General features: G+C 47.6%; 38 protein-coding genes and 1 pseudogene (2 of these 39 only partly in view). 27 read left to right on the top strand and 12 right to left on the bottom strand.

The annotated features are described in order from the left end of the window. The 11 genes from ICL55_RS29945 to ICL55_RS29895 form a co-directional block, all read left to right on the top strand. A protein-coding gene (locus tag ICL55_RS29945) for a non-ribosomal peptide synthetase (RefSeq protein WP_188104655.1) crosses the window boundary here: on the top strand, positions 1 to 3,985 show its 3' end. It extends 10,217 nt beyond the left edge of the window; only the last 3,985 of its 14,202 coding nucleotides appear in the window; its start codon lies beyond the left edge, outside the window; its stop codon occupies positions 3,983 to 3,985. Positions 3,986 to 4,025: 40 nt separating this feature from the next. Then, positions 4,026 to 4,694, top strand: a complete 669-nt coding sequence (locus ICL55_RS29940) for a class I SAM-dependent methyltransferase (protein ID WP_188104653.1) — start codon at positions 4,026 to 4,028, stop codon at positions 4,692 to 4,694. A gap of 3 nt (positions 4,695 to 4,697) precedes the next feature. Continuing rightward, complete coding sequence (locus tag ICL55_RS29935; RefSeq protein WP_188104651.1) at positions 4,698 to 5,363, top strand: class I SAM-dependent methyltransferase; 666 nt, start codon at positions 4,698 to 4,700, stop codon at positions 5,361 to 5,363. Positions 5,364 to 5,365: 2 nt separating this feature from the next. Next, on the top strand, positions 5,366 to 6,310 hold the full coding sequence (locus ICL55_RS29930) for a class I SAM-dependent methyltransferase (RefSeq protein WP_188104649.1): 945 nt from the start codon (positions 5,366 to 5,368) through the stop codon (positions 6,308 to 6,310). After that, a complete protein-coding gene (locus ICL55_RS29925) occupies positions 6,310 to 10,713 on the top strand; it encodes a non-ribosomal peptide synthetase (protein ID WP_188104647.1) in 4,404 nt (1,467 codons plus the stop codon). The genes ICL55_RS29930 and ICL55_RS29925 overlap by 1 nt, the downstream gene beginning before the upstream one ends. Next, complete coding sequence (locus ICL55_RS29920; RefSeq protein WP_188104645.1) at positions 10,710 to 13,973, top strand: non-ribosomal peptide synthetase; 3,264 nt, start codon at positions 10,710 to 10,712, stop codon at positions 13,971 to 13,973. The genes ICL55_RS29925 and ICL55_RS29920 overlap by 4 nt, the downstream gene beginning before the upstream one ends. After that, on the top strand, positions 13,970 to 17,968 hold the full coding sequence (locus tag ICL55_RS29915) for a non-ribosomal peptide synthetase (protein WP_188104642.1): 3,999 nt from the start codon (positions 13,970 to 13,972) through the stop codon (positions 17,966 to 17,968). The genes ICL55_RS29920 and ICL55_RS29915 overlap by 4 nt, the downstream gene beginning before the upstream one ends. A 14-nt stretch (positions 17,969 to 17,982) precedes the next feature. Then, positions 17,983 to 19,599, top strand: coding sequence for an MBL fold metallo-hydrolase (locus tag ICL55_RS29910; protein WP_188104640.1), 1,617 nt, complete (start codon positions 17,983 to 17,985; stop codon positions 19,597 to 19,599). A 236-nt stretch (positions 19,600 to 19,835) separates the two neighbouring features. Then, positions 19,836 to 20,327, top strand: coding sequence for a hypothetical protein (locus ICL55_RS29905; RefSeq protein ID WP_223151643.1), 492 nt, complete (start codon positions 19,836 to 19,838; stop codon positions 20,325 to 20,327). 13 nt (positions 20,328 to 20,340) lie between these two features. Next, on the top strand, positions 20,341 to 21,303 hold the full coding sequence (locus ICL55_RS29900; protein WP_343067904.1) for a TauD/TfdA family dioxygenase: 963 nt from the start codon (positions 20,341 to 20,343) through the stop codon (positions 21,301 to 21,303). A 262-nt stretch (positions 21,304 to 21,565) separates the two neighbouring features. Next, the gene (locus ICL55_RS29895) at positions 21,566 to 22,402 is read left to right on the top strand and encodes a hypothetical protein (RefSeq protein WP_188104633.1); all 837 of its coding nucleotides are present in this window, start codon (positions 21,566 to 21,568) and stop codon (positions 22,400 to 22,402) included. Between the two features lie 9 nt (positions 22,403 to 22,411). On the opposite strand, the gene ICL55_RS29890 is transcribed toward ICL55_RS29895, so the two are convergent. Next, positions 22,412 to 23,374 carry an amidohydrolase family protein gene (locus ICL55_RS29890; protein ID WP_188104631.1) on the bottom strand — a complete coding sequence of 321 codons (963 nt, stop codon included), beginning with the start codon at positions 23,372 to 23,374 and terminating at the stop codon, positions 22,412 to 22,414. 66 nt (positions 23,375 to 23,440) lie between these two features. Then, a complete protein-coding gene (locus ICL55_RS29885) occupies positions 23,441 to 24,010 on the bottom strand; it encodes a Crp/Fnr family transcriptional regulator (protein WP_188104628.1) in 570 nt (189 codons plus the stop codon). 294 nt (positions 24,011 to 24,304) lie between these two features. On the opposite strand from ICL55_RS29885, the gene ICL55_RS29880 reads away from it, so the two are divergent. After that, a complete protein-coding gene (locus ICL55_RS29880; protein ID WP_188104626.1) occupies positions 24,305 to 25,318 on the top strand; it encodes an EndoS/ChiA family endoglycosidase in 1,014 nt (337 codons plus the stop codon). Between the two features lie 125 nt (positions 25,319 to 25,443). Here the strand turns inward: ICL55_RS29880 and ICL55_RS29875 are convergent, their stop codons facing one another. The 6 genes from ICL55_RS29875 to ICL55_RS29850 form a co-directional block, all read right to left on the bottom strand. Next, positions 25,444 to 26,316, bottom strand: a complete 873-nt coding sequence (locus ICL55_RS29875) for a glycerophosphodiester phosphodiesterase family protein (RefSeq protein ID WP_188104623.1) — start codon at positions 26,314 to 26,316, stop codon at positions 25,444 to 25,446. A gap of 18 nt (positions 26,317 to 26,334) precedes the next feature. Continuing rightward, the gene (locus tag ICL55_RS29870) at positions 26,335 to 27,879 is read right to left on the bottom strand and encodes a RagB/SusD family nutrient uptake outer membrane protein (RefSeq protein ID WP_188104621.1); all 1,545 of its coding nucleotides are present in this window, start codon (positions 27,877 to 27,879) and stop codon (positions 26,335 to 26,337) included. 18 nt (positions 27,880 to 27,897) lie between these two features. Next, positions 27,898 to 31,203 (bottom strand): TonB-dependent receptor, encoded by a 3,306-nt coding sequence (locus ICL55_RS29865; RefSeq protein ID WP_188104618.1) that lies wholly within the window; start codon positions 31,201 to 31,203, stop codon positions 27,898 to 27,900. Positions 31,204 to 31,366: 163 nt separating this feature from the next. After that, positions 31,367 to 32,317 (bottom strand): FecR family protein, encoded by a 951-nt coding sequence (locus tag ICL55_RS29860; protein ID WP_188104616.1) that lies wholly within the window; start codon positions 32,315 to 32,317, stop codon positions 31,367 to 31,369. A 96-nt stretch (positions 32,318 to 32,413) separates the two neighbouring features. After that, positions 32,414 to 32,995 carry an RNA polymerase sigma factor gene (locus ICL55_RS29855; protein ID WP_188104613.1) on the bottom strand — a complete coding sequence of 194 codons (582 nt, stop codon included), beginning with the start codon at positions 32,993 to 32,995 and terminating at the stop codon, positions 32,414 to 32,416. Between the two features lie 124 nt (positions 32,996 to 33,119). Next, on the bottom strand, positions 33,120 to 33,521 hold the full coding sequence (locus ICL55_RS29850) for a hypothetical protein (RefSeq protein ID WP_188104611.1): 402 nt from the start codon (positions 33,519 to 33,521) through the stop codon (positions 33,120 to 33,122). Between the two features lie 453 nt (positions 33,522 to 33,974). Between ICL55_RS29850 and ICL55_RS29845 the strand changes: the two genes are divergently transcribed. From ICL55_RS29845 to ICL55_RS29835, 3 genes are all read left to right on the top strand, one after another. Continuing rightward, complete coding sequence (locus ICL55_RS29845; RefSeq protein WP_188104608.1) at positions 33,975 to 35,693, top strand: ATP-binding response regulator; 1,719 nt, start codon at positions 33,975 to 33,977, stop codon at positions 35,691 to 35,693. A 79-nt stretch (positions 35,694 to 35,772) separates the two neighbouring features. Next, a complete protein-coding gene (locus ICL55_RS29840; protein WP_343067903.1) occupies positions 35,773 to 36,729 on the top strand; it encodes a UbiA family prenyltransferase in 957 nt (318 codons plus the stop codon). A gap of 141 nt (positions 36,730 to 36,870) precedes the next feature. Further along, positions 36,871 to 38,565, top strand: coding sequence for an ATP-binding response regulator (locus tag ICL55_RS29835; RefSeq protein ID WP_188104603.1), 1,695 nt, complete (start codon positions 36,871 to 36,873; stop codon positions 38,563 to 38,565). 56 nt (positions 38,566 to 38,621) lie between these two features. On the opposite strand, the gene ICL55_RS29830 is transcribed toward ICL55_RS29835, so the two are convergent. Further along, a complete protein-coding gene (locus tag ICL55_RS29830) occupies positions 38,622 to 39,038 on the bottom strand; it encodes a DUF4345 domain-containing protein (protein WP_188104601.1) in 417 nt (138 codons plus the stop codon). A gap of 381 nt (positions 39,039 to 39,419) precedes the next feature. On the opposite strand from ICL55_RS29830, the gene ICL55_RS29825 reads away from it, so the two are divergent. The 4 genes and pseudogenes from ICL55_RS29825 to ICL55_RS29810 form a co-directional block, all read left to right on the top strand. Next, positions 39,420 to 40,220: an alpha/beta hydrolase gene (locus tag ICL55_RS29825; RefSeq protein ID WP_188104599.1), complete on the top strand. Its 801-nt coding sequence runs from the start codon at positions 39,420 to 39,422 to the stop codon at positions 40,218 to 40,220. A gap of 8 nt (positions 40,221 to 40,228) precedes the next feature. After that, on the top strand, positions 40,229 to 40,807 hold the full coding sequence (locus ICL55_RS29820) for a hypothetical protein (RefSeq protein ID WP_188104596.1): 579 nt from the start codon (positions 40,229 to 40,231) through the stop codon (positions 40,805 to 40,807). 67 nt (positions 40,808 to 40,874) lie between these two features. Next, complete coding sequence (locus ICL55_RS29815) at positions 40,875 to 42,044, top strand: AraC family transcriptional regulator (RefSeq protein ID WP_188104594.1); 1,170 nt, start codon at positions 40,875 to 40,877, stop codon at positions 42,042 to 42,044. 38 nt (positions 42,045 to 42,082) lie between these two features. Continuing rightward, positions 42,083 to 42,301 (top strand): annotated as a pseudogene (locus tag ICL55_RS29810) (LytTR family transcriptional regulator DNA-binding domain-containing protein); the annotation flags it as partial. A gap of 68 nt (positions 42,302 to 42,369) precedes the next feature. On the opposite strand, the gene ppsA reads toward ICL55_RS29810, so the two are convergent. Continuing rightward, the gene (ppsA, locus tag ICL55_RS29805) at positions 42,370 to 44,814 is read right to left on the bottom strand and encodes a phosphoenolpyruvate synthase (RefSeq protein ID WP_188104592.1); all 2,445 of its coding nucleotides are present in this window, start codon (positions 44,812 to 44,814) and stop codon (positions 42,370 to 42,372) included. Positions 44,815 to 45,019: 205 nt separating this feature from the next. On the opposite strand from ppsA, the gene ICL55_RS29800 reads away from it, so the two are divergent. The 8 genes from ICL55_RS29800 to ICL55_RS29765 all read left to right on the top strand — a co-directional run bounded on the left by ICL55_RS29800 (position 45,020) and on the right by ICL55_RS29765 (position 55,508). Next, on the top strand, positions 45,020 to 45,511 hold the full coding sequence (locus ICL55_RS29800) for an Lrp/AsnC family transcriptional regulator (protein WP_188104590.1): 492 nt from the start codon (positions 45,020 to 45,022) through the stop codon (positions 45,509 to 45,511). Between the two features lie 166 nt (positions 45,512 to 45,677). Continuing rightward, positions 45,678 to 46,238: a sigma-70 family RNA polymerase sigma factor gene (locus tag ICL55_RS29795; protein ID WP_188104588.1), complete on the top strand. Its 561-nt coding sequence runs from the start codon at positions 45,678 to 45,680 to the stop codon at positions 46,236 to 46,238. Positions 46,239 to 46,317: 79 nt separating this feature from the next. Continuing rightward, positions 46,318 to 47,451 (top strand): FecR family protein, encoded by a 1,134-nt coding sequence (locus ICL55_RS29790; RefSeq protein ID WP_188104585.1) that lies wholly within the window; start codon positions 46,318 to 46,320, stop codon positions 47,449 to 47,451. A 405-nt stretch (positions 47,452 to 47,856) separates the two neighbouring features. Further along, positions 47,857 to 51,288, top strand: a complete 3,432-nt coding sequence (locus tag ICL55_RS29785; RefSeq protein WP_188104583.1) for a TonB-dependent receptor — start codon at positions 47,857 to 47,859, stop codon at positions 51,286 to 51,288. 21 nt (positions 51,289 to 51,309) lie between these two features. Further along, positions 51,310 to 52,740 carry a RagB/SusD family nutrient uptake outer membrane protein gene (locus ICL55_RS29780; RefSeq protein WP_188104581.1) on the top strand — a complete coding sequence of 477 codons (1,431 nt, stop codon included), beginning with the start codon at positions 51,310 to 51,312 and terminating at the stop codon, positions 52,738 to 52,740. A gap of 20 nt (positions 52,741 to 52,760) precedes the next feature. Beyond that, a complete protein-coding gene (locus tag ICL55_RS29775; RefSeq protein WP_246496705.1) occupies positions 52,761 to 53,846 on the top strand; it encodes a TlpA disulfide reductase family protein in 1,086 nt (361 codons plus the stop codon). A 25-nt stretch (positions 53,847 to 53,871) separates the two neighbouring features. Then, positions 53,872 to 55,080 carry a TlpA disulfide reductase family protein gene (locus tag ICL55_RS29770; protein ID WP_188104579.1) on the top strand — a complete coding sequence of 403 codons (1,209 nt, stop codon included), beginning with the start codon at positions 53,872 to 53,874 and terminating at the stop codon, positions 55,078 to 55,080. A gap of 68 nt (positions 55,081 to 55,148) precedes the next feature. Beyond that, complete coding sequence (locus ICL55_RS29765) at positions 55,149 to 55,508, top strand: DUF2200 domain-containing protein (protein ID WP_188104576.1); 360 nt, start codon at positions 55,149 to 55,151, stop codon at positions 55,506 to 55,508. A 60-nt stretch (positions 55,509 to 55,568) separates the two neighbouring features. Here ICL55_RS29765 and ICL55_RS29760 read toward each other — a convergent pair whose 3' ends face one another. Both ICL55_RS29760 and ICL55_RS29755 read right to left on the bottom strand, forming a co-directional pair. Beyond that, complete coding sequence (locus ICL55_RS29760; RefSeq protein WP_188104574.1) at positions 55,569 to 57,170, bottom strand: RagB/SusD family nutrient uptake outer membrane protein; 1,602 nt, start codon at positions 57,168 to 57,170, stop codon at positions 55,569 to 55,571. A 44-nt stretch (positions 57,171 to 57,214) separates the two neighbouring features. Continuing rightward, positions 57,215 to 57,671 carry the final stretch of a SusC/RagA family TonB-linked outer membrane protein gene (locus ICL55_RS29755; RefSeq protein WP_223151642.1) on the bottom strand. It continues 2,699 nt past the right edge of the window, so 457 of the gene's 3,156 nt are visible here — the last part of the coding sequence; its start codon lies off the right edge, out of view — the gene reads right to left on this strand; the stop codon is at positions 57,215 to 57,217.

Below are 57,671 nucleotides of genomic sequence, written 5' to 3'. Positions count from 1 at the left end.
CCCTACAGAAACAACTGTCACCTCTATTGAAACCCTCATGGGGGCGGACACAGGTCATATAGGCCGGCCTGTCAGGAATACACAGGTCTATATACTGGATAGTAGTCAGCGGCTGCAGCCTATTGGTGTTCCTGGTGAACTATGTATCAGCGGGGCGGGGATGGCAGCAGGATATCTGCGTGATGAACCACTTACCCTTCAGAAATTTATCCCGCATCCGTTCCGGCCCGGAGAATTGTTGTACCGCACGGGAGACAAGGCCCGTTGGCTGGAGGATGGTAATATTGCCTTCCTGGGGCGCCTGGATGAACAGGTGAAGATCCGTGGATTCAGGATCGAGCCGGATGAGATCGTGAAGGTGGTATTGACTTATGGCGGGGCGAAAGAGGCGGTGGTGGTAATGTATGGAGCGGGAGATGATCGTTATTTATGTTGTTATGTGACGGGATTGAAAAGCGAAGATATTGATCCGTTAAGGAGATATTTAGCAGTAAGGCTACCTGAGTATATGATACCCGGTCGCTTTGTGAGACTAGAACAGTTCCCGCTTACCATTACGGGTAAAATAGATCATGCGCACCTGCCTGATCCCATGATGGAAGCCAGGAAGGACATTGTTGGCCCGGAAGGGGAAACAGAGTGGAAGCTGGCGGCTATCTGGTCTGAAATTCTTGGTGTACGCACAGATATGATCAGTGTGAATGACAGCTTTTTTGAGCTGGGTGGGCACTCTCTGAAGGCTACTGTATTGGTGGCAAATATTCACCAGGAATTCAATGTGAAGATCCCGCTCGCTACTATTTTTATGCATCCCACGATCAGGGAGATCGGACATGAGATAAACGGAAGAGATGCCAGTCATTATTACGCGTCTTTGCCGGTGCAGCCTCTCAGGGATGTGTATCGTGCCTCTGCTGCACAGGAACGCTTTTATATTCTTCAACGACTGGCGCCCGACAGCAGTGCATATAATATGCCGATGTTTATGGACTTGCCGGCTGAAGTGGGTGTAATGGCAGCGAGACAGGCGATCCACCAGTTGATCGCACGGCATGAGATATTACGCACCTCCTTTGAAATGACCGCTGGCGGATTAGTGCAGCGGGTACATCAGGAAACAAAGATCAGCCTGCCTGAATATCCTGATATGGCAGCGGTGCCGGCAGACTTTATCCAACCTTTCCTGCTGAATGAAGCGCCATTGATCAGAGCGGCATATGTCAGTGGAAAAGGACTGCTGATAGATATGCACCATATTATTACGGATGCAATGTCCCAGCGTATACTTGAAACAGAATTGAAACGGTTGCTGGCAGGTGAAGCACTATCCCCCGTAAGGCTTCAGTACAGGGATTTTGCAGAGTGGCAACAAAGTGATGCACAGCGGGAATTAGTGGCGAAGCAGTTGGACTATTGGGAAAATGTTCTTTCCGGTCCATTACCCAGATTACATCTTCCGACAGATAAACCCCGTCCTGCATTGCATGACTACAGTGGCGCAGGGGTTAGTTTCAGCATTGATCCGGCTGCCCTGAAGCAATTTGCATCGGCGCATAACATGACGCTTTACATTGTATTGATGGGTGCTTTCCAGTTGCTGTTGTCGAAAATAACCGGACAGTCGGATATACTCACTGGTACGCCCGTGGCGGGAAGAAGGCATGCTGATCTGCAGGCGGTAACAGGTCCCTTTGTTAATACGCTGGTGGTCCGCACCATGCTGAAGGGAGATATGTCCGTGAGTGATTACTATCGTATGGTCAGGGATAATATTTTACAAGCATTAGACCATCAGGAATATCCCTTTGAACTCCTTGTTGAGAAGTTGGTAAAGGAGAAGGACATCAGCCGAAATCCGATTTTTGATGTAATGTTCAATCTGTTGGAGAGTGAGCAGGGGGGAGGGACCAGAGACGAGTACACACATGAGAAACGTATCTCCAAATTTGACCTGTCATTAATGGCGATAGCACATCCGGACAGAATTGTTTTTGAGCTTTCCTATAGCACTGCATTATTTAATAAAAGTACCATCGACAGGCTGGTCGCCTGTTTTGAACGACTGCTGGAACAGTTGCCATCGCAGGGATTAAGCAGTATTTCGTCTCTTGATATACTTTCCGTTGAAGAACGGGACAAGCTATTGTTATCGTGGAATAAACAGCCCGGACATTCATATGAGAAGGAAAAGACCATTTCCATGCTTTTTGAAGAGCAGGTGGCACGGACCCCTGAAAGGACGTGTGTGGTCTATGAACAGGAAAGGCTGACTTTTGCAGAAGTAAACGCACGTAGCAATCAGTTGGCTAATATATTAAGGCAAAAGGGTATAGGAAGGCAGCGTATGGTAGGGCTGCTGTTTGAAACCGGCCCGGATATGATTATTGCTATGCTGGCCGTAATGAAGGCAGGGGCAACCTATGTACCGATTGATCCCTCACTTCCTCCGGGGCGTATAGCATTGATATTGAAAAATGCAGGTGCAGTGCTGCTCCTATCTGACTCAGATGAAACCCCTGAGGGATTCCCTTTATTGAAGTTGTCAGCCAACGTGTATACGGGAAATTATGATAACCTATTGTCTGACACCATATCATCAGATCCACTGTATATCATATTTACATCCGGTACTACTGGTCAGCCTAAAGGGGTCATGATCAACCATCAGAATGTCCACAACTACATTAACTGGCTGAAAAGCACCATACATTTTGATCGGGACAAGACTGCCCTGGTGAGCTCCTATGCGTTTGATCTTGGATATACCGTGATATATTCTGCTTTGTTGTGCGGTAATGAATTACACCTGCTAAAAAGAGAAAAATATCTCTCCCCTGAGCACCTTGCTGCATATATCTGCGAGCAGGGAATCACCTACCTCAAGATGACGCCTTCGCTCTACTCCGTACTTGCAGGAGCATCTTTGTTCCGGGAAGCGATCAGGCAGTTGAGAGTGGTGCTGCTGGGAGGAGAGATGATCCAGCCTTCCTTCGTGGAGCAGTCATTGTTGTTGAATCCGGCTGTGCAGATTGTTAACCACTATGGACCCACGGAGGCCACTATTGGCTGTATTGCAGCATTGATTACGACTGATAACATAACGGAATTTCTGCGATGTGTTACCATTGGGCGTCCAATTTTCAACACAGACGCTTATATCCTGGGAGACGACAGGTGTCTGTTGCCGCCGGGAGCTGTCGGGGAGCTATACGTGAGTGGAGATGGTTTGTCAGCGGGTTATTGGGGGCAACCGGAACTGACGGACCGTTATTTCATTGACCATCCGTTCCATCCTGGCAGCAAAATATATAATACCGGAGACCTTGCCTCATTTGCTCCGGATGGCAAAATCCTGTTACACGGAAGAAAGGACCAGCAGGTAAAGCTAAGAGGGTACCGGATAGAGCTTCATGACATAGAAACCGCCCTGATCAGCCATCCGATGGTAAAAGAGGGAGTGGTGATATTACTGGGAGCAGGTGCTGACAGTTTCCTCTGTGCTTACGTGAAGGCTGATGGCGAGGTCACAGCGGCGGAGTTGAAAGTTTTTCTACAGGCTATATTGCCCGATTACATGATTCCCGGCAAATATGTATTCCTGGATACTATACCATTGACCCATAATGGAAAAGTAGACAGGTGGGCCTTGCCCGCACCGGAAATATCGCTGGAAGAGTACGAAGCTCCGGAGGGAAAGGAAGAAACAGGACTGGCAGAAATCTGGGCAGAAGTATTATCGGTTCCGCCGGGCCAGATAGGACGGCATGCCAGCTTCTTTGCATTGGGAGGAAATTCTCTTAACGCAATTCATATGATCACTAAAGTCGGGCAGGTATTTGATACAACGCTTAGTATCATAGAAGTTTTTAAACACCCTGTGCTTAAAGACCTGGCTAAGCGCTTGCCGGGTTTGGATCAGGCCTTTTTGGAAGCTATCGACGGATTATCCGACGAAGAGCTGGAAAAGCTGCTGCTTGGAGATTAACATAAACCCTTCACTCAACACGATTCTCTAAAAAACTTATATGAGATTATTCAACATACTCCCCGTCGGTATCCGTAGGTCCATCAAAGGCCAGCTGGCTGATACAATGGAAAGGATCATTTCCCGTGGCCTTCAGCCGGAGCAGCGTTTTTTTCTCGAAGAGCGGCATTTGCAGAACTGTACTTTCATCAGGAACAGGGAGGAGATGTTGCATTGCATGCCATCAAATGCTGTGGTAGCTGAGATAGGTGTATTGCACGGAGATTTTGCCTCAGAGATACTGCAGAGAAGTCATCCTGAAAAATTATTCCTGATCGACTCGTGGGAGCGCGAGTTCAGTAGGTTAAAAAATGAGGTAGCACAAAGATTCAAAACGGAAATAGGCGCAGGGGTAGTCGAAATCGTACAGTCTAATTCCATCAAAGCGCTTAACAGTTTTCCGGACCATTTCTTTGATTGGGTCTACCTTGATTCAGACCATTCTTATCCATATACCCTGGAAGAGTTAAAAGTGCTTGATAGAAAGATAAAGCCATCGGGCATTATCTGTGGAGATGATTATACGATGGGTGTATGGTATATATGGAATTCATTTGGGGTGATCCAATCTGTCAATGAGTTCTGTATTAGCCATGATTATGAGCTGGTATATTTTGCACTGGCGCCTGGCATGTTCAATTCTTTTGCAATCAGAAAAATTAAAAATTAAAGTATGGGCGCTGTTGATGTGGCATTTAACCTTCTGCCCAAATATGTAAGGTTGTTGACAGTACATAAGCTGGCCAAAAGAATTTCCCGGAAATATTATAAAGACCTACCTCAGCCAAGGGTCTTTCTGGAAGAAATACATATCCGGAACTGTCGTTTCCTCCCTGATCGTTCGGCATTGGTCCGTCATCTGCCGGAGAATGGGGTGGGGGCACTGTTAGGCATAACAGACAAGGCATTTGCAAAGGAAATAGTGAGCCATGGTAACATTAAACAGCTGTTTCTGCTGGATCAGAGAACAGGCCCGAAGTGGCAGGAAGAGATGAAGCAGGTATTTCCCCGAGAAATAGAGAGTGGTAGCGTGCAGCTGGGGGCCTACGGAGAGGGCGAAGCCGGGGAGTTTGCGGATGGCTTTTTCGATTGGGTGTACATCGATACGGGAGGTGCTTATCAAAGAATGAAACAGGAGCTGGAGGTGCTGGACCGTAAGGTGAAAAACGGAGGATTAATTTGTGGGGGCAGATACACTACCGGTGAATGGAAAAAATGGTTCAAGTTTGATACGATTGAAGCGGTGAACGGATTTTGTGTAGAAAAAGGATATGAGCTGTTATTTTTTGTACAGGCTCCCGACATGATGTATTCATTTGCACTGAGAAAACTATCCTGAGTATGGTGACATGCTGTAAAATATGTGCCAATACCGAGCGCAACGTCTTATATGCTGCCCGTGAAATGATGTTTGGTTACAGGGATACCTTCAGCTACTTCACCTGTGGCAATTGCGGTTGCCTGCAAATAAAGGACGCCCCTGCGGAATTGGGAAAATATTATCCGGAAAACTACTATGCTTTTACGCCGCTGAAGGATACTACGCCCGGGCCTGTTGGATGGAGATACAACCGTTTGAAAGACCGGGTCCGATGGTTTTTTACGCCCTATAAAACCACCAAAACCGACTATTGGCTGCATTATATCCGGCACCTGGGCATACAACGAAACGTAAAGATACTGGATGTGGGATGTGGTTCCGGGCAATGGCTTTTTAAACTACGCTCCCTTGGATATCAGTACCTGACTGGGGTGGACCCTTTTATTCCATCCGACCTGTTTTATGAAAATGGGATCAGGATATTCAAAGCTGATCTTTCGGGTATAGAGGGCCGGTTTGACTTTATCCTGTTAAATCACGCTTTTGAGCATATGACAGCGCCCCTTGAAGTAATGCGTCAGTTAAAGGAGCATTTACAGGATAACGGATTGTTGATGATCAGAATCCCTGTCTACCCTTCTTTTGCATGGGAGGAATATAATGTTGACTGGATACAGTTGGATGCGCCCAGGCATTTTTTTATCCATTCGGAGCAGAGTATGTCCCTGTTGGCTATGCAGACCGGGTTGGAGATAGAGAGAATCGTCTATGATTCCACAGCATTCCAGTTCTTTGGGAGTGAGGGATACAAACAGGACCTCCCCCTGATACGTGAGCCTGGCAGAGATTACCCGGTACTTTATAAAAGGGAATTTAAGAATATGGTCAGAAAGGCAGCCCGGCTCAATAAGGACAGGAGAGGTGATCAGGCCTGTTTTTTCATAAGGAAAAAAATGAATAGCTAATGAGAATCTTGTTAACCATGAACGTTCCTTATAGCCGCGTGTCGGGAGGAGCAAATAAGTCTAACAGGGCGCTGTGTGAAGAGTTGCGCAGGCGGAACGTGGACGTAGTGGTCGTAGCTCCCGCATTTTCTGTCCCGGATAAGCATACGCCCGCATCGCTGTTGGAAGAGATGAGACTTGCCGGTATTAATGTTGACATCTTTCCAACTCATTATACTTACCTGATAAATGGCGTTGAAATACATGCTGTAATACAATCGGATAGTCTGCCCGAAGTGTTGACGCAGGTAAGCAGTGGTTTTAATCCCGACTGGATTTTTGTTTCTTCAGAAGATCCTTCTCAGTTGTTATTAAAGACAGCTTTGAAGGTGAAGCCGGACAGCGTAGTTTACCTCGCACATACGCCTCAGATGCTGCCCTTTGGGCCTCAGAGCTTATATCCCGGTAGTAACAGAACGGAGCTTATCAGCAGAGCTGTCTTGACGGTTACCATCAGCAGATTTGTAGCAGATTATATCCGGCAATACAGTGGCCGCGAGGCGATGGTGTGCCACCCGCCTCATTATGGACGTGGTCCATTCCATAATCTGGGATCTATTCACAACTCCTATGTACTGATGGTAAATCCATGTCAGGTAAAAGGACTGGAAATCTTAACCGGGTTAGCAGCAGCCGCGCCCACGCGCACATTTGCGGTGATACCCGGATGGGGAACTACTCCCCGGGATTTGAGGCGGATGGAGGAATTTCCCAACATTATTTTCCTGGAGAACACAGCAGACCTGGATGAACTGTTTAAAAAAGTGTCGGTGCTGCTAATGCCCAGTATATGGGAGGAGGGCTTTGGAATGATCGTTGTGGATGCCATGCTGAGAGGGATACCCGTAATATCCAGTGACCGGGGAGGCATTTCGGAAGCCAAACAGGGTACCGGCTTCCAGATACCTATACTGCCCGTCAGGAGATTTTTGAATGAACACGATGAGCATGAATTTCCCGTGCCGGACATCCCCCCGCAGGACATTGTTCCATGGCTGGCAGCACTGGATGAATTGCTGGGAAATGAGCAGGTTTATGCACGGGAGTCCCACCTTTCCTGGGAAAGGGCGAACGCATTTAATGCCGGTTTGGATGTATCTCCCCTGCTACAAAAACTGGAAAGTTATTCCAGGAGAAAAAAGGTAAACCATCTTACTGCTGAACAAAAGAAGGCCCTTCTACAGAAATTAAACAACAGAAAATCCATATTGCCTGTTGAAAAGCGGGAATACTATCCCGTATCATACTCTCAGCGGCAGATGCTGTTGTTGGATGAAATTGCTACCGGATTTTATGGTTCAATACTTGGTAAGACCGTCGCATTTAGCGGTGCGCTGGACCTGGCAGCATTAAGAAAGGCTGTTGCAGCGCTGATCAGCAGACATGAGTCCTTACGTACACAGTTTATAAAACGGGAGGGAAACTATTGGCAGCAGGTTATTGATCCCGTACTATTCCCGCTTGAAATAGATCGTGAAGATCGGAAGGAGAAGATTATTCATGCTGTTCTCCATGAAAGATTTGACCTGGGTAAAGCGCCATTGCTGAGAATGGGCCTGATACAAACAGGGGATGGCAGTTATCTGTTGACGTTTGCCATGCATCACATTATAAGCGATGGGATCTCTCTGCACGTGTTTATTGCTGAACTGCTTCAGTTGTATGGAGCATATAGCAAAGGCCAGTCTTTGGCATTGCCGCCATTGAAGGTCCAATATAAAGATTACGCATGCTGGCAGCACTCCGATATAGCAAAGGAGAAATTAGCCGCTTCAGGAGAATTCTGGCATCAGGTATTAGCGGGTGAGTTACCGGTCATTAATCTGCCTTACGATTATCCACGCCCGCCTGTAAAGACGTTCATCGGTAAAAGTGTGTCATTTAGCTATTCTCCGCAACGTTTCGGGCGTGTGAAGACACTGAGTCAGGAGGCTGATACCAGCCTTTTTATCACATTGTTGTCGCTGGTAAAGATTTTACTGTACAGGTATACCGATCAGGATGATATCATCGTGGGTATCCCTGTTTCGGGAAGAAAGCAGGAAGAACTCACACAGCAGATCGGGTATTATATCAATATGCTGCCTGTGAGGACCAGTATCGATGGCGGGGCATCCTATTCCGGATTTCTCAGTGATCTGAAGGCCCGCTGCATAGCGGCATATCAGCATGAAGATTATCCTTTTGACAAGCTGATTGATGAGCTGCTAGACAAACGGGATACCAGCAGGTCACCCATATTTGATGTAATGGTATCAATGAGCATAGATGAGTCAGCAGCCAATACCGTTACCACCTCTGTTTTCGATGATATGACAGCAGTGCCTATAGATGATGGTTGGGTAGGCAGCTCACACGACCTGGCATTTATTTTTTCCGGGCAGGACTTTTTTATCACCTATAATGTGGCCTTATTCAACGAAGAGAAAATAAACCGGATGGGTGTCCATCTGTTGCAGATACTGGAGCATATAACAGATGACCCGGACGTACTACTGGACAAGATAAACCTACTGACCGCTGAAGAGCAGGAAAAGCTGCTCGCCTTCGAGCCAGCTGCTTATGAGCCATTACTATTGCATCAACGATTTGAGCAGATGGTGGCCATTTATCCGGGAAACGTGGCATGCAGGTATAAGAACACCACAATTACCTACGCAACGCTTAACAGTTGTGCCAATCAGATAGCACACGTTTTAAGACAAAAAGGAATAGGGAGAGATAAAGTAGTGGCCGTTGCCGGAGAGCGTTCCATTGAAACCATTATCGGTATACTGGGTGTGCTGAAGGCGGGCGGGTGTTATTTGCCTGTTGATATGTCGTTGCCTGTGTCCAGGATCAGTTACATGGTTGAGAACAGCGAATGCATGCTGTTACTCGCTGCCGGTGATCTAAGAGGCTCTCTGGGATGGGATGTTTCTTTTGAGATAATGTGGATCGATGACACTTTATCACAAAATGTTGGTAGGGATAATCCCGAAAATATCAATACGCCGGACGATCTGGCATATATTATTTATACCTCTGGTTCAACAGGTAAACCTAAAGGTGTAATGGTACAGCATAGTAATGTAAGCCGACTCTTTTTTTGTGAAAAAAACCTGTTTGATTTTAGTGCCAGTGATAAGTGGACGCTCTTTCATGCGCTGAATTTTGATTTTTCTGTCTGGGAAATGTATGGTGCATTATTGTTTGGAGGTGAGCTTGTCATTGTGCCGAAGGAACTGACGGTTGACCCATCAGGATTTATGTCGTTGCTTATCGGCGCACAGATCACGGTGCTGAACCAGGTCCCGGGGGCCTTTTATCATCTGGAGGAGGCGGATAAAGCAGGTGCCGGCTTACGGTCGTTGCGCTATGTGATCTTTGGTGGTGATGCGCTTCAGCCAGGCAGACTAAAACATTGGTTTGATAAATATCCCTCACTACGTATGGTGAATATGTACGGTATAACGGAAACCACTGTTCACGTTACTTTCCGGTTGATATCCGAAGAGGACATAAAAAATGGTAAAAGCGTCATCGGTAGCGCTATTCCCACCCTTCATACCTATGTGCTGGACCGCCATCAGCAATTACTTCCCGTTGGTGTTCCGGGAGAATTATATGTAGGCGGCGCCGGGTTGGCCAGAGGTTATTGGGGTGATCCCGAAATGACAGCGAGGAAATTTGTTCCACACCCTTTTATGAAAGAAGAACGATTGTACCGGTCGGGAGACCTGGTATGTGTCAGGGAGGACGGCCTGCTGGACTATCTTGGCCGTATAGATCATCAGGTGAAGATCAGAGGATTCAGGATAGAGCTGGATGAGATCAGATACCATGCAGAGCGTAGTGAGATGATAAAAGAAGCTGTGATAATGGTAAAAACCGCTGAAGATGGAGATACCTATATTTGTGCGTATGTTGTTCCCGCCGACGGTGTGGATGATTGCGAAACGATGCTGCGTTCCTTCCTTTCCCGGCAGTTGCCCGCGTACATGGTCCCTTCTTTTATTATTCCCATCGATAAAGTGCCGCTGACGGCTAATGGAAAAACCGATCAGCGGATATTGCCATTACCTGTGCCGGTGAAGAAACGGGAGGTAACACCGCCGGCTAACCCGCTGGAGGAGCAACTGATGGATATTTGGAAGCAGGTATTGAATAATGATCATTTTGGGGTGACAGATGATTTTTTTGAGATAGGTGGACATAGTTTAAAGGCGAACAGGGTCACTACGCTCATATCCAGGGAACTGCAGGTAGAGGTAAGGTTAGGAGATTTTTTCGATAAACCAAGTATACGGGAGCTGGCTGAGCACATTCACGCGCTAAAAGCCCCTCTTAATTCCGAAACAGATGAAATAGAGATATTATTATGAATACAGCATTGTTTTTAAAGCGCCTTCAACAGGATAATATCAGGTTGAAGCTGATAGATGATCAACTTAAGATAGTGGGTAATAAAGCGCTGTTAACCGGCCCTCTGCTGGAGGAAATCAGGGAAAGACGGGATGAGATTATTCACCATCTGTTGCAAAAACAAATTATCCCGTTTGCCGGGATCAAAGACAGCTATCCGTTGAGTGCGGCCCAAACCCGTTTTTTCTTCCTGCAACAAGTGAATCCACTATCTACGGCTTACAACCTGCCCCAGCAGATATTTATCGGGCCGGTGGCCGATAAAGAAAAAATCCGGAATGCCTTTCAGCAGTTGATCAAAAGACATGATAATTTCCGAACAAGTTTCAGGATGGAAGATGGTATACCTGTACAGGTTATTCACGATGATGTTTATTTTGAACTGGAAGAAAATACAACGGATTTTATCCGCCCGTTTGATCTGAGTAAAGCCCCATTGCTCAGAGCCGCATTGGTCATTGATGACAATGGAAATCATGTATTGCAGGTGGATACACATCATATTGCGAATGATGGGATATCCTGCGAGCTTATCGGAAAAGAGTTGGCGGATATTTATCAGGGGAATACCCTGCCACCTGTAGCGCTTCGTTATGTGGATTTTGCAGAATGGGAGAACAGCGATTCTGTACAGGAACAGATAGCTGATCAGGAACAATATTGGCTGGAACGTTTTTCGGGAACAATTCCGGTGCTGGAACTTCCTGCTGACCACCCAAGACCTTCACTGCCGGAGGAAGAGGGAGAACGCATCCGTTTTGTTTTGTCTAAGAAGGAATCGATGCTGCTGAAACAGGTTGCAGCATCAACGGGCATGACAACCTATATGACCGTATTTGCCATATTCTCCCTGTTGGTATCCAAATTAAGCGGACAGTCCGAAGTCGTTGTCGGGATGCCCGTTTCCGGCCGGATACATCCTGCATTGGACAACATAGCAGGTGTCTTTATCAATACCCTGGCCATTAAGGTAACGCTGAACGATACCATGACCTTGCATGAACTGATGGTAGCTGTAAAGGGGCATATACGGGAGGCCTTCAACCATCAACAGTACCCCTTTGAAAAGCTGGTGGAAAAACTGGGCATGGACAGAATCGAAGGTCGTAATCCAATTTTTGATGTGCAGGTAAATCTGCTTAACTATGGAGCGTTAACGGACGATAATGGACAGAATGAGGAAGCGTTTGAATATCAGAAAGCTGTAAAGCGGTTTGATCTCTCGTTGAATATGGCTGATGGTAAAGAGCGTATCATCATGGATTTTCAGTATTGGGTCCGGTTATTTGAACGCTCAACGGTGGAGCGGTTTATAGGATATTTCAGGAACCTGATATGGCAGCTGGAGCAATGCGATGAACGGGTACTGGGTCAGGTACACCTGATGGGTAATGATGAAGAGGCTGTGGTTCGAAAGTTATCTGCGGGAGCTACTGCTATAAAAGGTCTGCCCGTTCATGAGTTGTTCCGTCAACAGGTGAATAATCGGCCGGACAGAATAGCCCTGGTGTATGAAGGGCAGCAATGGACATATCGCAAAGTGGACGAGGTTTCCGGTAAGCTGGCCAGCCGTCTGGTAAACCGGTATCGGCTGCAAAAGGGAGATATAGCCGGGATTGTATTGGACCGGTCGCCAGCGGCCATCATTGCTATACTGGCCGTTCTCAAGTCAGGAGCTGCCTATTTACCGATTGATCATCAATATCCGGCCAAACGGATACAGTTAATGCTGCAGGATGCTGGGGCCCGTATGGTCATTGCTGACTCCCGTGCTACAGTTAGTACCCATCTGCCGGTGTTATTAATGGACCAGGAAGATTACAGCCAGGAGGAGGAAATCGCTGACGTGGATGTATCTCCTGTTGATGTGGCTTATGTGATCTATACATCCGGGTCAACCGGCACTCCGAAGGGAGTGGTGGTTGCACATGAAAGCCTCACCAATTACACCTGTTGGGCCAACAAATATTATTTCGGTGATAATAGGGAGTACCATTTTGCGCTGCTAACCTCGCTTTCATTTGATCTGACTATTACGGGCATATTCACTACTTTGTTACGGGGAGACCAGCTGCACATTTTTGATTCACAAAAAAACTGGGATGAGATCATTGAAATATTACGCAGCGGGGAATGCCAGGTAAATGCGTTGAAGCTGACTCCTTCTCATATTCGGCTGTTAGGCAGTCATTTACCGGTAAAAGGGACAGTGGACACTATTATTTTGGGAGGTGAAATGCTTACCGCCGTGCATATCAATGCGATAAAAGACGTGTTCCCTTCCGCGCGCATTTTTAATGAATACGGACCTACAGAAGCTACGGTTGGTTGCACCGTACATGAAATTGTGGATGTAAATGACCTTTCCATTGGACGCCCGGTGGATGGTGCTTATATCTATATCCTGAATGCCGGATTGCAGTTACAGCCCATCGGCGTATGGGGGGATATCTATATCGGGGGGATAGGTGTGGCGAAAGGGTATCTTCATCATGATACATTAACAGCTGAACGATTTATACCAGATTTATTCCATCCCGGCGGCAGGATGTACAAGACCGGTGATATTGGTCGCTGGCTGCCTTCCGGAACGATCGCATACAGAGGCCGTAGCGACGAACAGGTAAAAGTCAGGGGATATAGAATAGAGCCGGGTGAGATAGAGCAGGCAATAATGGACCATGAGAAAGTGAAGGCATGTGTGGTCGTGATAAAGCAATATCAGGAGGAGGAATGGATCTGTTGCTACTTTACGTCAACAGATACATTTGCCGTGGATGAAGTACGGAATTATGTTACTACCGTTCTACCGGTGTGGATGGTCCCTCAATATTTTATACAAATGGAGCAGTTCCCGCTTACCATCAATGGGAAACTTGACAAAACAGCATTGCCATCTCCTTTTCCTGATGGACCCCGGCAGTATACGGCGCCCGAAGGGGAAGTTCAGGAAAAATTGGCGTTGATATGGAGCGAAGTGCTGGGGATCGATTTGGGGCGGATAGGGGTAAATAACCGGATATTTGAGTTTGGCGGACATAGTCTGATGATCCTTAAGATACTGGTGCAGATCAGGCATGTTTTCCAGGTGTCAATTAAAGTACAGGAAGTTTATAAGTCGGCAACAATTGCTACCATGGCACGTATCATCGAAAGGAAAAAATGGTCGCTGGATAATGAGACCTCCGATTCTGAACCAGGTAATACCATCATCATATGAGCATAGAGGAGATTATAGACCAGCTGATGGCCAGCAATATCAGGGTAAAGGTTGATGGAGATGATTTGAAATTGGTGGGAATAAGAGCATCCGTGGCGCCCGACCTGCTGGCGGAGATCAGGGCCAATAAGGCTGCACTGATCGAATTTTATAAATCTGCACGGGTAGCGAATCATCTCGTCGATCAAATCCCGGTGGCGGCATACCAGGAGGATGGATACCTTCTTTCATCTGCCCAGCGGCGCTTATGGGCTACCAGCCAGGAAGAAAGCCGTAATGTGTCATGGAATACCTGCTTTGCTTATACAATTGATGGCGATCTGGATTATCCGGCACTTGATCGTTCTTTTCATTCCTTACTGGACAGGCATGAGATATTGAGGACAGTGTTTCGTAAGAGTGGAAACAGTGAGGTGCGGCAGTCGATTCTCCCTGCGGAAGACACCAGCTTCAGTATTGACTATTATGACATGAGAAAGGACCCTGACAGCGAACTGGCCATATCACAAATTATACAAAAGGAAGTTGTAAAGCCATTTCACCTGGAGAAGGGACCGCTGTTTCGTGTTTATCTTTTTCGCAGTGATATGGATCGGTATGTGCTGATGTACGCCATTCATCACATCATCAGTGACGGTTGGTCTATGCTGGTCCTCAACCGCGATCTGATGACGTTTTATAATGCTTATTCGCAGGGTCAGATGCCCTCGTTACAGCCATTGCGTGTACAATATAAGGATTATGCTGCCTGGGAGCAACAGCAGATGGAGGGAGAGCGATGGCAGCGGCACAGAGCCTATTGGATACGGCAGCTTTCCGGAGATTTACCTTTGCTGGACCTACCTTCGCACAAACAACGTCCTCCAAGAAAATCGTACAAAGGAGGAATTATTAAGTGGGAGATACCTGAAGACCTGGCAACAGGGATCAATCTGTTGAGACAAAAAAGTGACGCAACGCTTTTTATGTCATTGTTAGCCCTATTGAACATCTTGATCTATCGTTACTCGGGCAGTGAAGATATTATTATCGGTACGGCCACGGCAGGAAGAGAACACAGGGACCTCGGTGATATGATAGGTTTTTTCGTAAACATGCTGGCGGTCAGGGTCCGTTTTTCAGGATCAGATAGTTTCTACACTTTGCTGGAGAAGGTAAAAAAAGAGTCATTGGACGCTTTTGAACATCAGGCATATCCGATAGATGAACTGATTAAGGAATTGAATATAAAGGCGATCCCCGGCAGGGGTGCGTTATGCGATGTACACCTTACTGTCCAGAATAACAGCCTGGACACCGAAGGTGAAGCCGGAGATGCGGGCTTGGTTATTAAAGGATATAAAGGAGGAGAACATCTGATCAGCAAGTCGGACATGACCCTTACCTTCCGTGAAAGCGGGAAATGTATTCTGGGCAGCCTTGAATACTCCACCGATCTGTTTGATGCCGGTTCCATGGAAAGGTTTACCCGGCATTTCAATAATATGCTGGCAGCCGTGGTGAATACTCCTGAAATGGCTGTCAGTAAGCTGCCGTACCTGAGCAGGGAAGAAACCGCAACATTGCTACATAAATTTAATGATACCGCCTTTCAATTTCCTCCGAATGAAACACTAACGGAAGTATTTGAGGAGCATGCAAAACTGCATCCTGACGGTATTGCGCTGGTGGACGAAACAGCAGCGCTTTCCTATAAACAGTTGAATGAAAAGGCTAATCAGGTGGCCCACTATTTACGTGATACGTACGGTGTGAAGCCAGGAGAAAGAATAGCTGTCAGAATAGGAAGAAGTAACCTGGCCGTGATAGCTATATTGGGCGTAATGAAAAGTGGGGCTGCGTTTTTGCCTATAGATGTGTCACATCCGGAGGAAAGAATCTGCGCCGTTCTTCAGGATAGTGGCTGTAGAATCGTTTTGACGGAAGAACGATTGCAACAGGTTGACGGGAAAATGACCAATCCGGTGCGGCTGCATTGCCCGGAGGACCTGTCCTATATGATATATACATCAGGATCGACCGGCACGCCACGCGGCGTGAATATTCCCCATTCCGGGATCTATAATACGGTACACGCCGCGAAAAAGTCGTTGTGTTTAGGAAAAGATAACAAAGGATTGCAGTTTGCTTCCCTGGCGTTCGATGCTGCTATCTGGGATATTTTTTTGATGTTGACGTCCTGTGGTACGTTGTATATTATTCCGGAAGAGAAGAAGCGTGATCCGGATTTTTTTGAAGCATTTGTAAATAAGCACTCCATTGATTTTGTAACCTTGCCTCCTGCTTTTTTGAATGTGCTGGATCCCGCCAATATGCCTTCATTAAAACAATTGGTTACTGCAGGGGAACCCGCTGTGTGTGAAAAGGTGAAGCTGTTCAGTCAATACCTTACTTATATCAATGCATATGGACCAACAGAGACAAGTATTTGCGCTACTATGTATATGATAGAGAAAGGCGGGAAAATGGAAGGCGATCATGTGCCTATTGGCGTGCCAAATGCCAATACGAAAATCTATATTTTGGATGACAGGCATATGCCGGTGCCTATAGGAGTGACAGGGGAGATAGCTATTGGAGGAGCTGGACTTGCCTCAGGATATTGGAATAATCCGATAGCGACACAGGAGAAATTTATTCCCAACCCGATGGATACTAATGAACGGATATATCTCAGCGGTGATTTGGGTAAGTGGTTGCCGGACGGGAATTTGGTCATTCAGGGCCGAAAAGATGATCAATTGAAAGTAAGAGGGTATCGCGTAGAGCCGGATGAAATTGCGCATGTATTACAGGGATTTCATTTATTGCAGCAGGTAGTGGTGACCGCACATCATAGTCCCGGAGATGAAAAATATCTCGTTGCCTATTTTACTGCTGACAGCATGATAAATATTGCTGAGCTGAAAACATATGCTGCCCGGATATTGCCGGATTATATGGTTCCGGCCCGGTTTGTTCAGCTCGAATATTTTCCGGTTTTATCCTCGGGAAAAGTTGACCGAAAAGCCCTGCCAGAGCTCTGCGATGTAGAGGCGGCCACAACGGAGATACTGCGTCCCCAAAATAGTGTAGAGGAAAAGTTGACCGGGATGTGGGCGGAGATATTGGGAATGCCGGCTGATAAGATCAGCGTAAATGCTGATTTCTTTTTGCTGGGCGGTAATTCTATTAACATAATTACGTTGGCGGGAAAGATCAACCAGATATTTGGGGTTAGTTATCCTTTGAATCAGCTCTACGATGAACCCGTCATTACAATTATCGCAAAGAGCATTCAGCAACAGCTGTTTCGAAATGGCGATACTTATGTGTTCAATAAGGAGCAGTCGCATCGGATCTTCTGTATGCCTCCTATTGCCGGGAATGCCATTTCATATGACCTCCTGGCTGAATGCCTGCCTGAATATTGTTTGTGCTGTTTTGATTATGTCGTTACGGAAGATCCTGTGAAATATTTTGCAGACAGGATTATTGGTCTGTCGAATTGTGCTTCTTACACCTTATTGGGATATTCTGCGGGAGGAAAGATATTATATCCGGTAGCCAGAGAGTTGGAACGCAGGGGGAAGGTTATTGACCAGGTAATCATACTGGATGGTTTTTGGAATGAGTTTCATGGTGAGCAGGACGACAACTGGGCTTATCCGATTTTTGATCCCCGTCTCAGAGAACTGAAACTGGAGGCGGTCAGAGATGAGTTTTATCAGCGGTTATATCACTATGATAAACTTATTAATAATATCCGGTTTGGTGAAAAGTTGTCGTCCGATATTCATTTTGTGATCTCAGAAGGCCAGGTGCATGTTGAAAGTGAAGAAAAAATCAGCTCAGACATCATGGATTTATATGCGACCATGCCAGGTCATACCCACAAGTTATTTACCGTACATAAGGGATATGGGGTGCACGGACAATTGCTGCACGCTGGTTTCGTAGAAAGGAACGCGGCTGTTGTTAAAAATATTTTGGAATTGCAGAAAGCCAGTCATTAATCAATTTTATTTTTATGAGTGATCGCAATGTATATCTTAAGCCTAATGTAGTATTTGAACCCCTGGTTAATAAATGGTATGCCTGGAGCCATTTGATCTCACCTGCGACGGCAGCGATGAACCTCATGGGCAGGCATATTCCTATTATGACGTCTTACATTGAAAATCCTGAGCTCCACGCAGAGGCCGTACGCAATGCGAAGATGAAGGGAGGACCATTTATTGACCTGGATGGTAAAAAAACAGCTGAAATAGAGAAGCTGAAGAACGATACGCTGAAACAGCAAAAACGATTGGTGCAACTGGCAGCGGCTATCAATAGTCTGGAGGATTTGTTGGCCAGGGAAGCAACAGGAGAGGGACTTGAATCGCTGTATCCTAAAGTGCCTGCGCTGCTGAGGGGATTAGTGGAATTGTATTATGACAGAAACAATCAGCCCGGTTATCGTTTTTTTGAATCTCTTTTATTTAAAAGCGAGTTTTACGATCCTTCAAACCAGCGGATGGCGTTCTGGCTGACTAACAACGATGAACGCCCTTTTTGTCTGAGTACTCCAAAGATTGAACAAGAGGGGGTATTACAACTCCCTATTCCATTTCATCATGCAGGGATCGATGTAATGGCAGCTATGAAGCGTGTACCTCAGTCGTTTAATTACATAAAGGAAATGCTGGATATTCCTCCTGAACAGGAGGAACTATTCCGCTCCTTCTTTACAGAGCAAGTTCCACCTGTATATCGTAAGTACGAAGGAGATAAAATACGCATGAGGTATTTCGGACATGCCTGTATACTTATTGAGACCAGGGAGTTGAGCATACTGGTTGATCCGCTGATCAGTTATTACGGTTACCATTCTGATGTAGAACATTTTTCAGATGCGGATTTGCCGGACAGCATTGATTATGTACTTGTCACGCACAATCATCAGGATCATGTGCTATTGGAAACCCTTCTTTTGTTGAGACATAAAGTGAAACAGTTCATCGTGCCCAGGACATATGGCGGAAGGCTGGAAGATCCCAGTCTGAAGCTCATGATGAACGCCATCGGATTTAACAATGTAATCGAAATAGATGAGATGCAGGAGATCAGATTTGAGGACGCCGTTATTACGGGGATACCTTTTACAGGGGAACATAGTGATCTTAATATTCTTACTAAATCCTGTTATCTCGTACAGATCGGACAGTTTAAGTTATTGTTCCTTGCAGATTCCAGGGTACAGGAACCTGCATTGTACGAACGTGTGGCACGGCATACCGGTGATGTAGACGTCATGTTTTTGGGGATGGAATGTGAAGGTGCGCCCTTAAGCTGGTTATACGGACCGCTAATGGTAAAGAAGTTGACAAGGAGTCAGGACCTGAGCAGGCGGTTGTCCGGATCTGACTGTGAGAAGGGAATGTCACTGGTAAATATATTTAATCCGGCTGAAGTATATGTATATGCCATGGGACAGGAGCCCTGGCTTGAGTTTATTACAAGTATTAAGCTCACAGAAGAATCCCATCCCATTGTGCAGTCCAACAAGCTGATAGCATTATGCGGGGAGAAAGGGATCATTGCCGAACGGCTTTTTGGTGAAAAAGAACTATTGTATAACAAAGACAGTATGCTGGTGATATGAAGTCATTTATCTTTTGTACAAGCTATATCAGTTCGCTAAATCCGGCCCATAGCAGTGAACGGTATAAACGCTGGGTAACATATTATGAAAACAAAATGCATGCCCTGGGCGCTGATCATCTTTTTTTGATAGATGATGGAAGCAATGTCGCGTTGCCGGATGTATCAGTGTCAGATCCCCACAATCTCCCGCCACAATTGCAGCAGCCGGTTAATATGTTGCATTTTCCCACAAATATGGGGCGCCCTTCCCAAAAGAATTATCAGGGATGGTGGAGGAGTTTCTGTTATGCGATCATACTGGCTGAGAAATATGGCTTTGAGAAGATCATTCATGTGGAGTCGGACTTCTATATTACCAGTTCCCGGATGATGAGTTATATGAAGGACCTGGAGAGCGGGTGGACAACCTTCTACAGCAGATTTCATCAGTTTCCCGAATCGGCTATACAGGTCATATGTATGGATGCTTTTCCTTTATTCCGTGCGTTGTATAACCAAATGTATCTGGAGAATTATGTTATCGACAAATCAGCGGAGTTATATCTTCCATTTACAAAAGTTGAAGAGACTTTTATAGGAGACCGGCTTGGGCAGCTGGATGTATTTGAAGCCTGGATGGAGCGGTTGTCCGGTCCTGTGAGCCTGGATTACGTAGGCCAGGTATTACCTGAATTCAGACCAGCAGATTTTGCTCCTTTCTTTGAATTTGAACATACATGGCAATAGTAAAATTTTAACTATGGAAAGAAATGAAATGTTGATCGGGAGATCAGAACAAAATGGGACCATGCCCCTGATCTTTACGTGGCAAAGATCAGGGGCTGAGTTTTTGCAATGGATAAATCATTATAGTGAGTATGTGAAAGAGCACTTAGCTCAGCATGGAGCTTTGCTGATAAGGGGCACTGGCTTATCCTCCGTGGAAGAGTTCAATAGTTCCTTCATAACCTTGTATTCGAGGTCCCTGGAATATAATTTTCGTACTTCTCCCCGGAAAGAATTAGGAGACAGGATTTACACCTCCACAGTGCACCCGGCAGACCAGCTTATCCATATGCATACAGAGAATTCGTATGCTCCGGTTTGGAATCAGATCATCGCCTTTTTTTGTCAGGTCCCGGCGTTGACCGGAGGAGAAACGCCACTGGCAGATGAGCGTGCGGTGGTCAGCAGAATAGATCCATCAATACTGGAAAAATTTCGCCGGAAAGGAATTCTGTATGTCAGAAATGCTATACCCGGCGTAGGTCTTTCCTGGCAGGAGATCTATCAGACGACCGACAGGAAAAAAGTGGAGCGCTACCTGAATGAAAATGGAATTACCTATAGCTGGGAATCTGCGGAGCACCTTAGGACTTCCTGGGCATTACCGGCTTTCAGAATACACCCGGATAAAAAAGAAGAGGTCTGGTTCAATCACATGTATTTTGGGCACAAAGGTTTATATGATCCTGATGTGCTGGAATATTTTGGAGAGGACCAACTGCCTTTTGTAACGAACTATGGGGATGGTGAGCCGATTGAGGAGGAGGTCCTCAGTCAGTTCACTGACGCCTATAACCAGTGTAAAGTGGTATTTCAATGGGAAAAGGGTGACCTGCTCCTGCTTGATAATATGGTTTATTCCCACGGAAGAAATCCTTATACCGGTGACAGGTCTATTCTGGTAGCGATGGCGAGGCGTACAGACGGTAATGCTTAAACAATTAAATAAGATAATATAGATCCGGTATTCAATGATAAAGTTGTAAAACCCGGGATTTTTCATCCATCCCTTACAGATGCTACCAGATGGCCCTCGAAAGAGGGCCTTTTTATTTCCCTCCCTCCCAATTTCATATTTTTCTCCGGAAGATGATGATTCTCAATGATTAACCTTATTTTCGCGGGATGGTGAATGCCGGAAGACTCATACAGTTTAGAAGGGAACCACTGGATTTAATATTTATTAAAACATTTCGAGCATGCCCGTGACAGAAGTTTTGATCACTGTTAAAAGCTACCCCATCGTATCTTCCCATTATGATGAACAAGTTAGTATAGCTGGTTTCAGAAAAGATGGCAGCTTTATCAGAATATATCCGATTCCGTTTTCAAAGAAAACTTACGATGAACAATATCAGCTCTATAATTGGGTGGAGCTTGATCTGGTGCGCAACACCAGGGATTTCAGGCTGGAAAGCTTCAGGCCTGTTGCTCCGGATGCTCCGGTAAAAATAACGGGGCATATCGGTACGGAAGATCACTGGAGCGAGCGAAAAGCAGTGGTGCTGAAAAATGTGTACAGGGATATGGAACCGCTGATTGTAGAAGCAAAGCATGAGGCGTTTTATACGTCGCTGGTCGTATTTAAGCCCTTGCGCGTACTTGATTTTGTGGTGGAAGAGACGGATCGGGAATGGGATACCAAACGCGTTGAAAAGCTTTTGGAAGAGAAAGACAGTGGCAGAGTGACGCCACAGACCGAGGATTCATTTGCCGTGATGAAAAAACTGCCATACAAATTTTCCTACCGGTTTATAGACATAAAAAATCAGGAGATGACCCTGCCAGTGGAGGACTGGCAACTGGCATCTCTGTATTGGAAGCTGGCAAAAAAGCACAGTGGCCCTCAGGGCGAACTGAAAGCGGTGAGTGAGATAAGAAAGAAGTACCTGCATGAATACGCGCGGAACAGCGATTTACATTTTTTCCTCGGCACAGCGCAACAGGTACATGCCAGCAGCAAACAGCCATTTACCATTGTTGGTTTGTTTCAGCCTACAGTGCCGCCGGCAGTGATACAAGGTACCTTGTTTTAATTGATCAGTTTAACGCGCTGTCGTTAATCCCAGCAGTTGGGCTGCATTTCCACCGGCTATCCGGGCTAGCTGCTCTGCCGGCAGGGGGATGTTTTCCAGGAAACTTTTGCCGGCTTCATTGGTGCTGAAAGGGTAGTCAACCGAGAACAGGACGTTGTCGATACCAAACGTTGCCAGGGCGGCCATCAACGGAGGCAGCGTGAAAATGCCGCTGGTAGTGATATGTACCTGCTCCCGCAGCGTTTGGCTTACAGGCCGCTGAAGCCCTATGCTTTTGCCGGCAATTTCGGTGCGCGCCATCATCATGGGTATCATTTCTCCCATGTGGCCAATGATAATTTTTAGACCAGGATAACGGTCGAGGGTACCGGAAAAGACTAAACGTAGTACATGCAGGGCTGTTTCGGCATGCCATCCCCAGCCGAACGAGGAGAGGACCATGCCTGCTGATCCCGGCAGATCGCTATAATAAGCTTTGGCCACCGCTTCCGGCGGCAGGCCTGGATGCAGGTACAGCGGCAGCTGTAATTGTTCTGCCCGTTCCAACAATGGCGCAAACGACGGATGGTCCAGGAACCGGTCGTTGGTCAGCCCGTTGATCAGCGCGCCACAGAAACCATGTTCGGCGTGGGTGCGTTCCAGTTCTTCGGCGGCGGCTTGCGGGGAGGCCATCGGTAGATGGGCAAATGCTTTAAAGCGGTCCGGGTAGGGTGCTATCCGGGAGGCCACCGCATCGTTATACCGGGCAGCAAAAGCCTGGTCCTTTCCCGGTGGCAGCAGCTCTGCGCCTTTTCCTACTACAGACAATACCTGTATATCGATCCCGTTTGCATTCATCGATGCTAAACGGGCATCTGTAATGTCTGCCAGCTGTTCTTCCATTCTGCTGATCGCGGATAGTTGTCCGGCTCCGGCTATCTCCCGGACAAATTCAGGAAAGACAATGTGTTCCTCTAATGTTACAATATGCATACACGAAATATTTGAACACAAAAGTCCCATTATCTCCTGTAGCAATGTTTGATCCGGATCAATAAATCAGGGGGCTGCTTTTATTCTGCTGAGGGCCTCCTGGGTGATGTTGAGGTAATTCGCCACCAGCTTGTTGGGCAAACGGAGCACTACCTCCGGGTTCTCCTCCAGCAACAAGCGATAGCGCTCCCGGGCGCTCAGGGTGATAAAATCTTCGAGGCGCCGGGTATTGGTCACATAAGCGTATTCAAGACAGTACCGATAAAATAAGTCCCAGCCAGGCACGGTGTCCAGCAGACCGTAGAAATCAAGGCGGTCCATATACAGCAACGCTGAAGGTTCCACCGCCTGGGTGGCCTCTTTTAATGTTGTTCCACTGATAAAGGAGGTGAGGGAAGAGGAGAAGGAATTTTCGAAAGCAAAGCGCCGGGTGACTTCTCTGCCATCTGGTTTGATAAAATATACCCGCAGACATCCTGTGTTAATAAAAAACATACGTCTGGAAGGTTCTCCGATCCTGGCCAGCAGCGCATTTTTTTTCACCTGCAACGGCTTGAAGTAAGTCAATACCTGCTGCAGGCGCTCGTCCCTTAGCGGACTATGAGCGGTAATATATTTAGTTAGCTGTTCATACATGTGGGAAATGGGTCATCACCCAAAAATACAGTTTGTTGTTTTTCAGACGTAAAAAATATTATAATTACCATGATGAACTTTTAGTATATTCGAATATCATGAGCAACGGCGTAGCCATATACGCAGGTTAACCAGCACCCGGATTCCACGTTCAACCCGATAGCCGGACAGTGAATAACGACAAACAACGGTGGTTCCCATTGCAGCCCTCATTTTTCAGATTGCAGCAAGTGTATATATCCCTGATGGATACATGCATGAAACATATTGTTTATTAAACCAAATCTGAACAACATGAAAATTTCAAATCCCGTGCAAACAGCCATGGCTGCTGTTTTGCTGTTTTCGTCCTGCCTGCTGATGAATGCCTGCACCAAAAATCTTACTGACAACACGCTGTCGCAACAAGCCACAGACGCGGCAAAACAAGTTGCGGTTGCCACTGGTACCCTTGCCGACAGCAACCTGATGGCTTACAAAAAGAGCCCGCATGAAATTTACGCCGGCTTTTACCGGTTTCAGGGCCCTTGTTACGGCGCCGCACCCAATGGCTCTAACTTCTCGCAGGTGCCCGACAGTCTCGATGTGCTGATCCTGTTTTGTTTCAGCCCCAGTTCCCCGATCGCAGACAGCGTTCCGCAATGGATCAACGCTCTACATGCCAAAGGCACCAAAGTAATCGTCACCGGTAACCTGGACCTGGCGCCCGGCGCGCCTGACAACAGCACCGGCTACGCCACAACAGCCAAGCGCATCATGGACAGTATCGTTAACCGCTACGGATTTGACGGCTATGACATCGATATTGAAAGTAACCCCTCCGGTACGCAGTTGACCAGAATGGCCGGTGTTTATACCGCTTTGTCCAAATACCTGGGACCTAAATCAGGCACCGGTAAACTGCTGACGTTCGACACCAACCAGAGTGGCAGCAATAGTCTGTTCAAAAAAGTGTATACCATGGTGGACTATGTATGGCTGCAGGCATATGGCCGCGGAGCATCCACGCTCCAGTCTACCTGGAACACCTTTTCGCCTTATATCAGGTCTACACAGTTTGTTCCCGGTTTCTCCTTCTATGAAGAAAGAGGCTATCCCGGTAATGTATGGTATGATGTGACCTACCCGGTAAATGGTACCGGTCGTGCTTTTGACTACGCACGCTGGGAGCCTACCGTTGGTAAAAAAGGCGGCGTGTTCAGCTATGCCATCGATCGGGACGCACCGCTTACCTCATCTACTGATAATACGCTGTATACGCCTACTTATATCGTCAGCAGGATGTTGATAAGATTGATGAACCCCTGAGGCGGAATCTATTTTCAGGTGAAAAAATAGCCTACCATCACCTCATCGATCTGCCAATAAAATAGTCACGACCTCATCTTATCGTCATAGATGAAGTCGTGACTAGCTGTATGGGTCTTTACCACCTACCGGTGCCATCCTTTCTTCCTTAAATACCGCAGCAGCTGCTCCGGTAAATCCGTCTGGATAACATTGGCGTGTTGAAACTTCGACAGCAACTGATCGAATCCTGTATCTTCTGCCGCTCTTTCCATGTCATCGAAGTCGCCCAGTGCGTTGATCCATACCCGTGACCCTGCCGCGCGGATAGTATTCATCACACCATCCGTAAAGGAATCATCCACGTGAATGACGGGGAACTTGCCCATTTTTAAGATAGCAGCTGTTTCCGCAGCGTTGTGTGACCGGGGCATAATAGGTACCTGTTGATCGAGGCTTTGGAGAAAGGCCGCATCTTTGTGATCGTAGATAAAGAACAGGACCTGCCTGGTGGTGCCGGTAGATTTGATCAATGCATATGCCAGCCGGGCAGCTTCGGGGCTGTCGGCCTTGAAGTCTACATCTATCATGATATTCCCTTTTGCCAGTAGTAATACGTCTTTGAAGGAAGGTATCCTTTCGGCGGTGGGCTGTCCGTTGTGCAGTAGCGGGAATTGTTGCAGCTCTGCGTACGTATAGCTGCTTACGTTCCCTTTCCGGCCGGTAGTACGGGTAATGGTTTTATCATGCATGAGTACCAGTACGCTGTCTTTGGTCAGCCGTATGTCTATTTCCGCAATATCGATACCCTGTCTGATAGCCTCTTTGACGGCCCCGATGGAATTTTCCGGATAGTGGGTATGGGCCGACCGGTGCGCGGCCACGAGTATCCTGTCGGGGCGCTGGTGAAAATCTTCCAGTATGGAATCTACCTTTTCTCCGGTAGATGGCGTTGTTTGTGCCTGTAGGGATCCCCAGGTGCCACACCATATCATTATACAAAAAAAACAGCGTTTCATTTATGGGTGTTTTTTGAATTAAAAATATCCGTTGTTCTGTGGGAATTTAACGGTAGATAGATCTATCTGCGCCTGTGGAATAGGCCGTAATACATGGTATTCTTTTATGTTCACCGCGTTGGGATTGTATTTCCTCACTCTCTCCACCAGCTTGCCGGTGCGGACAAGGTCCATCCACCGCATGCCTTCGCCACCCAGTTCCCGTGCCCGTTCGTCGAGGAGCTGGTCTATATCCAGCTGGGCAGCAGTAACATCGGGTAGCTGTTTGCCTGGTTTGGCCGCCCGGGTCCTGACAGCATTGAAGTAGGGAAGGGCTTCAGTGGGTTTTCCGGCGAGCACTAATGCTTCGGCGGCCAGCAGGTATGTTTCTGAGAAACGGTATACAAAAAAGTCGCGGAACCCGTTAAGTGCCTGTACACTGGCGCGGGTAGGATCATCATGTTTTTTGATGCCCCAGTGCATGTTGTCATTATTGGGCGCCACCAACGAGGTTACGCCTGGTGAGATTTGCCATACTACGGTGTCGCCTATCTTTTTTCCTGCCGGCAGGGTAGCGGTATTGTTGTAGGTCCAGGTATAACGGAAGGTAACATCGAAGCGGGCGTCGTTTTGATCAAACAGTTCTCTGAAAAATGCGGTGGGCCTGAATCGGGTATAAGGACGTCCACCTTGTTCCAGGTCGCGTTTTAAACCGGCAAACTGGTCATAGGCGGGCGTAAAGAAGGCATGCCCCTGATTGCCATCATCATTAAACAGGGCATTATTGATGTATTGCACCGCAAATACGATTTCCGTATTTCGTTGATTGTTGTATTCAAATACGCCACCATAGGTTTTTACCAGCTGATAAGGGCCGTCTTTTATCACTTTGATGGCGGCGGCAGCGGCGCCGTCGTAATCTTTTAGCAGCAACCTGATTTTTGCCAGTTGATGAAGGGCTGCACCTTTGGTAATGCGTCCATATTCCGGAGAAGTCCAGCCCAGCTGATCGGCCGCAAACTGCGTGTCTTCCAGCATGCTTTTCCAGATGTCCGCTTTCGCTGTTCTGCCGGCATCTGTTACCACTCCTTTCGTTTCATGCGCGGTATACACCACATCGCCAAACTGAAGCGTAAGCCAGTAGTAGTAATGTGCCCTTAAAAAGCGGGTTTCTGCTTTGTATTGGTTTTTGAGTTTATCATCCATGGCCACCGCGTCAATTTTGTCGAGTACGGTATTGGCGGCGTTGATGCCGGCATAACAATCATTCCAGATACCATTGAGGTAATCATCCGCGGGATTGAGGGCGGTGGAATAGTCGTCCATGTATTTATAGCCGCCATCTTTTCCGTGTTGGAAAAGGTCGGTGCCCATCGTAGTAACGGTAAAGCCTTTCTGAGAGCCGTATAGCCCTCTCAGTTTGTTATATACGCCGGTAACACCATTGGCAATGCCGGCGGGAGTGCTGTATATGGCTTCAGGCACCGGTTTATACAGATCTTTTTCATCCAGGCTGCAGGAAGAGAAAACCGTGCAGCAAAAGGATATGGCAGTAAGTATATGAAGATGTTTGTTAAATAACATAACCTGTTTTTTTAATCATTAGAAAGCAGCATTGAGGCCGATGGCATACATTTTCACGGTAGGGTACATGGCGCGGGTGCCATCTGACTCAAATTCCGGGTCCTGTCCTTTATAGTTCGTAATGGTAAACGGATTTTCGGCGCTCAGGGTGATCTTTAAAGTTTTAACGGCGGCGCGTTGTAACCATAAGGATGGCAGTGAGTAGGCCAATGCGAGATTTTTTACTCTCACGAAGCTGGCGTCTTTGTAAGCCAGGGTAGAACCGAGGTATACGCTTTCCTGGTTCTTGTCTGGCCGTGGATTATCATTGGTAAGGTTTTCCGGTGTCCAGTAGTTTACGTTGATGTTGTTGTATCTGCCGGCCAAACGGTTGTTGTTTTCAAACCATCTGGAATTGATCAGATAGTGCTGACGGGTGTTGATGACAATGGCCAGCTCCCATCCTTTACAGGAGAAACGGTTGGTCATACCGCCGATCCAGCCGGGAAACTCTGATCCCAGGATGATGCGGTCCTGATCACTGTATTGTTTATCTCCGTTTCTGTCCAGCAGTTTTATTTGTCCGGGTTTGGCGCCGTAGTTTTTGGCTGTCTCCAGCTCGCTGGTTTGCCAGATGCCTGTTTTCTGGTAGTCGTAGAATACTTTGATCGGCTGGCCGATAAACCACTGGTTGCCGATATCATCTTTCCCATCTCCATACAGTTGCACGATTTCATTTTTGTTGGTAGAGAAGTTCAGGTCGGTGGTCCATTGAAAACCATTTTCGTTGTTGATGTTGACGGTAGACAATGTCACCTCCCATCCTTTGTTACGGGTAGCGCCAATATTTTGTAATACCTCTGTATAGCCGGTGCTGCCGGGGATACTTCTTCTCAACAGAATATTTTTGGTGTTGGCCATATAATGTTCCACGGTGCCTGTAATGCGATGGTTAAACAATGCAAAGTCGATCCCGGCATTGAGAGACGTGGTAGATTCCCATTGGAGGTTAGGGTTGGCGATGGTGGCGGGCTGGAATCCATTCATCCCTGTTTCCCCGAAGGCATAGCTGCTCTTTTTGAGGGTGCTGAAGGTGCCATAGGGAAGGATGCCGTTGAAGCCGGTGCTTCCATAGCTGAGGCGTAGTTTTAAAGCATTTACCTGGCGGAGGGACTGCATGAATGGTTCCGCATCTATGCGCCAGGCGATGGCGGCAGAAGGGAAGTAGCCCCATTTGTGTCCTGCGGCGAAAACAGAGGAGCCGTCGGCTCTGCCCGTAATGGTAAGGAGGTAGCGGTTTTTGTAATCATAGTTGACACGGGCCATGTAAGACAGCAGCAACGACTTACGGTAGTCGCTGGTGATGCCGGTTACTTCGCCGGCTGTTTCCAGGTTATGATAGCTTTGCGCCTCATAGGGCAGTTTATTGGCCCTGATACCGGAACTGTTGACCGTTTGCTGTTGGGAGCTTTGCAGTAAGGTAACGCCCAGGTGCTGCGATTTCGACAGCTGTCTGGTGTATTTCAGTATATTCTCTACCGTTATAGAAAACATATCTGAATTGCTCAAACCTGCGGTGGCATTCCCGCCCTGGTTGTCGTCTGTTTCGCTGCCTTTGAAATAACCATCTTTAGACGCTTCCATTTCCGGGCCTATATTGAGGCGGTAGGTGAGGTCTTTGAAAATGTCCCACTCACCGTACATGCTGGCAAATACGCGTGTTTTATACCGTTGAATGGTGGTGTTTTTGATGATCATCAGCGGGTTTACACGTTGTCCTTCATCGTTGTTGGGGCGGAACAACAATTTACCGGTGCTGTCGTAGGGAATACCCAGCGGATTTAAACGCAGGGCATTATCAAATACGGTATTGTCTGTTACGTTCTGTGCAGACATACTGGCCAGCGTGGATACGCCCATCCGGATGCGGCTGTTGACCTGATGATCGAGATTGATACGCAGGGCTCCGCGGGTAAAATCTGTTTTATCAATGATCCCTTTCTCTTTGAAATAGTTAAAGGAAACGGCGAATTGTGTTTTTTCTTTGCCACCGGTTACAGACAGCTGATGGTTTTGTTTGGCACCGTGATGGTAAATCAGGTCCTGCCAGTCGGTAGACCTGCCCAGTGCCAGTGAGCGCAGGGCGATGTCATCGAAGAGGGTAGCATCAGCAGGATAGTTGTTATTAGGGTCAGCGGTTCTGGCGGCCTCCCGGCGCAGTTGTGCAAACTGCTCACCGTTCATCAGATCGAGTTTTTTAGTGATAGCCGTCATTCCGTAATAGGCATCGTAGGCAACATTTGTTTTGCCAGCCTTGCCTCTTTTGGTGGTAATGATTAATACGCCGTTTGCCGCACGGGAGCCGTAGATGGCTGTAGAAGACGCATCTTTCAATACTTCTACGGAGGCGATGTCATTAGGATTGATTTCGTTGAAGCCGCCTACCATGGGAATGCCATCCAGTACGATCAGCGGGCTGTTGTCATTTTTGATGGAACGTTGTCCGCGCAGGAGGATATTGGCCCCTGCGCCGGGTTCATTGCCGCTGCTGAACACGTCCAGGCCTGCCACCTTTCCTTTTAGCGCCTGTGCAGCGTTGGTCGTTGGTTGTTCGGCAATGTCGCTTCCTTTTACGGAAGAGATAGCACCGGTGATATCCCTTTTCTTTTGCGTGCCATATCCTACCACCACTACTTCTTCCAGTCCTTTTACATCTTCCTGTAGGATGATCGCAGACAGCTGCCGGGTAGTAATGTTTACTTCGCGGCGGATGTAGCCAGACATGGAAAAGAGCAGGACATCGCCAACGGAAGCCTCTACGGAGAAAGCACCTTCACTGTTGGTGATATCGCCCCGGCTGGCGTTTTTTACCGCCACGGTTACACCTGGTAATGGCATACCTTTTTCATCGGTGACATTGCCTTTTACTTTCTCTGCGGGAGCACCCGCGTAGGCCGGCGCTGCAGGTGTGGTGACTTCTCTTTCCAGGATGATGATTTTGTTGTTCTGTATTTTATAAGTCAGCGGGGTATTGCGTAGCAGTTCGTTGACCGTCCAGGCTACTGTCTTTTGCCTGACATGCAGTTCGGGTGCTTTGTAAGGTGCTATCAGCTGTTCGTTGTAGGCAAACAGGTAGTTTGTTTTTTGTTGAATGATGGCAAATGCTTCTTTGAGTGACTGCCGGGAAAACGTATAGTCGATGGTTTCGGTGCCGGCATGCGATTGTGCGCGGGAAGCCGCTCCCGGCAATAGTTGGGCGCTCATCGCTATAAGGATAAATAGGCTGCGTCCTGTCATCCTGATCTGTTGAAGTAAGGACACAACAATTCTGGTATAAATTTTCATACCTTTATACGGGTTTTAATAATTGATGAAAGCGTTAATAAAATCCAGTAAGAAAGATCAATAAGTGATTGGCGTTACGCATTGATCTTTTCTTTAGCGGGCCGGTGGGGTTACCCTTGCCGGCTTTTTACTGACCTTACGTGACAGACATAGGCGGTATGTTTTAATGTGTTTGTTTTCGAAAAATAATATGCTGACCATCCGAAGAATAGGTTAGTTTGTTTGCCAGGCAAAGGAGGTCCAGTACGGCTGATAACGAATCAGTAGCCTCCATGCCGGCAGTAATGCGATAGGAGCCGAGGCTGGTGTCGGCGAAGGAAATCTCTTTGTTGTATTTGTTTTGTAGCAGTAGTGCTATCACATCCAGTCTTTCATTATTAAACAGTAGTCTGCCGGTAGTCCAGCCATTTATAGCAGTTCCATCTACAGTAGTTTTGCTGAATGCGGGCGATCCGTTGCTGATGGTCAGTTGTTCATTGGGCAGCACCACCACTTCCTTTTGTGCTGCATCGCGCTGAACGGCCACCTTGCCCTGTTGTACGGTTACCTGGAGGAAGGCCAGCTGCGGGTACATCCGCACGTTAAACACCGTGCCCAGTACCCGGGTATTGACATGCCCTGATGTAATGATAAAAGGACGTGTCGGGTCTTGTTTGACATCCAGGCATATTTCTCCGGACAGCAGTTCAATCTTTCTGGTCCCGTTGGTGAAGCGGGCGGGGTACCGCAGGCCGCTGCCTGCGTTTAGCCATACCCGTGAGCCGTCGTCGAGCATTAACTGTAGCGGCTGTGTTTGGGAGGCAAATACCTCCTGCATATTTTCCCTGGCCGGCCGGAGCAGCCACAGGAGCATACCGGCGCCTGCCACCACCAGCAGGCAGGCCGCTATTTTCAACAGGGTGTAACGTGGCATCGTTATCCGTTTGGCAGACGGTGATGTTTGTCGTTGTACCTGTTGCCATATCGCGTTTTCCAGGTGCTCAAAAGGTAGTCCGGAGGTATCAGCCTGGCTGTTATCGCTCTCCTGTTGATACCATTGTTCTATCAACAGCTGTTCTTCCGGCGTACATTTTCCGGCTACATATTTCTTCAGTAGCTTTTTGACGTCATGCATGGGCATATGAAAAGGCATGTACCTTTCCTATATGACAGATGAAAATAAAAAGAGGGGTAGACAGCGGCAGATTATTTTAACATTAACAGGATAGGCTCAGCAGAAAAAAGAGAAATGGGCCATTTTATGGCGGAGGGTGCGGATAGCATTGCTGATCTGTTTCTTCACGGTTTCCTGTGAAAGCTGCAGCTGGTGGGCGATCTCTTTATGGGTGAGCGCTGTTTTCCGGCTCAGTTCAAATACCTCCCGCATTTTAGCCGGGAGGGCACGGATCTCTCGTTCCATACGGGCGGCCATCTCTTTTTCCGTGATGTATTGCAGGGAATTATTGTCCGCGTCGGAGAGCGACTGTTTCAGTGACGACAGGTGGTGGCGGTAAGTACGTTTGGAAGCCAGCATATTCAATACCCTGTTGCGCGTGGCGGCATATAAATAACCGGCTAATGAGCCCGACAGTTCTATACCGGCTGCTTTGGTCCAGAGGGCTGTGAATACTTCCTGTACAATGTCCTGTGCATCTTCTTCGTGTATGAGTATGCGGTAGGCCTGTAGGTAAAGGACGCCCCAGAAACGTTTGTATAGTTCTTCAAACGCAGGCGTGTTGCCCTGCCGGAATTGTTCCAACAGCGCTTCATCATTCAATTTATCTAGCTGGCTGGTATAAGTGGACGGATGCATACAGGCCTTTTTCTGACATACCGCTCAAAATTAAGCTGCGCGGCAGACATTACAAGTTAAATAATTGTAAGCAGCTGCCGGTGGGGTGGAAAGGAGGGTTGCAGTTACCGGGGAATTAGCGTGTCTAGCGTAAACTCAGAAATTCCTGCAGGCAAATGTGTTGATCTATTATAATCTGCCGGTATTCTTTTTCGAGCGTCCGGAATGCCTCCACCGAAACAATGATTTGTTTTGGGTTCTCCTGCATTCGGTATAAACGCTCAACTTCCACGGCTGGTTTTTCCAGATTTGTCAGCCCCACACTTCGTATTTTTGTGAGCAATGTATGGGAGACGATCTTTCCTGTTGAGTAGTCAGCTGCCTTCGCTGAATCTATCAACGAATTGATATAATTATCCATATTTTCTATGTAGTCGGAAAATATCGCTTCAGCATGTGATACTGCTGATACATCTGCGGCATTGGTGCCATAGAGGTGATGCAGCGCATTTCTGTCTAGTCTTTCATCAAAAGGAATTGGAATCATAATGTTTTGGTGTAAAGTGAAGGGGATATGGTGGTGGTTATTCCGTTAATGGAATGAATGCTAAGTCCTACTAAAGATAGGAATTTAGTCAACTATATCCAGTATATATATACCGCTAAATAATAGGCTCTGGACAATTAGTGGATAAAAAAGCTAAAATAGACAAGTACTTTTTGTCTTCTAAAACGTTGTCTGTATTCAACCACCTGGATGGGCGTTTTCGAGCAGTGTATTAGTACGATTGATAATATATCTTTTATTTGGCTGATGCTTGAGATAGACAGAAACAGTTTTTTACCGTTGTTGGGGTATTCGATGACTTTTTTTTATTTCCGGTAAAAATTCTTAATTTATCCTGACAAAGTAGATGTTTAAACTTATAGTCTTGTTCCTGCCTTAACGCCCAAACGATTAGAAACAACCTGCAACAAAAGTCCTCAAATTTAATTTGGCATGAAATCCATGAAAAGCGACACTGTTACCTTTGTTAAATCGATTATCGATATTGGAACATCTAAAGCTCCCATTGAAGACAGGAAGGCGATTCAGATTATTAATGTCCTGGGAATTGTGACGGGATTGATGGTATATATCATTGGATTCTTTTTTTATAGTATACTCCCCGACAAGCTGCTGTTTTATGGGGTTTTGATTGAAGGTAGTAGTTTCATTGCCTTAGTGGTGCTGAATTACTTTGGAAAAAGTCGGCTCTCGAAATATGGTGTGTTGGGTATACATTGCTTTGGTGCTGTTTACTTTGGCGCATTATTAGGGATGGTACTACCCACTATGTTGATTGCTGCTTTTTTGTTTGTGTTTTTAGTTGGTGGAACAACCCTGATATTTCGCAATGATGTTAACAAATGGTGCTCAATAGGTATTGTTGCAATGGTAATGTTTGTAACCGAATTGAATAATTATTATGGCGTAATAAAACCATTGCCGCTCGGTAATCATCATAACTACTATTTATTCAGATGGTTAAGTAATGCCGGTATTTTAGTGTTGATGCTTGGGGTAATTTGGTTGCTGGCAAGAGCCATTGAAGGATATGATAAGGCAAGGAGGAAGTTTTTGGCTGACACAACACATGAGTTAGGGAATGCCCTAAATCCGATTTCTCAGAGTATTCAAAGGCTTGAAAGGTACATTAAGCAATTGGATTCTCCCGAAGATATGGCCATATTTGACCAGTATATAAGAAGAGCTAAGCCGGCTATGAGTTATGCAAAGCTGATGATTGACAGTGTAATTTCATTGGCAAAAATTGAAAATGGAATTTATGAGCTTAATAGTAAACCGTTCCTTGTCTTGCCCTGGGTCGGGTCAGTAATAGATATGCTTTCTCCTAATGCTGAAGAAAAAGGTCAAATTATCCATCTCAAATATCGTGATTTGCGTCCCATTATCAGTACAGATAGATTAATGTTGACTCAAATTTTAGGCAATTTGATTTCTAATGCATCGAAATATGGAGCTGATAATACCATTATTACTATCACGTTGTCTAATGTTGAGGGATGGGGATTTAAAATGGCAGTACATAACTTTGGATATATACCTTCAGAGGTACGCAGTAACCTGTTTGAGCGTTATGTGACCTCCAAAGGAGCCTGTGAAACCGGCAGCGGGACCGAGGGGAATGGTATTGGTTTGGATATAGTGAGAACGGTTGTTGGAAGGCTTGGAGGAGAAATTGAAGTAGTTAGTACAGCTGAGAATGGCACAACATTCTATGTCACAATATTGAATGTTGTCGATCAGAGACAGGACCTGCTTGTGACCATGGATGATGAAAAGCCGGTTACACATTCCTTTAATGATAAAACAATATTGGTAATTGATGACAACCTGGATACTTACAATTCAGTCCGGGTACTAACACAGGGATGTAAATTGTACAAAGCAATAGATGGTGAGGCTGGTCTGGCGAAAGCGCAGGAATTAGTTCCAGACTTGATTTTAATGGATAAAACAATGGAGAAGATGAATGGGATGGAGGTGCTTAAGCACATCAAAAACGATAGTAAATTGAAATCTATCCCTGTCGTTGTTGTAACCGGTTCGGTGTATGAAAAAGATGAATTTCTTTCTGCGGGTTGCAAAGATTTTTTAAGCAAGCCGTTAGATCATAAACAATTAGAATCAATATTATTAGAAAATTTAAAATAATGATATGCAGAGATAAAAAGGTGGCCGGTACACTGTAGTAAAATTGCGGCATAAATCGTTAACTTAGGACACATACAATATGTGCCCCATGAATGTTCTTTGCCGTAAAAGCAGCCGTTACCGCAGCTTCTACAGCTGCCGTTTCGCTCTGAGAGAGATTGTCATCCTATGGCGGTTTATCAGCAATGATATTAAGGATACGATTGTACCCTCCGTCATAGCTTTCTTTAATGGATGGATATATGTTCGTCCCCCGATCCGGTACTTGCCAGGACAGCTGCTATTCAGCCTTATCTACGCAAGCTTATACATCTACACTTTTTGCATAAGTAATCAACTACATAGTATAGCCGAGGATGCAATAAATAAACCTTACCGGCCCCTGCCTACAGGATTTGTCACACAGAAAGAAACTAAGATTCGTTTTTTGATATATAATGTCCTCTTCCTCATTTTAGCCTTCTACTTGCACATTTTTTTTATAAGCGTCGCCTGGATTGTCGTTACAGCTGGATTGAATCAATGGGGATGGTCATCACACTGGTTGACCAAAAACCACCTCGGAATGACATTAGGAACTTTTATTTTATTTACAGCCCAATGGGTTATTGCCTCACCGGAAGGGAAGATCGCCGGAAATGTTTATTGGTACTTCGCATTGTTAAGCATTTGGGCTGGCTCAAGTTTACCGCTACAGGATTTTCGGGATGTCGAAGGTGATCGTTTGATGGGACGCAAAACCTTGACAATTTCACTTGGTGAGGAAAAAGGGCGTCTGGTAATGATATTTCAATATTTAATCATATCTCCTGCTTTGGTGCTAATAGCCATGCTTACGCAGGTGACAATGGTTCATATATTAGGGACTATCCAACTGAGATGCCTGCTGCTTGTAGAAATTGGGATCCACTGGTACATCGCTTACCGCATTTGGCACTTCAGAAATCCGAGGGAAGACGATTTTACGTATCATGTGTATGTCTTTCTATTCTGCGCGCTGGTACCTATGTTGAACATCCTTCGTGCAAGCAGATAGCTTGTTCTCTATGAAAACCCTATTTTTCAAAGCAGGCCGCCAGGTAATATGTTCTTACCTTTTTATTCGGGTGGCAATCATTTTTTGTCATTACTTTGTATTTAGTAGCTTTGTTTTCCTCTAAAGATAACCTGAGTTCATATGCATCTCATTTCAAGCCCGACAAGCGAATCTGTCTTCCGCAGGATTTGTTATTTAATTTCTGTGTTGTCCCTGACCCTCGGGCTTTATGTTTATCGTATACTTGAATATGAGCCGATAAAATATATTGAGATCTCCTTTGGCATATTTTTCCTGGTATTACCTTACCTCACAAAGAAGATCGGACTATCGCTAAATATCAGTATTTTCTTTGTGGTGCTAAACGGCGCCTTGTGCTTTTATGGGATCTTACTGGGGCCAATCAGTGAGATACCTACGCTAGTTGCCTTCCTCCTGGGCGTCGCTGTTTTTTTATTACGAGGAAAGAAATTGGTGTTTTTTCCAGTATCATTGGCTATTGGTATGCTCTTTTTTTTAGAGCTAAACTATTACTACAATTGGTTTGCCCCGCTACCAATGGCTTACACGAGCGCAATTAAGGTAAGATGGGTGGTGATTTTTACTGGTTGCAGCCTTTCAGCAGTCACCGTTTTTTATTTTGTCAAAAGGTGGACCTCTGAAATTGAAAAAAATAGAAAGATGGCTCAACGACTACTGGAGGCAAACGTGTATAAAACAAAATTTCTTCGGGAAACTTCGCATGAGCTAAGAACTCCATTAAGCAATATTATGGGAATAGCGGAATTTTTCAATTTGTATAAAAATGATTTCCCGGATGATATAAGGAAGGAAGTTAATAATCTTCTTGAGTCGGCACATTTAGCGGAGGAATTGGTTAACAACCATCTGGACCTGGCAAGAATAGAGGCCGGTAAATATAACGAGCTTAATCCTGCTGAAACCGTTAATTTGAAGTTTGCTTTTGATACCTGTATTGGAATGCAGCGGGTAATCGCCAATACGAGGAAAGTGAAATTGGATATTTATTATGATGATGCGCTGCCGGAGCATATTTCTGTAGATAAACTTGCATTATACACCATCATCAACAACCTGAGCTCCAATCTCGTTAAACACACGGGACAAAACAACATCGCTCAGATAAAAATCTATCAAGACGGCGAACGGCTAATAATCGAAACGAAAAATGCCGGCCACATAGCTCCGGATAAGATCCATGACATATTTAAACCCTTTGTATCCACTAATCAAAAAAACAGTACCGGGCTGGGCTTACCGATTATTAAACATATTGCCAAATTAATGGAGGGAGATGTCTACGCCTATACACTGGGAGAGTTTGTCATTTTCCGTTTTGAAATGCCATTAATTATCGCAGGAGCTCCGAAAGTAAAACAAGGCACCCAGGAAATAAAAGGCGCCTTGCAAGGCTATAAGATTTTATGTATCGACGATGACCACATGTCCAGAAGCCGGCTCGAAAGAAATATCAAACATACCGGCGCGAAATGTATGATGCTTGACAGTGCCCTTCCGGCTTTAGAGGTCGTTAAGCGGGAAACGCCAAATGTGATTATCTGTGACATGACATTACCTAAATTATCAGGTATTGATTTCGCCAAACAACTAAAACAACATCCTTATACGGCCCAACTCCGGATCCCTATAATATTCCTAAGCGCTGATGTCTTTTCCAATATCGGAAGCATAAAACAGGAAACCGGGCTGGACGACATCGAATTTCTTCGCAAGCCTTATTCCGACGTGGACTTATATTCGCTGTTAACAAAATACCTGGTGCCGGTGAGAATAATAGTCAGAGATTCTGCATAACAGGACCGCCACCGCTTTGAGGCGGCCCCGGACCATAACAGCTGCTCTCCGACATCTTAGCCCCGGACGGCTAAGTTGCTTCTCTGCCAACGCAGCCATAACAGCGCACCCAATATAAAAAACACACTTTCAATGACCAGCCACTGTGTGCCAAAAGCACCCAGCGGACCTTCTACCGTCCAGGTGATGATCCTCGACACGGCATACAGCCCCCAAAGCCAGCACAGAAAAACAACTCCCTGCTGGATGTCTTTTAACGCCCAGCGTACCAGCATGACCGTAATCGTGAGCCCTACGCCGCCATATACGCCTCTGATGGAACTGAAAGCGTCGTTGTTGGGCAGCTTCACCTGTACCAGGTCCATGACCGCCTGCGGACTAAAAAAGCCCATCATACTTACCATGAAAAAACTTCCCGCAGACACAAACAGGTAGATGCGGGATAAAACTTTGATTGTTCGGGATGGATTCATATTTGCTCTTTTATACCACAAATTTGGAAGTACCGCACCAATAAAATCTTTGTGCGAATCAAGATTTTTGTACGAATAATTTGTTTGGACTTTTGTAGAAAGCATGTGTTTCTTTTAGTGAATACCTGAAAACAGGTATCTAATTTGTACCTGTTTTCAGGTAGAAAAATTGCCTCCCAAACAACACGGCCATTGAATGCCCGGCGGCGCTCCTGCTTTTTCCTATGACAGACCTCCGCCACGCCCCATCAGCCGGAAAATCTTTACCAGCGCAGGTGCCACCTTATCTGATGAACCGTTTGGACGCTGTCTCTTTGATAGTTTTGCCAGCGAAATGGTCGGACCTTCGGCCGTATCCTTAATCTTAAAATCGCGAATGAGATGAAACTGCGCAGTACCTGGTGGCTGGCCGGATGTTTAGGCCTGACATTGATTTTTCCGGCTTGCAGCAAAGAGACATTTGAGAAAAGCCGTGTGAAGGAGTTTAACCTTTCCTCCACTGCCAACGGTGGCAACTATGACATTAAAGTGGCCCTGCCGGAAAATTACTCCCCGGCCAAAGGATACCGCACCCTGTATGTATTGGATGCAAAACTGGATTTTGACTTTACCGCACTGGAATGTGAAAAGCAGACGCGGGACCGTCACCAGGAAGGAGTGCTGGTGGTAGGCATTGGCTGGGGCCATGATCGTCTCGACGACTATACGCCGACTCCCAGTGACATCGGCAGCGGGGGAGCGGATAAATTTGTCGAGTTTATTGAGGCGGAGCTGATTCCACGGATAGAATCAGAATTCCATGCCATTCCTTCCCGCTCCGGAAGAGCGATACTGGGGCATTCGGCGGGCGGGCTGCTGGTAGGCCATAGCTTCACGAACCATAACAGGGTGTTTGGCTGCTACCTGTGCCTGAGCCCCTCCTTTTGGTACGATGATGCCATTGCACTGAGGAATGAAAAGGCCCATCGGGCGCAAAACAGGGAGGGGAGCGGTAGTTATTTCCTGGCATTGGGGGCGCTGGAAGAAAAGATGCGGCCGCCTTTTGTGGGCTTTGGAGATGCCCTCCGGACATACTATCCCCACTACGTTCTTCAGGATTATATCACACCCGGGAAAGGCCACCTCGATTCGAAAAAAACGAACATCAAAAGAGCGCTCTCCTTCTTCTTTGAAAACAATTAAAACGACTTATGCGGAATATCATTTTTGTTTGTCTGTTATTACTGGCTACCCGTGCACACGGGCAAAATTATCCTGTAACATCCCCATGGTCCCGTCTGACGATCAAACCGGCCGTAGGCGTGCTGCCATGGAGCCTGCCGGTAAAAGCCCTCACCGCTGTCACACTGGAATATCCGTTAAAAGGGAACTGGGTGCTGGGCGCTCATACCATGCTGGCCAGTGCCGTGGCGAAAAATACCTACAATATCGAAACGAACTATAGTTTGCAGTTCTCTCAAAAATTCGGAGTAGGGTACTCGATGACCGGCCCCCGGAAATTGGTCCGGCTTACACTGCTGGCGATGGGAGGCGCGCGGCGGATCGCGTTCAAAGAAACGCTGGATTATCCCGGTTTGGAAAAGATCACCACCAAAAGCAGTACCCTGATGCCAGATGTAGGGCTGCTGGTGGACTGGTCTCTCGGAAGAAAACGTTATACCTTCAACGTGAGGACCTACCTGCCTTTTTACCCTTTTGAAGGTTACCCCGTCAGCACTTTCCAAAACATCAGCATAGAAATGGGGGTAGGCATGCGGCTGAAACACTGAAAGATTCACTGTTAGTCAGGTAAATACATTTATATTTGGTATTTACTACCTAAGACTAACAACGGATATGTTATCGGACTGGCGCGTTCTATATATGGGGGGTGTTTTTATTTCGCTTTTCCTGTTTGTTATCCTGATCAGCAAGCCAAAAAAAAGTACTGCGGATAAAATACTGAGTGCCTGGTTCTTCTGTGCGATCATCCATCAGGCGCTGATGGGGTGGTACGCCTACAACAAAATGAGCGACATGCCGGCGCTGATCGGGTGGGAGCTGCCATTCCCATTCCTGCACGGTCCTTTTCTGTATCTGTATATTTTATTTCTCACCGGTCAGCAGCGTTATCGATGGCGTAACCTACTCCACTTCATCCCATCGCTGCTGACCGCAGTGATACTGGTGCCTGTGCTGGGGGCCATGTCTGTGCCGGAGAAAATGGGCGTGGGCCGGCCATCGGGTTTTGAACCGCTATTCCGATGGATGGTCGGCTGCATCATCGTTTCAGGGGTGGTATATGTACTATTGTCCTTACACCTGCTGCGCATACACCGTCAGAATGTTGCGGCACAGTTTTCCAATACGGACAAGATTACACTGAACTGGTTGCGCTACCTGATCGGGGGAATGGGCACCATATGGATCGTCGTTATATGCTCGCCATCAGCACAATCACTGTATATCGTGGTGGCGCTGTTTATCTTCTTTATCGGTTACTTTGGTATCCGGCAGGTAGGTATCTTCTCTGACCAGCTGCCCACGCATCAGGTATATCCTCCTGCTGAAATAGCGTCGCCGGAGAAAGCACCGGAACCTGTGGTCATGGAGGAGGTGGCCATTAAAAAAGTAAAGTATGAAAAAAGCGGGCTTACGGATACGGAAGCCACCAGGATTCATGCAGCGCTTCGTTCACTTATGCGGGAACAGCATTGTTACAAAGACTCCGGGCTGACGCTGGGCGATCTGGCCAAAATCCTGGACGTACATCCCGCCATCCTTTCCCAGGTGATCAATTCAAAAGAGGGAAAAAGTTTTTACGACTACATCAATGTACTCCGGGTAGAGGCTTTTAAACAGCTGTTGCTGCAGCCGGAAAACCATCAATATACCCTGCTGGCGCTGGCATTTGAATGTGGATTTAATTCCAAAACCAGTTTTAACCGCAATTTTAAAAAGATCACACAGCGCTCCCCCAGTAGTTATGTGAAGGAAATGAATATTAGTATACAGGAGGAAGCCTAAGCTGTTATTTTTTCTCATGCAGGCAAACAACCTCGGGAAAAAAACATCTCTCCAGGCTTTCGCTGAAGGAATTGGAAGCCCGCATGCCGGCGGGCAAATTCATCCGGGTCCACAAATCTTTCGTGGTGGCCATCCGGTATATTACCATGATCCACTACAATGTGGTGTACATGGCGCATACCACAGAGATGATCCCCATTGGCTCCAGCTACAAAGAAACTTTCATGGGCAGGATGAAGGATAAGATCATTAGCTGAATCTGTTGCCATGCTGCCACTATTCCCGGAGGCATGACAACAGATTTTTTTTGAAAACGTCTTTTCTCTTATACTGTTTGTGAAGACAGAGAGGCCTCCACCAGCTGCTCTGCTTCGTGTACCGCCCAAAGGGTTTTGACGAGAGCGTCCGGCGTTATAGAGATGCTATCTATGCCGTGCTGCACCAGGAACCGGGTGAGCTCCGGGAAATCCGAAGGCCCTTGTCCGCAGATGCCCACTTTTACCTGATGTTCTTTGGCTACTTTTATCAATCGGGATATCATGCGCAGCACAGCCGGACTGAGTTCGTTATACAGGCCGGACACGAGTTCCGAGTCCCTGTCCAGTCCGAGTGTGAGCTGTGTAAGATCGTTGGAGCCGATAGAGAAACCATCTATATGCGGCGCAAATTCTTCTGCCATCATAATATTGGAGGGCAGTTCGGCCATCAGGTAAACCTCTAGTCCATTGCGGCCTCTTACCAGTCCCGCTTCTTCCATTACCGACAGCACCTGTCTGAGCTCTTCCACGGTGCGGCAGAAAGGTATCATGACTACAATATTGCGCAGCCCCATTGTTTCCCTTGCTTTGCGGATGGCGGCGCATTCCAGCATAAACGCAGTTTTGTATTTTTCCGAATAGTAGCGGGAAGCACCACGCCAGCCTATCATCGGGTTTTCTTCTTTGGGCTCGAAATGTTTTCCGCCCGGCAGATTGTAGTATTCGTTGCTTTTGAAATCGGAGAAACGCACAATTGCCTTGTCGGGATAACAGGAAGCGGCAATCTTTCCCACGCCGGCCGCCAGTTTGCTGATGAAGTAGTCGGCTTCGTTCTCGTAACCATAGATCAGTTGCGCTATTTCGGCAGATAATGTTTCGTCCTGTAGTTCCCGGTGGCGCAGCAATGCGAGGGGATGCACTTTGATGTAGTTATTGATGATAAACTCTTCTCTGGCCAGCCCAATACCTTTACCCGGAAGATGCGTGAACTGAAAGGCCATGGAAGGCGATCCTACATTTAGCATCAGCGGGGTTTTAACGGCAGGGAGACTGGAGAGTTCCAGCAGGTTTTCTTTTACCGGCAGTATGCCTTCATATACTACGCCTTCGGTCCCTTCTGCGCAACTAACCGTAATGGGCTGTCCGCTGCTCAGTTTTTCGGTGGCGTCTTCACAGCCCACGATGGCGGGGATGCCCATTTCCCGCGCTACGATGGCCGCATGGCAGGTACGACCGCCTTTATTGGTAACGATCGCGGAGGCTATTTTCATGATCGGCTCCCAGTCGGGGTCTGTCATATCGGTTACCAGCACATCTCCGGGCTGGAAGGTACCGGTGGCCACGCGGTTGTCGAGGGAGAAAAGGATGTTGACCTTGCCGGCGGCGATGCCGTCGCCCACAGCAATGCCTCTCAATATCTCCCTGGGCGCGGTGTTGCCGGTATCCAGGGAGCGGGTGGTAATTTTATCGCGGTCGCGGCGTGAATGAATCGTTTCCGGCCTTGCCTGTACGATGTACAGCTCGTGGCTAAGGCCGTCGAGCGCCCATTCCACGTCCATAGGGCACCAGTGGCCTTTTTTATCGGAGTAGTAGGATTCAATGCGTTGTACCCAGCCGGCCAGCTCCATGATCTGGTCGTCGGTGAGACAGAAACTATGTTGTTGCTGTTTGGTGGCCGGTATCACGCGTGTCCGCTCGTCGCTGCTTTCTCCATAGATCATCTGCTTGTCTTTCACGCCCATCTTCTTTTCAAGGATAGGCCTGTAGGGTGATTGGATCAGCGGTTTGTAGACAATGAATTCATCCGGCGACACAGCTCCCTGCACCACCAGCTCTCCCAGTCCCCACGAGCCGTTGATCAGGACAACGTCGCGGAAGCCCGACTCAGTGTCAAGGGAGAAGGCCACACCGGAAGCGCCGAGGTCAGAACGCACCATTTTCTGGACGCATACGGAAAGCCCAATGCTGAAATGATCGTAACCGAAGTTCTCGCGGTAGCTGATGGCGCGGTCGGTAAACAGCGAGGCGAAACAGTTCCGTACGGCATCGATTAATGCTACCGGCCCGCGTACGTTCAGAAAAGTTTCCTGTTGCCCTGCGAAGGAGGCATCCGGCAGGTCTTCTGCTGTGGCGGAAGAACGCACGGCCACATCGGTCTGCTCCTGACCGTACTGGCCAGACAGGGCGTGGTAGGCAGCAATGATTTCATGACTGAGCTCATGGGGAAATCTGGAGTTGCTGATCTCCTGCCTGATCCGTTGGCCTGCTCTGCGTAAAGAGCTGATGTTGTTAAAATCGATCTGCGCTATCTGGTCTCTGATAAACTGGTCTAAGCCGCTGTTTTGCATAAAATGATAATAGGCGTTCGTGGTGATCGCGAATCCGCCCGGTACTTTTACGCCGGCATTCGACAGTCCGGAGATCATTTCACCCAGGGAGGCAGATTTCCCTCCCACTAAGGCAATAGCGTCCAGCCCCACCTCTTCCAGCGGGAGTACAATACTTTCTTTCATGGAGTATTCTATTTAATGTTGACGGGGAGGCACTATATATCAGCCTTCCATACGTGGTAAATTGTTTCTCCTGAAAGTTATTGTAATTGCTATCCCGGCTGACGTCGTGGCGTGGCTGCCGAAAACAAAACCGGAAACGGTTGCTGTGACCGATTTTTTTTCGGCAATATGTGCCCATATCCCTATTTTTGATCAAAAACCAGCCATGAGTTTCACACCGGATATGACCGACCTATGCATTCTGGACATACTACAGACCGATGCCAGGACCACCAACAAAGAGATCGCGTCCAGACTAGGTAAATCAGTAACATCCATTTTCGACAGGGTGAAACGGTTAGAAGCAGAAGGATATATTACCGGCTACGTGGCGGTACTCAATCCTGCTAAGTTGGGCAGTACGCTGATCGCTTACACCAGCGTCACGCTCGAAAGCCATGGGCACGATAAGCTGTCGGGCTTCGAACAAAAGATCAATTCTTTTCCTGAAGTGCTGGAGAGTTATAAGATGAGCGGACAGTTTGACTATCTGCTGAAAATCGTGATCGCCGATATGGAAGCTTATGAGCTGTTTTATTCCAACAAACTATCCAAACTGGAAAACATATCCAAGATCAGGAGTTTGTTTGTGTTGTCTGAAACGAAGAAAGAAACGGGGCTGAGTCTGAAGACAGCACAGCTTCCGAAAGGGCGGTAAGAGCCGGGATGGATAGGGAAAGTAATGTTGCACCAAAGCATTTTCAGATAGTTCGGGTTTGTTTATCTCCCTTTGAAAGCTTAGATTTGAATTAACAACCACCGCAAAAAAATCAACCAGAAAGTAACAGACAATTGCCGGCAATAGCAGTGTTATACATATTAAGATGATGACAGACTACACCTTCTATGCTGATGAAGAGCTGGTTCAACTGATGGCCGCTGACGATCATGCCGCGTTTACAGAAATTTACAACCGGTATTGGAAACGCCTGTATGTATTGGCGTACGATCGCCTGCATTCCCGTGAGCTGGCTGAAGATGTAGTGCAGGATGTGTTTGCCGGCTTATGGCAACGCAGAAGCCAGTCTGTTATCCGGTCGTTGCCCGCTTATCTCGCTACCGCCAACCGCTATGCCGTATTTGCCCAGCTCTCCAAAACGGCCCGTGTGACCACGGTAGAGGCGCTTCCCGAATCCCTGCAGGCAGTGGCCGATGAAACAGCGCAACTGCATTTCCTGCAACAATCCATGGAACACCAGCTGAAGCAGTTACCCGAAAAATGCCGCCTTGTTTTTAACTACAGCCGCAATGCCGGCCTTACCAACCGCGAAATAGCCGACCAGCTGCAGATCTCCGAGAAAGCCGTGGAAAAACACATCACCAAAGCGTTGCAGCGCCTCCGGGTACAGTTCCGGAATTATTTCCACGCCATCTTCCTGTATTAAAAAAAATTTTCCCCCGGGGGTAGGGTAAGACTTCCGTTTCCATACTTACATTATATAACACCTGTAAATTCAAAAATGAATGGACAAGAAAGAACTGGCTATACTCTCGGAAAAGTATCTGGCCGGTACCGCCAGTGAAGAGGAAGTAGGACGTTTGTTGCAATGGTACAATAGTTATGACGCACAGGAACTGACGGCCCATGTAACGGTGGAAGCAGCGGAGACGGAGGACAGCCTGAAGGAGCGGATGTACCGTCGCCTGCAGGTGGCCACACAGCCTCCGCAAAGGCGCATAGCCCGTATATCGTACAGGAAGGTGGCCGCCGCCGTATTGGTCCTGATCATGGCCGGTGGCGGGTACTATCTCTTTAGTAAGATACGGAAACGTGATCTGGTGGCGGATGCTACACCGTTGCCGGTGCATGCCGGCGGTGATAAAGCGACGCTCACACTGGCGGATGGCTCGGCGGTGAACCTTGACAGCATTGGCGCCGGACAGGTGACGTTACAGGGCGTGAAAATGGAGAAGACCCAACATGGACAGATCGTGTATAAGAATAATGGCAACGCTGCGGTGAATAACGTATTACGCACGCCCAGAGGCGGACAGTTCAGGGTAACATTGCCGGATGGTACCGATGTGTGGCTGAATGCTGCCTCCTCCATCAGCTATCCCACCGCGTTTACCGGTAGCAGCAGAGCGGTGTCCGTTACCGGAGAAGTATATTTTGAAGTGGCGGCAGATGCTAAACGTCCATTTGAAGTAAAGGTAAATGATGTCGATGTGCTGGTATTAGGGACACATTTTAATATCAATGCCTATGACGATGAGCAAACGATTAAAACCACGCTGCTGGAAGGAGCGGTACTGGTAAGGACTCCCGGTGCATTCAAACACCTGGAACCAGGCCAGCAGGCGAAAGTAACACCGGGCAATAACCAAATCGAATGGCTGAAACATGTGGACGTTAACAGCGCCGTGGCCTGGAAAAATGGCTATTTCTCTTTTGACGACGCAGACATTCCGACGGTGATGCGGCAATTGGCCAGGTGGTATAACATTGATGTAGTGTATGAAGGGAAAGTGCCGGAAGGTACGTTCACCGGCGAGATTGGGAGAAACCTGACACAAAACCAGTTGATGAAGATATTGAAGCAGGCAAGGATTAATTTTAAACTGGAAGAGGAGAGGAGACTGGTTATTTATCCATAAGTTGAACATCTATCAGCATCTATAACCAACCATTACCAACAACCGGTACCATAAAAACCGGTGAATCGTTTAACCGGGCCTGTACAAAGGCCTGAGTGATTGTCATTCAATAATACCTGTTATGAAGTAAACGTTGCCCACCGGGCATAGAGGGCTTATGCCTCATCCATAAAAAAACCTGGTGTCAAGATTGGCGTCCGCACCAGGTTTGATCGTTGGTTAACCCATTTTTTGAATCTTTCCTGCTACCCCTCACGGGGTGGATGAGGAACATTTGTCAACCAAAAATCAACCTAAGGTATGAAAATTAATGTTGCCGGCAACAGGCACCAAACTTTTGTATCAACCGGGGGTGATAGACCCCTGGTTTCCGAAAATCACCGAATTACCAAAATCTGGAGAGCAATGAAATTGACCGCATTTTTATTAACGGTGGTGGCGCTGCACACCTATGCCACCGGGAATGCTCAAACCGTTACCGTTGCATGCAGGAACACACCCCTACAACAGGTGTTCAGTGTAATCAAACAACAAACAGGATTTGTGTTTTTTTACAGGAACCAGGATTTGTCGGATGTTCGCCCGGTATCAGCGGATATACGCGAACAACCATTAAAAACCGCACTGGCAAGGATACTGCTGGACAAACCCCTGGTGTTTGACATCGAAGGCAATACCATCGTCATTTCCAGGAAGCTGCCTGCGGAAAACAAACCGGAACAACCCGACCTGCTCCCGCCGCAGGAGGTGCAGGGCAGAATAGTCGACAAACATGGAGATGCTGTGCCAGGTGTTACCGTCCGGGTGAAAGGGACCAACATAGCCGCTATTACCGATCAGGCGGGATTTTTTGTACTGCGTAATGCCGATGCCCGCGCTGAGTTGTTGGTTTCCTGTGTGGGATTTGAACCGAAAACAGTCTCACTTGGCGGAAAAACAAAACTGGAGATACAACTCAATGCCAAGGTGGATGACCTGAACCAATACGTGGTAGTAGGTTATGGCAGTACCAAAAGAAAGGACCTGACGGGTTCTGTTGCCTCCGTGAATGTGGAGGAAGTAAAGAACGTTCCTTTCGCCAGCATTGACCAGGCGCTGTCCGGTAAAGCTGCCGGCGTGCAGGTAACACAGGCCGACGGTTCTCCCGGCGGTGTGGCCAAGATCCGCATCCGTGGCGGCACCTCGCTGTTGGGTGGCAATGACCCACTGTACATCATTGATGGTGTACAGGTGACGATCCAGAACCGCTATATCCAAAACCAGGCGGAAGTGGTGAACCCTATCGAAAGGGCGGGCAGTGATGATCCCAATAATTCGGTCAACGGCTCTTTCACCCGTGGCCTCAACAGCCTGGCGGGCCTTAACATCAGCGATATTGAATCCATCGATATTTTGAAAGATGCTTCTGCCACTGCTATCTATGGCTCCAAGGCGGCCAACGGCGTGATCATCATCACCACCAAAAAAGGCAAGCTGAATCAGAAGCCTGTCCTGGAAGCCAATTACTATGCGGGTGTGAGTCAGCCTATCAGGGAAAAACTGTTGAACAGGGAACAATATATAAACCTTTTGCAGGAGGCGGCCCGCACAAAAAATGCTGTCAGGGCCGCCGCCGGGGAGGAGCCTGATCCCGTTGCTACCAACGTTAGCAACAACCCTGAAAGCCTGGGGACTGCCAACACCGACTGGCTGAAGCTGGTATTGCGGAATGCTCTTACCCATAATGCGGATATTTCGGTACGGGGCGGCGGCTCCGGTTCCCGCTACTATACCTCTCTCGCCTATACGAAACAGGACGGGGTGCTGAAAGGAACGGATTTTTCCCGCATCGCCGGGAAAATAAGCCTCGATAACGAAATCACCAGCAAGCTGCGTATCATCACCAACCTGGACTATGGTTTCACCAAAAACAATATTACGAATGGTATATATCCCGCTGCGATGTACGCACCACCAACCTTACCGGCGTATAATCCGGATGGAACGCCATACCAGTTCCTCGGTTCACAGATCGGCGGGTACGATTATCAGGGATATCAAAACCCTATGGTATTGCTGGATGGTATCAATACGGGTAAAACAGCGTCGCTTCTCGGGTCTCTCTCCGGTGATTATGATGTGTTGAAAAACCTGAAGTTCAGAAGTACCTTATCTGTCAACTATAATAATTTCCATCAGCAGAACTATGTGCCCAGTACGGCTGTCATCGCCTCTGCCAATGGGGTGAGCAGTTCCAACGGCGGTACGGCCTCTCAGGGACAGACAGAAGATGTAAACCTCTTTATAGAAAATACCCTTACGTGGGACAAACAGTTCAACGAAAACCACCGGTTGAACCTGTTGGGTGGTACCTCCTGGCAGAAATACCGTTTCAATTCTTTCTCCGCCAGCGGCCAGGGCTTTCCGGATGACAAGTACCTGAATAACATTTCGTCCGCTGCGGTTACGCTGCCGGCTACCGGCAGCTCCGGACAGAATTCGCTCCTCAGTTTTTATATGCGCGCCAACTATGCGCTGAAAGAAAAATACCTGCTCACTTTCACCGGCCGGTCAGATGCTTCTTCCAAGTTCCCTGCGCATAACAGGGTGGGATATTTCCCTTCCGGTGGCGCTGCGTGGCGGATTTCAGAAGAGCCCTTTATGAAGAAGGCAGTATGGGTGAATGAGTTGAAACTACGTGTCAGCGCGGGTTATACCGGTACGCAGAATTTTGGCGACAACCTGTATTATACGTTGTATACGCCGGGTTCCTATGGCGGCGTTAATGCGCTCATTCCTTCGCAGCTGGGTAATAGTAAGATCAAGTGGGAATCTACCCTGCAGAAAGACCTCGGACTGGATTTTGAGCTGTTCGGCTCCCGCCTGCGCGGTGTGATCGGCTACTATGAAAAGATCACCACCGGCCTGTTATTGTCAACACAGCTGCCGCCCAGCTCATCCTACAGTAGCGTGATATCCAATATTGCCACTATCAGTAATAAAGGGCTGGAAGTCGACCTTCGTACCGACTTCATCAAAGGCAAACATTTCCAATGGACAGGCGCCCTGAATATTTCCGGCAACCGTTCCAGGGTGGAAGATATCAACAATGATTTTACGGACCCGAATGACGCAGGCGCAACATACCTGAATGCCAACGCGGTGGTACGCAAAGGAGAGCCGCTGGGGCTGTTTTATGGTTATAAACAAACCGGCATTATCCGTGATCAGAAACAACTGGACGAATATAAAAAAGTGTTTGTGTATGCGAAATACTTTGCGCCTTACCTGGGGATTGGCGACGCCATGTATGAGATTGGCAATGACGGATTCTATAAACAGGACGTGATCGGCCAGGCCCAGCCTGATTTCTATGGTGGTTTTACCAATACATTTACCTATAAGAATTTTAGTTTGATCACCCTGCTTACTTTTTCCCACGGTGGTCAGATGTTGTATATCGCAGATGTACAGAACAAAAATTTCGAAAGTTTTGCCAACCGTGGCGCCAGGATCTTGCAGCGATGGACACCTGAGAACCCCTCCGCTGAAAGGCCCCGCCTTATCTTAGGGGAGTACGGCGCTCATACCAGCAGCGCTGAAGTGTATGATGCTTCTTATCTGAAACTGAAATCTATTACCATCACTTACCAGCTGCCCGCACGCGTCGCCGGCAAAATGCATATCCGCGATGCTTCCGTGTATGCTTCTGCCACTAACCTGTTTACCGTCACAAAGTATCCTGGTCCCGATCCGGAGGTAAGTAACAATCCTTACAGCCTGATCAATGGCAGCAGCGATGTCAGCACATTCCCTACCGTAAAGCAGTTTAACCTGGGCCTGCGTTTCGGATTTTAAAACCAATTAAACCAGCTAATCATGATGAAAAGGATCATATATACGTTTGCGTTGCTCAGTGCAGTGATGATGACAAGTGTGTCCTGCAAAAAGGAACTGGGAAAATTACCGGAAAACGCCAAAGTGGATGGCAATACCATCATCGACCAGCGAACCTCTGAAATAGCCCTCAATGGCGCTTATTACCGGTTTGCAGCGGTGAACGGAGATAATATTACCAAATGGTTTGAACATGAAGTACCGCCTGCGATGTTTGCCGGGTACATGGGATACGGCTACGGGGCTGATCGCGCGGAGACAGATAACAACTATGCCCAGTCCAGCTATGCCAATATTTACTGGACGTCTTCCTATCAGCTGATCAACGCTGCCAACGGGGTGATCAGGGGCGTCACGGCCCTGGATGATAAACGCTTCGCCGGCAACCGTAAAAAGGAGGTGCTGGCCGAAGCCCGCTTCCTGCGCGCATATGCACATTTTAAGCTGCTGAGTTTCTTCGGGCAGTGGTTTGATCTCAGTAGTCCGTATGGAGCGCTTATCCGTGAAGATTTTGTACAGGTGGATGCTTTGCCCAAAGCCCGCAGTTCTGTGAAAGATAGCTATGCTTTTATTCTTGCCGATGTAGACGATGCGATCGCCAATGCACCAGCAGAAAACCAAGCCTGGTATGCTACCCGCTGGGCAGCCATGGCATTAAAAATGCGTATCCTGATGAGCCACGGGCAGCCGGAAGATTATAAACAGGTGACAGACCTGGCAGATTCCATTATCCTGCATGGTAAATACACGCCGGAGCCGCAAACGAAAGATATCTTTTATACAAAAGGCATCAGCAGTACGGAAGTGATACTGGGTATCAAACCACAACAAAACCAGGAAAGCTTTTACTATGTGCTCAGCCGGCAATACTGGCCGGGAGCCTCTTCGCTGTACGTAGCGAAGACTGCGTTGAAAGACTTACTGCAAAATGATCCACGCGGCGCCTGGATGATCGGTACGGAGAACCGTTACGCCAAAGGGACCTACTATTTCCTGAAATATATTAAACAGGGAAATTCGCCTTCCATCCTGTCTGAAACGTCCTACGCTTTCCGGTTGACAGAAGTTTACCTGTTGAAAGCAGAAGCTGTTATCCGCTCTGGTGGCAGTTTACAAGCGTCCCGCAACATACTGAAAGAAGTGATGGGCCGCGCGGGCGTGACCGATTTTAGCGCGGTGGACAATGCATCATCAGTGAATGATATGCTGAAACAGGTTTACCTGGAAATTGTGAGAAACCTGGTGGCAGAAGACGGACAGGAGTGGATGGCATTGTTACGCCTGCCATCTTCCCTGATCCAGGAATTAAGACCGACGGCCAATGATAAGGTTAAATACATTTTGCCGATACCACATAGCGAGTTCCTGTACAACCCTGCTATTGGCCCACAAAATCCCGGCTATCAGCAATAATTCACCTTTAATATTTAACGATGCCTATCCACACTAAAACTTTTATGGCCGCGCTGTTACTGGCAACTGCCTGTAAACAGGCCGCTCCGCCGCATGCCACGCTCACCGCTACGCTGAAAGGGCTGAAAGACACTGTTGTGTTCATCTCCATACCAGTAGGTGATTCGGCTAAAACCGATACCGTACCGGTAAAAGATGGTCAGTTCACCTGGACGGGAGACATTCCCGAACCACAGAAAATCTTCATCGGTACCTCTACCCGTTATATGCAGCTGTTCATGGAGAATACCGCTGTAAGCCTCCATGGTAATATGGACTCACTGGACCAGGCGAAGATCACCGGTTCAGCCACTCACGCCGCCTATGAAGCCTATCAGCAATCTATCAGGGATATTACGGAGCAGGAAGATGCCCTGTATCAGCAGTTTCCGGAGGTGAAAGGCAATGATACCGCGCAGGCCGCGCTGGAGGCCAAAGTAGAGGTGCTGCGTTTGCAACGCCGGGAACGCAGCAAACAATACATCGCCGTGCATCCGGAAAGTCCGGTCAGCGTCGACCTCATTGCCGATATGGCGGTCATCGGCGAATTTGCGCCGCTGGACAGCCTGTACCGTCAACTGAAACCTGCGGCCCAACAAACAGCTGCCGGTACCCGCCTCGGCAAACGGCTGGAGGTGCTGAAGAGGAGCGCTGTCGGTCAGCCGATGATCGACTTTACCCAGGCCGATGTAAACGGCAAGCCTGTACGGCTTTCCGATTTCAAAGGCAAATATGTGCTGCTCGACTTCTGGGCCAGCTGGTGCGGCCCCTGCAGGGCGGAGAACCCCAATGTCTTAAAGGCATACAACACTTTCAAAAATAAAAACTTTACCGTGGTAGGGGTGTCGCTGGATGACAAAGCTGACAAATGGAAGCAGGCCATCGAACAGGACGGCATGCCCTGGATGCAGGTGTCCGATCTGAAAGGATTCCGCAACGAAGTGGCGCAGCAGTACGGCATACAGGCCATCCCTTGCTCATTTCTCATCGACCCGCAGGGGATTATTATCGCCAAAGATCTGAGAGGAGCGGCCCTCCACACGAAACTGGCCGCCACGCTTCAATAATTTTTTTGATAAAAAATAATATCACATGAAAAATAACTGGGTTCTTTTTTCACTCTTGCTGCCCGCGATGCAGGCAGGCGCGCAAAACAATCAGGCTTTTACTTTAAAGGGAGATATCAAAGGGCTGCCTGACCACTATATCTACCTCAGCTATCCGGCAGGTGCTTTGGTATACAAGACCGACAGTGTGATCACACACGGCGGTAAGTTTACTTTCACCGGTACAATAGAACAACCGGTGCAGGCCAGACTGTATACCGACAAACAGAAGGCCATGTATTTTGAAGGCGATGCCGCTTCCTTTTTTATAGAGGCGGCGCCTATGGAGATTAAGTCCACCACCGGTAAGCTGAAAAACGCCAAACTGAGTGGCTCTAAAGTACAGCTGGAGCAGGAGGAGCTGGAGCTGATGAGAGCGCCGGTAACAAAACAGCTCAGCCCTTTGTCTGCTGCCTATGGCAAGTTGAACAACGAATACATTGCCGGTATGCGTGCGAAGAAGACGGATGCTGCGCTGAAGCCGTTGAAAGATCAAATGGATAAGCTGAAAGACCAGATGGAGCCACATTATGAGGCCATGGAGAAAATTGACAAGGCGTTTATTGACAAATACCCGAACTCTTATGTTACCGCCTCGCTGTTGCGTTTTCGCGTGAGCGGTATGCCACTGGCAGAAGGTGAAGCTGCTTATGCCCGTATGTCGCCGGAGATGCAGCAGAGCACTGATGGTAAAGAGATCAAAAAAGAACTGGACGGACTGCGTGCCGGTTCACCGGGAAGCATGGCGCATGTTTTCACTAAAACAGACATGGATGGCAAAACGCTGAACCTGGCCGATTTCAAAGGTAAATATGTGATGCTCGATTTCTGGGCCAGCTGGTGCGGACCGTGCCGCAAAGGTAATCCGCATCTGAAAGAACTGTATGGCAAGTACAAAGACAAAGGCTTTGAGATCATCGGGATCTCAGACGACGACTCCAATCATGCTGCCTGGAAAAAGGCGGTGGAACAGGATGGCATCGGTATATGGCGGCATGTGCTGCGTGGCCTCGACTGGGAAAAGCGAAAAAATAACCTGCCTAATCCGGAAGATGTCAGTGATGACTACGGCATCCATTCGCTGCCCACGAAAATCCTGATCGACCCGCAGGGAATGATCATCGGTCGTTATGGCGGCGGTGGAGAAGATGATGAAGCGATGAATAAAAAACTAAAAGAGATATTCGGCGCATAACCTTAAAAGCCTTGTAAATGAAGATTTACAAGGCTTTTTTAATTGAATATTCAGGGGTATATTTGGTCATGGACACAAGTACACACGATCAGCGTATTGCCAAAATGAGCTTCGCTTCCGTCTATCCACTATTACTCGCGAAGGTGGAGAAGAAAGGCAGGACCAAAGAAGAGCTGCATCAGGTGATCACCTGGCTCACAGGCTTCGATGATAAGCAGCTCGACAAACTGATAAAAGAGCGCGTGACTTACGAAACGTTCTTTCAGGGCGCTACGCTCAATCCCAATGCCGGCCTCATTACCGGCGTCATCTGTGGCTATCGGGTAGAAGACATCGAGAACCCGCTGACACAGCAGGTGCGTTACCTGGACAAGCTGGTGGATGAATTGGCGAAGGGGAGGAAGATGGAAAAGATTTTACGGGGATAACCCATCAAAAGTATCAGCCGTATATCACTGCGGTAAAGCGGATATACGGCTGATCATACATTAATACCCCGGATTCTGCGTCAGTCCCGGTTCTATTTTCAGACTACCGGAATGGAAAGGCCACAGGTAGTTACGCGCCTGAAAAGAGCGGTCTTCTATCTTTAAAGACACCAGGCTGCCGTTCACCAGCCGGGTATGGCCCAGCGCGGGTTTGGTCATTACCTGATCGCCGATCTTCCACCGGAGGATGTCATCATATCTTACCCCTTCACCTGCCAGTTCTATTCTTCGTTCATTCCTGATCAGATCGGTCCATTGCTGTTGCGTATAGGCGCTGTACTTCGCCAGCGTAACATCTGCTTCCGTCATATCAAGGCCGGCCCTGGCCCTCAGCTGGTTGATACAGCTTTTCGTGAGGTTGTCAATTTTGTTCTCCATAATAGTGGCTTCCGCATAGGTCAGCAGCACTTCTGCATACCGTAGTATCGGGAAATGCATGTTGCCGTTGTCCCGGAACGCATCGGTTTCGTCCACGAATTTTCTGAACCAGTAGCCGGAGCGACTGGCACGTTCTTTTTCATAGAACATGGGGCTGTTCTGATCGTATATGTTAATCGGTTCGTTGACAAACATATCGCCCTGGCCCATGATGCTGGCGGCATAGCGGGGGTCTCTGTTCAATTTGGGGTCCAGTTCATAATCCTGTTTGCTGTGATAGGGGCACTCCTCAATTTTATTGCCCTGTAAGGTCCAGTAAGCATCTACCAGCGATTTTAACGGCACGGCGTAAGACTGCCCCTTGCCCGTACGGAAGTGCGGCCCCAGGTGTTCAAAGGAATTGGTGCCGCTGTTGCCATGGCTCGGCATGTCCATTTTGATGATGAACTCTTTGTTGATCTTATCTCCCTTATAATTGAACAGATCTCTGTACACAGGATACAAAGCGTAATTACCGCTGTCCATGATCTCTTTGGCTAACCGCGCGGCCAGCTCATAACGACCGTTGTATAAGGCGTAGCGCATGATCAGGGCTTTGAGAGAGTACTTGTTGAACATATAGCCGTCGGAGTTATACTCCTTGTCGGGGAGGCTATTGGCCGTGGCTTCCGCCATGGGGAACAGCGTATTGAGTATTTCCTCTTTTGATTTGGCTGGTTGTGTCACCTTGGAGATGTCTACCGGTTCCAGATAGAAGGGCACATTGCCCCAGCGGGAAACGATCCTGAAATAGTGCCAGCAGCGAAGGCCTTCCAGGATGCCCTTGTATTTTGTGCGGATGGCTTCATCTTCCACATACGGCGTATTGATACTTTTCAGGTAAGTATTTAAACGGCCGATATGTTTCATATGGATGGTGTAGTAATATTCAAAAGCGCGGGTATTGGCGTCGTAGCTGCCGTTGGCAATACGCTGGTGGTTGTCGCCTTCCACTCTGCTGTAAGCGTTATCGGACTTACTGTCTTCCATATAAAAGAGCAGTCGTCTGTCGCCCTGGTTGGTAAATACGTCCAGGTAGGTGCTGTATACCACACGCCGGAGGTCTTCTTCTGTATTAAAGAACTCATCGAATTTGGTAGCGGTGGGGTCCGGCTTGTCCAGAAATTTCTGACAGCCCGGCATGATAGCGGCGAGTAAAGCAAGTAGGATCAGTCTCTTTTTCATCGTATGCATATTTTGCAGTGGATTGAAATAAATGTTGGCTATGATTAAAACAGGGTGGCTCTGACGCCCAGGCTGTAAACGGCCATGCGGGGATAGTTGCCATTGCCGCCGTCGCGTTCCGGTTCCAGCCCTTCCCATCTGGTGAAGGTGATGGCATCCTGCGCGTTTACATATACGCGCACGTTCCGGATGGTTTTACCTTGTAACGGGAACGTATATCCCAGCTGTAATACTTTCACCCGGAAAAAGGCGGCGTTGCTCAACCATACATCACTGAGGTAAGCGTTGGTGCTGGAGCCGGTCCATACTCTGGGGAACCTGCTGTCGGGTGTTTGAGGCGTCCAGCGGTTGTCGGCATAGTACTGTTGCGGTTTGCCCAATGCGTTGCTGCTGCCGTCTACCAATATAGGGTAGCCCTCCATGCCGTTGAGGCGTCCGGTCCTTTTTCCTACGCCTTGTCCCAGCAGGTTAAAGTCCCAGTTCTTGTATTGCAGGGCCAGG

It is taken from the genome of Chitinophaga varians (assembly GCF_014529945.1).
Classification (GTDB): domain Bacteria; phylum Bacteroidota; class Bacteroidia; order Chitinophagales; family Chitinophagaceae; genus Chitinophaga; species Chitinophaga varians.
This window is presented reverse-complemented; position numbering and strand designations above follow the sequence as displayed.

Bases quoted from the DNA above. Each gene is read 5' to 3' on its own strand.
- ICL55_RS29895 (WP_188104633.1), top strand. From the start codon at position 21,566: ATGCCCGTGACAGAAGTTTTGATCACTGTTAAAAGCTACCCCATCGTA.
- ICL55_RS29865 (WP_188104618.1), bottom strand. From the start codon at position 31,203: ATGAAAATTTATACCAGAATTGTTGTGTCCTTACTTCAACAGATCAGG.
- ICL55_RS29760 (WP_188104574.1), bottom strand. From the start codon at position 57,170: ATGAAAAAGAGACTGATCCTACTTGCTTTACTCGCCGCTATCATGCCG.
- ICL55_RS29910 (WP_188104640.1), top strand. From the start codon at position 17,983: ATGAGTGATCGCAATGTATATCTTAAGCCTAATGTAGTATTTGAACCC.
- ICL55_RS29820 (WP_188104596.1), top strand. From the start codon at position 40,229: ATGCGGAATATCATTTTTGTTTGTCTGTTATTACTGGCTACCCGTGCA.
- ICL55_RS29870 (WP_188104621.1), bottom strand. From the start codon at position 27,879: ATGTTATTTAACAAACATCTTCATATACTTACTGCCATATCCTTTTGC.
- ppsA (WP_188104592.1), bottom strand. From the start codon at position 44,814: ATGAAAGAAAGTATTGTACTCCCGCTGGAAGAGGTGGGGCTGGACGCT.
- ICL55_RS29905 (WP_223151643.1), top strand. From the start codon at position 19,836: ATGGGGCGCCCTTCCCAAAAGAATTATCAGGGATGGTGGAGGAGTTTC.
- ICL55_RS29770 (WP_188104579.1), top strand. From the start codon at position 53,872: ATGAAAAATAACTGGGTTCTTTTTTCACTCTTGCTGCCCGCGATGCAG.
- ICL55_RS29825 (WP_188104599.1), top strand. From the start codon at position 39,420: ATGAAACTGCGCAGTACCTGGTGGCTGGCCGGATGTTTAGGCCTGACA.
- ICL55_RS29935 (WP_188104651.1), top strand. From the start codon at position 4,698: ATGGGCGCTGTTGATGTGGCATTTAACCTTCTGCCCAAATATGTAAGG.
- ICL55_RS29795 (WP_188104588.1), top strand. From the start codon at position 45,678: ATGATGACAGACTACACCTTCTATGCTGATGAAGAGCTGGTTCAACTG.
- ICL55_RS29790 (WP_188104585.1), top strand. From the start codon at position 46,318: ATGGACAAGAAAGAACTGGCTATACTCTCGGAAAAGTATCTGGCCGGT.
- ICL55_RS29800 (WP_188104590.1), top strand. From the start codon at position 45,020: ATGAGTTTCACACCGGATATGACCGACCTATGCATTCTGGACATACTA.
- ICL55_RS29845 (WP_188104608.1), top strand. From the start codon at position 33,975: ATGAAATCCATGAAAAGCGACACTGTTACCTTTGTTAAATCGATTATC.
- ICL55_RS29855 (WP_188104613.1), bottom strand. From the start codon at position 32,995: ATGCATCCGTCCACTTATACCAGCCAGCTAGATAAATTGAATGATGAA.
- ICL55_RS29925 (WP_188104647.1), top strand. From the start codon at position 6,310: ATGAGAATCTTGTTAACCATGAACGTTCCTTATAGCCGCGTGTCGGGA.
- ICL55_RS29815 (WP_188104594.1), top strand. From the start codon at position 40,875: ATGTTATCGGACTGGCGCGTTCTATATATGGGGGGTGTTTTTATTTCG.
- ICL55_RS29885 (WP_188104628.1), bottom strand. From the start codon at position 24,010: ATGTATGAACAGCTAACTAAATATATTACCGCTCATAGTCCGCTAAGG.
- ICL55_RS29930 (WP_188104649.1), top strand. From the start codon at position 5,366: ATGGTGACATGCTGTAAAATATGTGCCAATACCGAGCGCAACGTCTTA.
- ICL55_RS29765 (WP_188104576.1), top strand. From the start codon at position 55,149: ATGGACACAAGTACACACGATCAGCGTATTGCCAAAATGAGCTTCGCT.
- ICL55_RS29860 (WP_188104616.1), bottom strand. From the start codon at position 32,317: ATGCATGACGTCAAAAAGCTACTGAAGAAATATGTAGCCGGAAAATGT.
- ICL55_RS29835 (WP_188104603.1), top strand. From the start codon at position 36,871: ATGCATCTCATTTCAAGCCCGACAAGCGAATCTGTCTTCCGCAGGATT.
- ICL55_RS29840 (WP_343067903.1), top strand. From the start codon at position 35,773: ATGTGCCCCATGAATGTTCTTTGCCGTAAAAGCAGCCGTTACCGCAGC.
- ICL55_RS29775 (WP_246496705.1), top strand. From the start codon at position 52,761: ATGCCTATCCACACTAAAACTTTTATGGCCGCGCTGTTACTGGCAACT.
- ICL55_RS29920 (WP_188104645.1), top strand. From the start codon at position 10,710: ATGAATACAGCATTGTTTTTAAAGCGCCTTCAACAGGATAATATCAGG.
- ICL55_RS29875 (WP_188104623.1), bottom strand. From the start codon at position 26,316: ATGAAACGCTGTTTTTTTTGTATAATGATATGGTGTGGCACCTGGGGA.
- ICL55_RS29850 (WP_188104611.1), bottom strand. From the start codon at position 33,521: ATGATTCCAATTCCTTTTGATGAAAGACTAGACAGAAATGCGCTGCAT.
- ICL55_RS29940 (WP_188104653.1), top strand. From the start codon at position 4,026: ATGAGATTATTCAACATACTCCCCGTCGGTATCCGTAGGTCCATCAAA.
- ICL55_RS29890 (WP_188104631.1), bottom strand. From the start codon at position 23,374: ATGCATATTGTAACATTAGAGGAACACATTGTCTTTCCTGAATTTGTC.
- ICL55_RS29880 (WP_188104626.1), top strand. From the start codon at position 24,305: ATGAAAATTTCAAATCCCGTGCAAACAGCCATGGCTGCTGTTTTGCTG.
- ICL55_RS29830 (WP_188104601.1), bottom strand. From the start codon at position 39,038: ATGAATCCATCCCGAACAATCAAAGTTTTATCCCGCATCTACCTGTTT.
- ICL55_RS29785 (WP_188104583.1), top strand. From the start codon at position 47,857: ATGAAATTGACCGCATTTTTATTAACGGTGGTGGCGCTGCACACCTAT.
- ICL55_RS29780 (WP_188104581.1), top strand. From the start codon at position 51,310: ATGATGAAAAGGATCATATATACGTTTGCGTTGCTCAGTGCAGTGATG.
- ICL55_RS29915 (WP_188104642.1), top strand. From the start codon at position 13,970: ATGAGCATAGAGGAGATTATAGACCAGCTGATGGCCAGCAATATCAGG.
- ICL55_RS29900 (WP_343067904.1), top strand. From the start codon at position 20,341: ATGGAAAGAAATGAAATGTTGATCGGGAGATCAGAACAAAATGGGACC.